The sequence below is a fragment of the Pseudomonas sp. SBT1-2 genome, assembly GCF_028640875.1.
GTDB classification, from domain to species: domain Bacteria; phylum Pseudomonadota; class Gammaproteobacteria; order Pseudomonadales; family Pseudomonadaceae; genus Aquipseudomonas; species Aquipseudomonas chlororaphis_I.
The window spans coordinates 1-54,131 of sequence record NZ_JAQZAA010000009.1; the positions used below are offsets into that span (position 1 = coordinate 1).

The window sequence follows — 54,131 nt, forward strand, 5'->3', positions numbered from 1 at the left end:
CTTATCGCAGCCTGCGGCAGCGGCTACAGTGCGATGCGTCGTAAACCGGGCAATCCCCGACATCCCCACTAGGAGCAAATCCTTGAGGGGACTACAATCGCCAGCCGCGCTCCTCCGATGGCTGATCCGCCCCGCATGTCGACCTGCTCCGTACACCCGCTGCCCTATCGCCCCAACCCCGCCGAGTATTTCGCGGCGATCCGTCATGCCCCTGGCGCCGTCCTGCTCGACAGCGGCCGGCCCAGTGCCGAGCGCGGCCGCTATGACCTGCTCAGCGCCTGGCCACGGGCCCAGCTGGCCGTCCTCAAGGACGAAAGCGGCGAAGATTTCCTGCAACGCCTGCGGCTCAACCTGGACCAGCTGGGCCAGGCGGCGATCCCCGCGCCTTACCAGCTGCCTTTCGCCGGCGGGCTGATCGGCTACCTGAGCTACGACTTCGGACGCCACCTGGAACGCCTGCCCAGCCAGGCCCTGGATGACCTGCAACTGCCCGATGCGCGCTTCGGCCTCTATGACTGGGCGCTGATCAGCGACCATCAGCAGTGCACCAGCCAACTGGTGTTCCACCCGGCCGTCGACGCCGCCGAACGCCAGCGCCTGATCGCCCTGTTCAGCCAGGTGCCGGCCAGCACCGACGGCAGCTTCAAGCTCAGCGGGCCGATGCGCCCCGACCTCAGCGCCGCGCAGTATCAACAGGCGTTCGAGCGTATCCAGGCGTACATCCAGGCCGGCGACTGCTATCAGGTCAACTTCGCCCAACGCTTTCGCGCGCCCTGCGTCGGCGATCCGTGGGCTGCCTACTGCGCGCTGCGCGCGGCCTGCCCCACGCCTTTTTCCGGGTTCCAGAGCCTGCCGGAAGGTGGCGCGGTGCTGAGCCTGTCGCCGGAGCGTTTCGTGCGGATCAGTGAGCGCCAGGTGGAAACCCGGCCGATCAAGGGCACCCGCCCACGCAGCCAGGATGCCGCCGAAGACGCGGCGAACGCCGCCGAGCTGCTGGCCAGCCCCAAGGACCGCGCGGAAAACCTGATGATCGTCGACCTGCTGCGCAACGACCTGGGCCGCACCTGCCGCATCGGCTCGGTGCGGGTGCCGGAGCTGTTCAGCCTGGAAAGCTACCCGAATGTGCATCACCTGGTGAGTAGCGTCACCGGCGAACTGGCGGACGACAAGGACGCACTGGACCTGATCGCCGGCAGCTTCCCTGGCGGCTCGATCACCGGCGCGCCGAAGATCCGCGCCATGCAGATCATCGACGAGCTGGAGCCGACCCGGCGCGGGCTGTATTGCGGTTCGTTGCTGTACCTGGATGTGCGTGGCGAGATGGACAGCTCGATCGCCATCCGCAGCCTGCTGGTCAAGGACGGGCAGGTCTGCTGCTGGGGCGGTGGCGGGATTGTCGCGGACTCGGACTGGCAGGCCGAGTATCAGGAGTCCATCACCAAGGTGAAGGTGCTGCTGGAGACCTTGCAGAGCCTTTAAAGGCATCATGGGCAAGTCGGATCGCCGCGCGCTCGCTCCTACGGGTCAATGTCGTTCACGGCAATGCGGCACGACGCGGCCTGTAGGAGCGAGGCTTGCCCGCGATAGCTGCGCCGCGAACCTACAGGCTCAACTCGCGGTTCGATGCCTTGAGGAACTCCTGCTTCAGCTCGGCAAAGCTGTGCACCGCCGGGAACTGCGGGAACTCGCGAATCACGTTGTCCGGGGCATGGAACAGAATCCCGGCATCGGCCTCGCCGAGCATACTGGTGTCGTTGTACGAATCCCCCGCCGCGATCACCCGGTAGTACAGGCTCTTGAAGGCCAGCACTGACTGGCGCTTGGGGTCTTTCTGGCGCAGCTGGTAACCGGTCACCCGGCCGCTGTCGTCGGTGACCAGGCGATGGCACAGCAGCGTGGGGAAGCCCAGCTGGCGCATCAGCGGCTGGGAAAACTCATAGAAGGTGTCGGACAGAATCACCACCTGGAAACGCTCGCGCAGCCAGTCGACGAACTCGATGGCGCCGTCCAGCGGCTTGAGGGTGGCGATCACTTCCTGAATGTCCGAGAGCTTCAGGCCGTGCTCGTCGAGAATCCGCAGGCGCTGTTTCATCAACACATCGTAATCGGGGATATCCCGAGTGGTCGCCTTGAGGGATTCAATCCCGGTTTTTTCGGCAAAGGCGATCCAGATTTCCGGGACCAGTACACCTTCCAGGTCGAGACAGGCAATTTCCACGAGACACTCCCATTTGTATTGGTTATTCGAGCGAGCAAAAGGACTGCCGAACTCTAGCGATTCGCCCCAGCCCACGCAACGCAAGGAGCGCGCCAGCCGGGGGCGGATTTTGTTACCATCGCCAGTATCTAGAGCGCTCAGCGCCACCGACCTGTAGGAAACCGCCCTGATGAGCCCATCGTTCAATGTCGCTGAACTCGCCGCGACCTATGCCCAAAAATCCGCCCAGGACATTCTCAAGCTGGCCTTTGCCGAGTTTGGCGATGACCTGTGGATCTCTTTCAGTGGTGCCGAGGATGTGGTGCTGGTGGACATGGCCTGGAAGCTGAACAAGAACGTCAAGGTCTTCAGCCTCGACACCGGTCGCCTGCACCCGGAAACCTATCGTTTCATCGAGCAGGTACGCGAGCACTACAAGATCGACATCGAGGTGGTTTCGCCGGACCACGCCAAGCTCGATCCTTTCGTCAAGGAGAAAGGCCTGTTCAGCTTCTACAAGGACGGCCACGGCGAGTGCTGCGGCATCCGCAAGATCGAACCGCTGCGCCGCAAGCTGTCCACCGTCAGCGCCTGGGCCACCGGCCAGCGTCGCGACCAGAGCCCGGGCACCCGCAGCCAGGTGGCGGTGCTGGAGATCGACAGCGCCTTCTCCACCCCGGAACGCACCCTGTACAAGTTCAACCCGCTGGCGCAGATGACCAGCGAAGAGATCTGGGGTTACATCCGCATGCTCGAACTGCCGTACAACAGCCTGCACGAGCGTGGCTTCATCAGCATCGGCTGCGAGCCTTGCACCCGCCCAGTGCTGCCGAACCAGCACGAGCGCGAAGGCCGCTGGTGGTGGGAAGAAGCCACGCAGAAGGAATGCGGCCTGCACGCCGGCAATATCATCAGCAAGGGCTAAAGCCCCCGATTCCTCTTTCCTCTGGTCTGTCGGAGTGAAGCTTGCTCGCGAAGCGGTGTGCCAGGTACGCCGTCTCGCGAGCAAGCTACGCTCCTACAGAAGCCCCTCCTCCCGATAAAAATCTTGTACACATAAGTGTCACTACAGGTGCCATTTTTGTGTGCACTTTATGCCTCGACGCCCCAGAAGGTTACACCCTTTTCCCTGGACCATCCTCCACCGCGCTCACACCCCATCCCCTCGAAAATAAATACCTGTTCGAACGGTCAATTTATAATTTCGTAGTTTCAGTTACTTAGAAATTATTAAGAACAAACCGAAATTATCAGTCGCTTGCTTAGATTGGGTTCTGGCACGGAAGTGGCTTAAGTCGCTTCGCATCCTGTATACAACTTAAATAAAAAATACATACACTTTATATCCGCAAGCCGGGTTCCCGAATCCGCCTGCAGATGCCCAGAACCCAGTGATTCCCGGACCCCAGCCGAAGGCTGCCGAGCCTTGCGCTCAAGCACAGTCAGCGCAGGTCCGCAATCAGGAGCCTGCCGGAATGCGTACAAGCCTTGCCAACAACATCGCACTGGATTTGCCCTCCTCCCACACCCACCTCGGCCCCGGCACCGCCGCCACGGTCGACCTCAGCCCACGCCTGCACAACCGCGACCTGGCGCCGACCAAGGTCGAAGGCCGGCGCTGGGGTGGATACAGCATCTTTGCCCTGTGGACCAACGACGTGCACAACATCGCCAATTACTCCTTCGCCATCGGCCTGTACGCCCTGGGCCTGGGCGGCTGGCAGATCCTCCTGTCCCTGGGGATCGGCGCGGCGCTGGTGTACTTCTTCATGAATCTGTCCGGCTATATGGGCCAGAAGACCGGCGTGCCCTTCCCGGTGATCAGCCGTATCAGCTTCGGCATCCATGGCGCGCAGATTCCGGCGCTGATCCGCGCGGTGATCGCCATCGCCTGGTTCGGCATCCAGACGTACCTGGCCTCGGTGGTGTTCCGGGTCTTGCTCACGGCCATCCACCCCGGCTTCGCCGACTACGACCACAACTCGATCCTCGGCCTGTCGAGCCTGGGCTGGGTGTGTTTCGTGGCGATCTGGCTGGTCCAGCTGGCAATCCTCGCCTATGGCATGGAAATGGTCCGGCGTTACGAAGCCTTCGCCGGCCCGGTGATCCTGGTGACCGTTGCCGCCCTCGCCGCCTGGATGTTCACCCAGGCCGACGCCAGCATCGCCTGGTCGATCCGCGAGCCCTTGAGCGGTGGCGAGATGTGGCGCCAGATCTTCGCTGGCGGCGCGCTGTGGCTGGCGATCTACGGCACGCTGATCCTCAACTTCTGCGACTTCGCCCGCTCCTCGCCCTGCCGTCGGACTATCAAGGTCGGCAACTTCTGGGGGCTGCCGGTGAACATCCTGGTGTTCGCGGCCATCACCGTCTTGCTCTGCGGCGCGCAGTTCCAGATCAACGGCAGGATCATCGAAAGCCCGACCGAAATCATCGCCTCGATCCCCAACACCTTCTTTCTGGTGCTCGGTTGCCTGGCGTTCCTGATCGTCACCGTGGCGGTGAACATCATGGCGAACTTCGTCGCCCCGGCCTTCGTGCTCAGCAACCTGGCGCCGAAATACCTGACCTTTCGCCGCGCCGGGCTGATCAGCGCGACCCTCGCGGTGCTGATCCTGCCGTGGAATCTCTACAACAGCCCGCTGGTGATCGTGTACTTCCTGTCCGGGCTCGGCGCCCTGCTGGGGCCGCTGTACGGGGTGATCATGGTCGACTACTGGTTGCTGCGCAAAGGCCGGATCAACGTGCCCGAGCTGTACAGCGAGAACCCGCAAGGCGCGTATTTCTACAGCCGCGGGGTCAACCTGCGGGCGGTGGCGGCGTTCATTCCGTCGGCGCTGATCGCCATTGTCCTGGCCCTGGTGCCGGGGTTTGCCAGCGTCTCGCCCTTCTCCTGGCTGATCGGCGCCGGCATTGCCGGCCTGCTGTACCTGATCATCGCCAAACGCCAGCCACACTATGCGGATGTCAGCGGCGAATCCATCGCAGTCGACAACGTCTGCCACTAACCTTGAACGGCCCGCGTGCGGCGGGCCCCGAATGCCTCATCGATAAGGACAGCCCATGCGAATTCTCGTGGTCAACGTCAACACCACCGACTCCATCACCCAGGCCATCGCCCGCCAGGCCCAGGCCGTGGCCGCGCCCGGCACTGAAATCATCGGCCTGACCCCACACTTCGGCGCCGACTCCATCGAAGGCAACTTCGAAAGCTACCTGGCCGCCATCGCCGTCATGGACCGCGTGCTGTCCTACGACCAGCCCTACGACGCGGTGATCCAGGCCGGTTATGGCGAGCATGGCCGCGAAGGCCTGCAGGAACTGCTCAATGTGCCGGTGGTGGACATCACCGACGCCGGCGCCAGCACCGCGATGTTCCTCGGCCATGCCTACTCGGTGGTGACCACCCTGGATCGCACCGTACCGCTGATCGAGGATCGCCTGAAACTCTCCGGCCTGTACGACCGTTGCGCCTCGGTACGAGCCAGCGGGCTGGCGGTGCTGGAGCTGGAACAGGACCCGGCGCGCGCCGTGGAAGCCATCGTGCGCCAGGCCGAGCTGGCGGTCAGCGAAGACAAGGCCGAGGTGATCTGCCTGGGCTGCGGCGGCATGGCCGGCCTGGACGAGCAGATCCGCCAGCGCACCGGCGTGCCGGTGGTGGACGGCGTGACCGCGGCGGTGACCATCGCCGAATCCCTGGTGCGCCTGGGGCTGTCCACCTCCAAGGTGCGCACCTACGCTACGCCGCGGCCGAAGGCCATCATCGGCTGGCCAGGGCGTTTCGGGCGCTGAATCGGCGCTTTCGTCGAGGACCTATCGCGAGCAAGCTCGCTCCTACAGGAAGCGGGTTTGCGCGCACCTTCAGACCGCGCTGAAGCGTTGCTCCAGGCCCAGCACGGCGAACTGTTCGATCACGAAGTCGACGAAGGCCCGGGTCTTGCCCGGCAAGAGTTTGTGCTCGGCGTAGTAGATAGAGATGTTGCCGTCGTCGACGTACCAGTCCGGCAATACCCGCTGCAGGGTACCGGCATTCAGATAACCGACGGCGAACGGCATGCTCACCAGCGCCACCCCCAGGCCCTGGGCGGCGCTGGCGCAGGCCGCTTCCGAATCGCTCATGGTCATCCGCGCCTTCAGGTTCAGCGGGCTTTGCTGCCGGGTGCGACTGGTCAGGGCCCAGGAACGTATCCGCCCGGTCTGTGGCGAGCGGATCAGGATGCCTTCGCAATGCTGCAAATCCTCGGGCTGCTCGACCGCCGCGCAGCGCGCCAGGTACTCCGGCGAGGCCACCAGGATGCGGTGAGCCGGGCTCAGCCGTCGCGCCACCACCCCTTGCGGCAGTTCGAAGCCGCCGCCGATCGCCGCGTCGAAGCCCTGGCCGATCAGGTCCACCTGGCGATTATCGAAATGCCAGTCCGGGCTGATCTCCGGAAAACGCCGCAGGAATTCGCCGAGCATGGGCACGATGTACAGCCGCCCGAACACCGTGCCCATGCTGACTTTCAGGGTCCCCGCCGGGCGCCCTTCGGCGCTGGCCAGGTTGGCCACGGCGTTCTGGATGGTGTACAGGCTGGCGCTGACCTCATCGAGAAACAGCTTGCCGGCCTCGGTCAGGGTCAGGCGGCGGGTGCTGCGCTGAAACAGCCTGACCCCGAGCCGGGCCTCGAGCTTGGCCACGCTTTTACCCACCGCGGCGGGGGTCAGGCTCAAGCGCCGCGCGGCTTCGGCAAAGCTGCCGACTTCGGCGCTGCGCACGAAGCATTCGATGCTGCTGAAGGTTTCCATGGCGCCTCACTCTAAACTTCTGGTTTATACAGACTAGAGCGATTCCTATCTACACAGCACCTAATCCGAGGTCGATACTCGACTCCAACCACAAGGCAGCCCGCCTTGGACTTTTGGAGAACGACATGACCACCCAATCCCTCAGCGGCAAAGTAGCCTTGGTTCAAGGCGGTTCCCGCGGCATCGGCGCCGCCATCGTGCAACGCCTGGCAGCCGAAGGCGCCGCTGTCGCCTTCACCTACGTCAGCTCCACTGCCAAGGCCCAGGCCTTGCAGGACAGCATCACCCAGGCCGGCGGCAAGGCCCTGGCGATCCTCGCCGACAGCGCCGATGCCGCGGCCATCCGCCAGGCGGTCGACAGCACGGTCGAAACCTTTGGCCGCCTGAACATCCTGGTCAACAACGCCGGCGTCCTGGCCGTCGGCCCGCTGGAAGACTTCAAGCTGGAAGACTTCGACCGGACCCTGGCCATCAACATTCGCAGCGTGTTCGTCGCCACCCAGGAAGCAGCCCGGCACATGGGCGAAGGCTCGCGCATCATCAACATCGGCAGCACCAATGCCGAACGCATGCCTTTTGCCGGCGGCGGCACCTACGCCATGAGCAAGTCGGCCCTGGTCGGCCTGACCAAAGGCCTGTCCCGCGACCTCGGCCCACGGGGCATCACCATCAACAACGTGCAGCCCGGCCCGGTCGATACCGACATGAACCCGGCCCACGGCGACTTCGCCGAAAGCCTGATCCCGCTGATGGCCATCGGGCGCTACGGCCACGCGGAGGAAATCGCCAGCTTCGTGGCTTACCTGGCCGGACCGGAAGCGGGTTACATCACCGGGGCCAGCCTGAGCATCGATGGTGGCTTCAGCGCCTGATTCCTGCGCCCATGAAAAACGCCGGGGCACCTTCATCAGGTGGCCCGGCGTTTTTTGTAGGGGCTGTCGCAGGCTGCGATAAGCCCGATAGGGCTTCAAGAACGGCGCCTCCTGCGGAGTCGATCGCAGCCTGCGGCAGCGGCTACAGGTTCAGCTCCATTGCAGCAGCGGCAAGCCACAGGCCGCCGGCTGGAACCCCTTCAACGAACGCAGAATGGCATCGGCATGGGCGTACTTGGCGTCCGCCATCGCCGGGTCGGGAATGGCGATCGCGGTCATCCCCGCCGCTTTCGCCGCGGTGACACCGAAGGGCGAATCCTCGAACACCAGGCAATCCTCGGGAGCAACGCCCAGGCGCCGCGCGGCGGTCAGGAAGATATCCGGCGCCGGCTTGGCCGCGCCCACTTCCGGGTCGTCGGCGGTGACTATGGTGTCGAACAGCGCGAACCAGTCGCCGTGCAAGGTGGTTTTCTGGGCGAAAGACTGGCGCGAAGAACTGGTGCCCACAGCGATCGGCACGTTATTGGCCTTGAGGTGCTGCACCAGCTCCTGCGCCCCCGGCATCGCCAGCGCGCGGGGGAAACGCTCGCGCATCAGCGGCTCGCGAATCACCAGGAACTCCTCCGGCGTGATCGGCAGGTCCAGTGCTTCGACCACATAGCGGGCCAGGTCCGCGGCGCCACGGCCGATGATGTTCTGCTTGACCGTCCAATCGAAGGTGCGACCGTAACGATCGGCGATCAGCTGGGTCACCTCGGTGTAGATGCCTTCGGTGTCCAGCAGCAAACCGTCCATATCGAAAATCACGGCCTTGATCGGGCCCACATCATTCAACTGTGCATTCATCGCATCTGATCCGTTAACAAAAAACATCCCGGGGAGCGGCTCAGGTACGGCCAGTTTTTTGCCCGATTAAAGGGTTCAGCAGCATAGCCGCGCCGAATGACAGGGAGCAACCTCAGGCCAGCGCGCAGGCAGACAAAAGCCCAGACAGGCCGGGCTCGATGGTCTCGGCGAATGAATAAAGCAAGCTAGCGCCCCGCGCGTCCGCTGCCGCCTCCGGGACCGCCGGTGCCGCCACCCGCGCTGCCGGTTCCACCGCCGGCACCGCCGCCGCCCATGATGGAACCATTGACGCCGGTGGAGCCCATGCCGCCGCCCTGGCCGGAAGAGCCGCGCGCATTGTCGGCTCGGGAACGGCTGTTCGTGACACCTACACCATTCCCGCCCAGGGCCCCAGGTCGCAGCATCAGATCGCTGCCGGAACCGCCCTCGAAAGAGCGCCCGGAAGGATGGGTTGGAGCCCGTCCGTCAGCGGATTCTGCCAGGCTGGAGAAGAAGAAAATCGACACCAGGGCGACCAGCACCAGGCTCAGCAGTTTTGCCCGGCTCACGACGAGCCTCCCGGGGCGGTGCGACGCTTGCCCCTGGCCGCCTTGCGCTGCGGCTTGGGTCGAGACAACTCCTGCTCGGCGTTGGCGTCCGGGAGGATCTGCTCGGGAGTCAGCGCATCCGTGGGGGACAGCAGCGGATATTCGGGCGTTTCATCCCGGTCGAGATGTTTCGGATCATGCTTCATATGTACCTCACACCGGTCATGCCGGCGTGCAGGAAGCAGACTTCACGGGCGTTCTTCCTCCGACTCGCCTGCCTCATCGTCATCGCTCAGTGGCACCAGGGCGTCATCCATCAGCGAGCCCGGGTCTTCATTGCCCGGATCGTTGACCAGGGGCACGCCCGAGGCATCGTCTTCTTTCTTGTCAGCCGTTTCCGGAGTCATGGCAAACCTCGTCGACACAGTGTGTCCATCATTGAATTCGAGGGGCTGGAGCGATATTCGTTCCCATAAAAAAGCCCGGCACAGGGCCGGGCTTTTTGCACACTGCAGCAGAATCAGTCGTGCTTGTGCTTGTGTTTATTCTTGTGCTTCCTGCCGCCGGAGTGATGGTCATCGTCACCCATGCTGCTGCCCAAGGCACCACCGGCCGCGCCACCCAGGCCTGCACCGATGGTCGAGCCCGTTTTGCCGCCCAGCTTGTTGCCGATCACCGAACCGCCGGCCGAACCCAGACCGCCACCGATGGCCGCCTCGGTACGGCTGCCTTTACGGGCACCGACCGCACTGCCGGCAGCGCCGCCAATACCCGCCCCCACCGCGGCACCGGTGCTGCCGCCAATCTGTTGTCCAACCACGTTGCCCAGCGCGCCACCCAAACCGCCGCCGACCGCAGCAGTGCCATCACCGGCGGCCATCGCACCTTGAGCAGCCAGAAGCCCCAAAACCAGAGCAGGCAGTGTTAAACGCATGATGTAAACCTCGAAAAAGATGCTGGAGAGTCATTCTATAGCGGTGTCTGACTAAAGCTGAGCGGCGACAGCGCAACGCTGTAATCCTTTTAGTCAAAGTGTTGGACCGTTTTTGCGCAAAGAGTTTTCACCCAGGCAAAAAAAAGCCCGCTGGGGAGACGGGCTAATAGGATTTGCTTTAACGGATGAGTTGAGCCTACGCACTCACTTGTGAAGAAATTGTGAAAACAACGCCTCTCACAAATAAAGGGGATCAGGGCATGTTTCCAGCCCCTCTCCCAGCTGAAGCAAACTCATGCACGAAGAACCAGTGCCACTGAAGAACGCCCCGGAGCATGGGGGCTGCCAATGGCACGGGGTTCTACGCAGGGTGTCAGGCAAATTGCCTTGTTCAGGAGTTCCAGCGACAGGCTTACTTGATGCTACGGATGCTGCCTTTGTTGCCTTTGACAGTGACCGATACCTTCTTGAAGACGAAGTAGTTTTCTTCACTGACTTCATAACGTGGCGCAACGATCAGGTCGGCACCGGACGCCTTGACGGCCTTGTAGGCTGCTGCCGATTTCACTGCACTGACCGGGTCCAGCATGCCCAGGCCGCCACCGGTATCACCACCGTAGGTCACGCCATCGGCGAACTGGTTGTCACCACCGAACTTGAGCACACCGAACAGAATGTTCACCGAGGATTGCCCCGAGATGGCCTCGCCTACCGCAACGTCTGCCTTGAGATCAGCCTTGACCTGGCTATCGATCGGGGCGGCGGGTTGGCTGATGTTGTAGCTGGTGCAACCGCTGACAGCGATGATGGTCGACAGGGCAATGAATTTGAAAGCCTTCTTCACTGGTTCTATTTCCTTATACCTGATCAAAAACAGTATCCGACAGAATGTCGGCCCCACACGAAATGTGAGGGAGCGGACCTTAGCGTCGTGGGAAAACCAGGAATATGGGACCTATCTCAAAGCGTTCTGGATAGTTCTGAAACAATCAATTTAGAGCCTTTCAGGCCGAAAAACCCCGCTGCAAGGCGGGGTTTCATGCTGCAAGTCAGCGCCTCGTCGTGGGCGCCACTTTTGGGAAAAACTTTGTCTGAGTCACCTTGGGTAACGCACTGGATCTGGTCTTGCCTGCCACCGACGCCTTGGCCGGAGGCTCACTGTCAAACGCTGCCTGACCGCAGCGCACCAGGTTGTTGATTGGGAATTCATCCCCGTTGTCCTCGATAAAAGGATCGCTCATCTCCCTGCTCCCTCCAACAACCGGACGATACCGGCAAACACCTGATTGCCTAGAAAATATCGACCGTCACGGCGTTTCAGACTAGACGGTCATTTAAGGACTTGCAGTTCACAGGAGAAAAGACCGACGAATGGCCCAAGCCGGGATTCTTCGTGCAAGGGTGTGGATCGTCGTTGAAAAAGGAGCCGATGGTGTGCATCAGCTCCTTTGCGACTGCGTTTCGCCTAGACCTTACGAGCGTAGTTGCTGGCCCCGAACCAGTCGACCACCACCACGGTTTCATCCCCCACCACCCAGGCGTCATGACCTTTAGGCAGGGAGGTGATATCGCCCGGTCCAGCGATGATTTCAGTGCCGTCATCCATCAGGATCGCCAGCTTGCCGGCCACGTGATACTGAAAGTGCGGCGCCTGGCAACTCGGTGTCTGCGCCAGCGGCCGGATATCGTTCGACCAGCGCCAGCCCGGCTTGAACGTGAAGCGCCCCACTTCGCATTGACCGATCTTCAGAATCTCTGCCTTGCCATTGGAAAACTCGCGGGTCTCGTCCGGTTCGGAGAAGGATTTGTGCTCGGTGACCTGTTCGTGCGTGGACATGATCGTGTCCTCGATTGAGTAGCTGCAAAGCCTGCCGGCGCCGGCAACATCGCCCCACGCTCGCAGACCGCCAGCATCGCCCCACTCGATGCGCATGACCATTCTAGACCTGAAAGCGTGGGGTGCCCGGGACAAACGCTAAACGTAAGGTTGCTCACCCCCCCCGAGGCAGACGCTGCAAGCCCGCCATGGCCGTCAGCCGCTGGGTCCAGGCTGCACGCCAATCGCCCGTGTGCGCAGCCTTCGCTTTGCGCGCCGCTCGACGTGCCGCATTGCGCTGATTCTTGCGGGCTTCCTTGAACACCTCGGTATTACGGCAACTGCGGCATTTGACCCGCGCCGGCTCGGTGCTGGACATGAGATTGGAACCCTTGTGGCCGCAGGCCAGATGCCCGGCGACCTTGAAGTGAATGACCATTGCGCGTCTCCTCGCAGCCAGTACGGGGCACAGAAAACCGCACGCTGATGCCCGCCTGATATCGGCGGAAAACCTCACCTTCAAGGTGACCGGGCCGCCAGGCTTCGCAGGGGTAACAAAGCCAAAGACCACTCAGGTATCCAGCGTGATCGATACCTCGCTGGAGCAGCCTTGGCTGTTGCGAACTCGTAATGATTTTGACCGTGGCGAGGAAACGGCGTTCAGCAAAGAAACCGCTCGCCAACGGCTGCGACAAACAGGACCCAGAAAGCACAAAACCCCTGACTTCTCGAGGAAATCAGGGGTTTTGCGTCGATCGAATATGGCGGTTGAGGAGGGATTCGAACCCTCGATACAGTTTCCTGTATACACACTTTCCAGGCGTGCTCCTTAAGCCACTCGGACACCCAACCGTGTCTCGTCAAACCGATTCAGTCTGTCGAGGCGCGCTAATGTAGTCGAAAGCTTTTCTGATGGCAAAGGTTTTTTTCAGAATTTTCATGCGCTTAAGACATTTCTCTGGATTCCGGCACTTCGACGACATCAGCGTCATGGCAAACCGGCCAATCTCTGGCCTGGCTGGCAGCTATATAGCAGAGCCGATACGCGCCCCAGGTGGCCGGCTACGCTTGTCAGGCCAGAAAGGGCTGACTCGCCAGTCAGTCACAGCGCTTTACCTGACCTGTGACCGTGGGTAACGTCTGCCCCACTTCAATACAAGGAATTGCGTCATGAGTGAGTTGATTTCTTACCACCTCGAAGACGGTATCGCGACCCTGACCTTGAGCAATGGCAAGGTCAATGCCATTTCCCCGGACGTGATTGCCGCCTTCAATGCCGCGCTGGACCAGGCCATCACCGATCGCGCGGTGGTGATCATCACCGGGCAGCCCGGCATTCTGTCGGGCGGCTACGACCTGAAGGTGATGACCGCCGGCCCCAAGGAAGCCGTGAGCCTGGTGACTTCGGGTTCGACCCTGGCCCGCCGCCTGCTGTCGCACCCCTTCCCCGTCATCGTCGCCTGCCCTGGGCACGCCGTGGCCAAGGGTGCGTTCCTGCTGCTGTCGGCGGACTACCGCATCGGCGTCGAAGGTCCGTTCAGCATCGGCCTGAACGAAGTACAGATCGGCATGACCATGCACCACGCCGGCATCGAGCTGGCCCGTGACCGTCTAAGCAAATCCGCGCTGCACCGCTCGGTGATCAATGGCGAGATGTTCGACCCGCAAGGCGCGGTGGATGCCGGCTTCCTCGACAAGGTGGTAAGCGCCGAGGAGCTGCAAGGCGCCGCCTTGGCCGCCGCGCGCCAACTGAAGAAGATCAACATGACCGCCCACAAGAACACCAAGCTGAAAGTGCGCAAGGCGCTGCTGGAAGCGCTGGACAACGCGATCATCCTCGATCAGGAACACCTGGGCTGAAGCTTGAGCCCATCGCATACCAGCCCGGCCCTGCGTCGGGCTTTTTTATGCCCGCAGCGCGAGAAAGACCGGCGCGATGCTCTAGCCCGCCACTGAGCAAAGAGTTGGAAACATGCGCTTAAACATCGGCCATCTTCCCCTTCTATACAGGTAATTGCCGAAAACAGTGCACATCCGTACACTGCGCCACCTTTTGTCCCCGGTGGGCCTGTAGATGCTGTATCTGTTTCGTATGTTATTGATGGGCCTGCATTTTATTGCAGCGGGGATTCTCGGCGTGGTGCTGGGGCTGTGCCGCCCGTTCAACCCGGATAACAGCCGCCTGTGCGCGCGCCTGTATGCCTTGCCTGCCATGTGCATTCTGCGCCTGCAGGTCAAGGCCGAAGTCGGGCCGCTGATGGACAAGCCCAAGAGCTGCGTGATCATCGCCAACCACCAGTCCAACTACGACCTCTTCGTGTTCGGCAACGTGGTGCCCCAGCGCACCGTGTGCATCGGCAAAAAGAGCCTGAAGTGGGTGCCGCTGTTCGGCCAGCTGTTCTGGCTGGCGGGCAACGTGCTGATCGACCGCGGCAACGCGCACAAGGCGCGTCGCTCGATGCTGACCACCACCCATACCCTGCAACACAAGGACACCTCGATCTGGGTGTTCCCGGAAGGCACCCGCAACCTCGGTGAAGACCTGCTGCCGTTCAAGAAAGGCGCCTTCCAGATGGCCATCGCCGCCGGCGTGCCGATCGTCCCGGTGTGCGCCAGCAGCTACATCCGCCACATGCGCCTCAACCGCTGGCACAGCGGCAGGATCCTGATCCGTTCGCTGCCGGCGATTCCCACCGCCGGGCTGAGCCTGGACGACATGCCAAGGCTGATCGAGCAATGCCGCGAACAGATGCGCGAGTGCATCGAATCGATGGACCGCCAGCTACAGACCGCCTGAAAACAGCCCGCCGCGTGCGGGCTTTTTTATTGCCGGCGAACTCCGCCCAGCAGGCTGACTCTGATCAGTCATGGGGCTAAGCTGCACGGAGTCTCACTCCTCATTTCGATAAGAAGAAGCGAACAGGAACCATGGGTAGAGTTGTTGCCGCCGCTGTCTACAGCGCAGGTAAAAAAGTCACTGATATCACCCTCGACGAAGGTGCAGCCTGGGCTGCCAAACCCGGGCACTTCGTCTGGATTGGCCTCGAAGAACCCAACGCCCAGGAACTGGCCAATCTGCAACGCCAGTTCAACCTGCACGAACTGGCCATCGAGGACGCCCTGGAAAAACACAGCCGGCCGAAACTCGAAACCTTCGGCGACGCGCTGTTTATCGTCACCTACTCGCCCGTGCGCGAAAACGGCAAGCTGGAATTCATCGAGACCCACATCTTTGCCGGCAACGGCTACATCATCACGGCCCGCAACGGCCATTCCAAATCCTATGCGTTCGTCCGCCAGCGCTGCGAGGCACGACCGTTGCTGCTCGAGCACGGCGAAGACTTCGTGCTCTACGCGCTGCTGGATTTCGTCACCGAGAATTACCAGCCGGTCAGCGAAGCGATCCATGCCGAGATCGACGCGCTGGAGCACAGCGTGTTGTGCAGCTCGCTCAACGAGCGAGATATCCAGCACCTTCACAGCCTGCGCCGCGATGTGCTGCGCCTGCGCCGCTATGTGGCGCCCATGGTGGAGATCAGCGAAGAGCTGCAGAAGCTCAGCTTCCCCTTTATCGACAAGAACATGCGCCCGTACTTTCGCGACGTGCAGATCCACGTCACCCGGCAGATGGAAGACCTGGCGACCCTGCGCGATATCGCCAGCCAGACCATCGAGATCGGCGTGCTGCTGGAGGCCTCGCGACAAAGCGTGGTGCAACGCAAATTCGCCGCCTGGGCGGCGATCCTGGCGTTCCCGACCGCGGTGGCCGGGATCTACGGCATGAACTTCGACAACATGCCGGAGCTGAAGCTGCACTATGGCTACTTCGGCGTCCTGGCGTTCCTGGTGCTGGGCTGTACCGGGTTGTGGGCGAGCTTCAAGCGCTCGGGGTGGCTCTGACAGCGGAGCCGGGCAGGACGCTCCTACAAGGGCCTTGAGGCCTTTGTAGAAGCGAGCCGGCTGGCGATGCGGCTATGGATTCAAACCGACCCGGCCTGCGGCTTGTGCGCGACAAAACGCATCATCCACTCGGCAACGGTGCTGCCGTGATGATCCCGGTCCAGGCTGGCGATGCCCTTTTGATAGACCTGCTCGCCCAGGTGCTGCTGGCGCAGGTCCAGCAAGGCCCGCGAATAGTCGTGGATGAACTCCGGGTGGCCCTGGAAGCACAGCACCTGGTCATTGATGTGATAGGCCGCGAACGGGCAGAAATCGCTGGAAGCGATGACCGTGGCGTTTTCCGGCAAGGCGGTCACCTGGTCCTGGTGGCTGATCAGCAGCGTCAGCTCCTCCACCACAGGGCTCATCCACGGCGCCTTGGCCGCCAGCTTGTAGTTGTGGGTACCCACGCCCCAGCCCTGGGTCGCGCGTTCGCTCTTGCCGCCCAGCAGCAACGCCAGCAGTTGATGGCCAAAACAGATGCCCAGCAGTTTATCGCCGCGCTTATAACGCTCCAGCAGGTAAGTCTTGAGGGTTTGAATCCAGGGGTCGGTACCGAAGGAGTCGGCCTTGCTCCCCGTGACCAGGTAGGCGTCGAAGCTTTGGTCGTCGCTCGGGTAGTGGCCCTGCATCACGTTGTAGACGGTAAATTCGGCAGCGATTGGCTGCTGTGAGAACAGGCGCTGAAACATCTGCCCGTAACCCTGATATTGATCGACCAATTCTGGACGCAGGATGTCGGTTTCCAGAATGCAGATGCGTAGCGACATAAAAAATACCTGACACGTGATGGGAATAATGAACACCCCAGAGCCTGCCTTGAAACGCCCGACCAAGGCAAGCCCCGCGATGCATCACTTTAATCCCTTCAGCCTCAGAACAACTGGCCCTTGGCGGCCTTCTCCAACAGTAGCGCCGGCGGCGCGAAACGCTCGCCATATTGCTCGGCCAGGTACTGGGCACGGGCGATAAAGTCCCTCAGGCCGTACTGGTTGATGAACTGCAAGGCCCCGCCGGTCCAGGCCGCGAAGCCGATACCGAAGATCGAGCCGATATTGGCATCGGCCGTCGAGCGCAATACACCCTCCTCCACACAACGCACGGTTTCGATGGCCTGCACGAACAACAGGCGATCGCGCACGTCCTGTGGCGAAATCTGCCCGTCGGCTTTCTCGAAGCGGGTTTTCAGCTGCGGCCACAGGTGCTTCTGCGCCCCGGCCGGATAGTCGTAGAAACCGCCGCCCGCCGCCTTGCCTGGACGCTTGTATTCATTGAGCAGCAGGTCGATCACGGCAAAGGCCGGATGCTCCGGCAGTGGCTTGCCTTCGGCCTGCAGGTCCTTGGCGGTCTGTTGGCGGATATGGCTCAGCAGGCTCAGGGAAACCTCGTCGCAGATCGCCAGCGGACCGATCGGCATCCCCGCCTTGCGCGCCTCGGTCTCGATCATCGGCGCGGCCACGCCCTCGCCGAGCATGGCGATGCCTTCGTTGGTGAAAGTGCCAAACACCCGCGAAGTGAAAAAGCCGCGGCTGTCGTTGACCACGATCGGGGTCTTCTTGATCTGCTGGACGAAGTCGAAACCGCGCGCCAGGGTTTCATCGCTGGTCTGCTCGCCCCTGATAATTTCCACCAGGGGCATTTTTTCCACCGGGCTGAAGAAATGCAGGCCGATGAACTTGCCTTGATCCGGTACCGCCTTGGCCAGGCCGCTGATCGGCAGGGTCGAGGTGTTGGACGCGATTACCGCCTGCGCCCCTACCACTTGCTGCGCCGCCGCCGAGACCCTGGCCTTGAGCTCGCGATCCTCAAACACGGCCTCGATGATCAGGTCGCAACCGGCCAGGTCGGCGTCCTGCTCGGTGGTGCGGATTCGCGCCAGCGTGGCGTCACGCTGCGCGGCGCTCAAATGGCCACGGGCGACCTTCTTCTCCAGCAGCGCCGCCGAATGGGCCTTGCCCTTCTCGGCCGCCGCCAGGTTGATGTCCTTGAGCACCACCTCGATACCGGCCACAGCGCTGACATAAGCGATCCCGGCGCCCATCATTCCGGCACCGAGCACCCCGACCTTTTTGGTCACATAGGGCGCAAAACCTTGGGGACGGGAGCCACCGGCATTGATCTCGTTGAGCTGGAACCAGAAGGTGCCGATCATGTTTTTCGCCACCTGGCCGGTGGTCAGCTCGGTGAAATAGCGGGCTTCGATCAACTGCGCGGTATCGAAATCGACCTGGGCACCCTCCACTGCCGCACAGAGAATCTTCTCCGGCGCCGGCAGGCAGCCCTGGGTCTTGCTGCGCAGGATCGACGGCGCGATGGCCAGCATCTGCGCGACTTTCGGGTGCGACGGCGTGCCCCCGGGGATCTGGTAGCCGGCCACGTCCCAGCGCTGCTTGGCCGCCGGGTTGGCGACAATCCACGCCCTGGCCTTGGCCAGAAGATCGTCGCGGTCGCTGGCCAGTTGATCGATCAGGCCGGCTTGCAGCGCCTGTTGCGGCCGCACCTTCTTGCCTTCCAGCAGATACGGCAGGGCTTTTTCCAGCCCCAGCAAACGCACCATGCGCACCACCCCGCCACCGCCCGGCAGCAGGCCAAGGGTCACTTCCGGCAGGCCGATCTGTAGCGATGGGTCGTCCAGCGCCACTCGGTGATGGCAGGCCAGGCAGATCTCCCAGCCGCCGCCCAGGGCCGCGCCGTTGATCGCCGCTACCACGGGTTTGCCCAGGGTCTCCAGGGCCCGCAGCTGGCCCTTGAGGGTCAGCACCATGTCATAGAAGGCCTGGGCTTCGGCCTTACCGACCTTGATCAGTTCATTGAGGTCGCCGCCGGCGAAGAAGGTCTTTTTCGCCGAAGTGACGATCACCCCGGCAATCGATTCCTGCTCGGCTTGCAGGCGGGCCACGCAGGCGGCCATGGCCTCGCGGTACACCGCGTTCATGGTGTTGGCGCTCTGGCCCGGCATGTCGATGGTCAGAACGACGATCTGGTCCTGGCCCTTGTCGTAACGGATGGCTTCGGTCATGAAAGTGTTTCCTTGAAGTCAGGGCTCAGAGGCGTTCGATGATGGTGGCGATACCCATGCCGCCACCGACGCAGAGGGTCGCCAGGCCGTAACGCTGGCGCCGCGCTTCCAGCTCGTCGAGCAGGGTGCCGAGGATCGCGCAGCCGGTGGCGCCCAGCGGATGGCCCATGGCGATGGAACCGCCATTGACGTTGACCTTGCCAGGGTCGATGGCCATGTCCTTGATGAACTTCAGCACCACCGAGGCGAACGCCTCGTTGACCTCGAACAGGTCGATGTCCTCGACCCGCAGCCCGGCCTTGGCCAGTGCCTTGCGCGTGGCCGGCGCCGGCCCGGTGAGCATGATGGTCGGATCGGTGCTGGTGACCGCCGTGGCGACGATCCGCGCCCGCGGCTTGAGGCCCAGCGCCTGGCCCTTGGCTTCGGAGCCGATCAGCATCAGCGCCGCACCGTCGACTATCCCTGAGCTGTTGCCCGGGGTGTGCACGTGGTGGATGCGCTCGACATGGCTGTAGACCCGCAAGGCGGTGGCGTCGAAGCCCATCTGGCCGATCATCTCGAAGCTGGGCTTGAGCTTGCCCAGGCCCTCGAGGGTGGAATCGGCGCGAATGAATTCATCGTGGTCCAGCAGGACGATGCCATTCTGGTCTTGCACCGGCACCAGGGACTTGCTGAAAGCTCCTGCCGCCCTGGCCCGCGCGGCCTTTTGCTGGGATTGCAGGGCAAAGCTGTCGACATCCTCGCGGCTGAAGCCTTCCAGGGTGGCGATCAGGTCCGCGCCTATGCCTTGCGGGGTGAAATGGCTGTGCATGTTGGTTTGCGGGTCAAGCACCCAGGCGCCGCCGTCGCTGCCCATGGGCACCCGTGACATCGACTCGACGCCGCCGACCACCACCAGGTCCTCGAAGCCGGAGCGCACTTTCATCGCCCCCAGGTTCACCGCCTCGAGGCCCGAGGCGCAAAAGCGGTTGATCTGCACCCCGGCCACGCTGACGTCCCAGTCGGCGACCAGCGCCGCGGTCTTGGCGATGTCGGCCCCCTGGTCGCCGATCGGCGTCACACAGCCGAGCACGATGTCGTCGACCTGGCTGGTGTCGAGTTCGCTACGCCGCTGCAGGGCATCGAGCAGCCCGGCCAGCAGGTTCACCGGCTTGACGCTGTGCAAGGCGCCGTCGGCCTTGCCTTTGCCACGGGGGGTGCGTAATGCATCGAATATCAAAGCCTGGGTCATGACGTCCTCGAACCGCTGTGCAGATGAATGATGACAGGGCTCCCACTCTTGGCCCCGAGGGCCCCGGATTCAATGACCGATGCGCTCACTGACCTTGACGGTCACGCTCAGACGAACGGTAGTGAGCTAATGGATTCCGCCCGCCGCATAACGGAACTGTCTAGACAAAGGGCGGGCAAGAAGATGGCAATAGGCCTCATGCGTTTTTTAAAGCATCCGCCTATTAGCTGATATGAAATGGATCTAAGCCAAGGGTTACAAGGCCCCTAAGGTAGGACTGTAGGCAGTGAATCGTTGCAGCCGGGTCTTGCCGGTGCACGCGTAAGAAAAGGGACACATCGCCTGACCATAGTGAAGCGGCAGGCATGCAGTTGATGTTCAGGAATAACAACAAAAGGCATTCAGCCATGTTCAAGCATTCGAAAGTCCGTCAAGCGGGGCTCATTCTGTTCGCAACCACCTTGCTTCTGATCTTGCCGAACCTCACCAAAGTGATCGGCTAGAGGCGTGGCCATCCCGTCACGCAATCGAATCTTTGTGCTCCGGTTCGCTACCGGGGCCGGCACTTGTGTGCCACTCTTTCTGACGCCGCGGCTACGCTGAATCAGGGCGTTGTCGCGCTTATCAGAAAACTGGAGACAGGCCCTACGCGGAGCTCTCCACCCCAGCGACGGAACAGCGATCAATTGAAATCTCTTATCCTCCTGTGCAGCGCCCTGCTGCTCACCACGCCCGTGCATGCCGCGCAGCTGACCCTGGAACTGGGGGCCGGCAGCCGCACCTGGCAGACCGATGAACTGCTCAAGCACCCTTTGGCCCGGACCGTCACCGTCAAGGATGACGTGTCATACAAACGCGACATGAGTTACCGCGCGGTGCCGATCTCGGCCCTGCTCACCGGCGTCAAGGCCGATGACCATCTGCAGGCCGTCGCCCTGGACGGTTTCGCCGCCGAACTGCCCGCCGCGCCCCTGCTCACCCAGGACGGCGCCCAGGCCTGGCTGGCCATCGAAGACCCGGCCAAGCCCTGGCCGCCCCTGGCTGAAGGCAAGCACAGCGCCGGGCCTTTCTACCTGGTGTGGACCAACCCGCAGGCTGGTCATATCAGCCCCGAGCAATGGCCGTTCGAAGTGGCGAGCATCAAGCGCCTGGCGCCGGTGGCGGAACGTTTCCCGGCCCTGCGCCCGGACCCCAAGCTGGCGGCCGACGACCCGGTGAACCAGGGCTTCGCCCTGTTCCAGAAGAACTGCCTGGCCTGCCATCGCCTCAACGGCGCCGGCGACTCGCAGTTCGGCCCGGACCTGAATATCCCCTACAGCCCCACCGAGTATTTCGGCGCGGACTTCCTCAAGCGCTATATCCGCGACCCACAGAGCCTGCGCCGCTGGCCACAGGCGAAGATGCCGGCCTTCGCAAGCAGCGTATTGCCGGATGCCGAGCTGGAGTTGCTGGTGGGGTATCTGAAGCATATGGCGGGGCGTAAGCAGGCGGCGCAATAGAGCTGCTCTTGCAGTGTTCTCCTGGGCGCTATCGCGGGCAAGCCTCGCTCCTACAGTCGAGTGAACTCCTCGGCGGCCGCTCTATTGCAACGTAATGCAATGGCTATCGACGACATAGCCAGACTTGATTTCACCGCCTGGGCAAAACTGCGCAGAATTCGCTGCAACAACGCAGATGACTTCAGCGCCGCCAAGGCGCGCAGTCGACGCCCCACCTTCATGGCGCCCATGGCAGCCGGCCCTGGAATGTCCCGACCGGTTTCCTCTCCTACCGGTCTTCCCTTTTGGCCACCCTCAGCGGGTGGCCTTTTTTTGCCCGCGCGTTTTGTAGGAGCGAGGCTTGCCCGCGATAAGGCCGATGCGGTTTTGCCGAAAGACCGCGTCCCCTTATCGCGGGCAAGCTGCGCTCCTACAGATCCCGGAGGCAGAAACGAAATCGGCCGACCCGAAGGTCAGCCGATACTGAGTCTTGACGCTATTCATATGCACTAAACGAGTCGCCCTCGAACCTCCTGCTTCACGCCCCAACCCTCGATGATCCCGCCCAGGGGCGCGACCACCGCTTCAAAGTCCTGCTCGAAATCGCCGATGCCGCCGTAGGTGGCGTACATCACCTTGCTCAGCTCCAGGTACCAGGCGCCGTCATCGCGCACGCTGACCTGGGCATTCAAGGATTCACCGCGGAACTGCCCTGCCGCCCTGCGTGCCCGCTCCTCGTCCGGGAAAATGGCGTAGAACTCGATGGGATGGAATCGTGAAAAGTCGAAACCGCCTTCTTTCATGCGGCGCAGCACGCTGCTGCTGATGTCTTCTTGATAGGCTGTGCTCATGAAACGTCCTCCTCAAACCGATGGATAGACTTTCCGTACTCCCTTGCCTGTCACCGCACGGTGCAGGCTTGCGGCGAGAAGATCGCCGCCAGGAAACAAGCATGTAGCTGACAAGACCAGACCTTAGCGATTCATTCGCTGATCTCGAATGCAGAGTAGCGCCAAGACGCAGGCGCTGCCAAGGTCTGGGTTCAAGCTCGGTAGGGCTTTGCGCATTAAAGATTAAATTGGAGCAATGCTGAGGATTTGAATGCTGTTCTGATCTTTCAGGCTCTTGAGCGTAGGGTCATCGGTACGCCCCTCCAGATCGTTGAGGTCAAGCTCGGCCGGAACCGGCAGGAGCTTTGCGCGAATCAATTGTGCCGCCTCCTCCATACTGGGCTGCTGCTCACAGTCGAATTGCTCCACTGACTGGACACCATGATCGTCAACGAAAGTGACTTGCCACTTTTGCATCAGTGCCTCCTTGATGAAGCCCATGGATGGACTCACAAGATGTCGACCCTGAAGAGCCAGTAATCGTTCAAACCAGGGGCCCGGCGGCGCCATTAAAAAAGGCCGCCCTGGGGCAGCCTTTTTTTTGCAACGATCGACGCTTACGGCTTCTCGGCGCGCGCCTTAAGTGCCTTGAGGGTGTTGAACGGCGCATCCACGACAAACTTGTTGGCCAGCCAGGATGGCACGCTGCCGCCCGGCTCGGTGTGCACCTGGTAGGTCACTTCGACCTGGTCCGCGCCCTTGGGCACGAATTTCCAGAAACCTTCGACCTGGGCGACACGCACGAAACCTTTCTCGTCGGGAACATAGGTCGGTACGCCTTCGAGCTTGCGGGTCAGGCTGCCGTCGGCTGCTTCGCTGGTGGTGACGTGCAGCACCGAATCACGCGGGGTAACCGGCCACGGGGTATTGAACTGGGTGTAGGTCCAGCTCTGCTCACCTTCGTGCTTGAGCAGTTTCTGCGACTTGCATTCGTGAATCCAGGCGCAGGCGCCCGTCACGTCGTCCTGCAGCGCGCGCAGCTTGGCCACGCTGGTTTTCATGGTGGTGACGCCCCGGTAGGCCTTGTATTTGGAACCGGCCACTTCACTCAAGGAGACCTTGATGCCGTCTTCATCCTTGGCCGTTTGCCAATCTTCGGCGTGGGCGGTGGCCGAGAGCAGAACGGTCAACCCACAGAGCACAGCAATTCGATGCAGCGAACCCATTGTCTTATTCCTTATTGTTGAAGTTCCGTTCATTGAAAACACTTCACGCCGCCGTCACTTGCTCCCACCAGCCCAACAAGCGGATAGCCTCTTCCCGGCTGCCGCCGCAGACTTCGACATCGGCCTGGAACGCACCACAGACGGCGGGCCGTTCGGGTTGGCCGAACAAACCGCACAGCAGTTCGACAGAAAGATGGATGCAACGTTCTCCGGCCGGTTTGCCATTGGGCATTCCAGGAATCGGGGTACTGATGGAAGGGGCAATGCAACAGGCGCCACAGCCTTCACGGCAGTTCATGACGACAAGCTCCTCGCGACGGGCAAAGTATTGAAATGACGCGGACTAGAGTAACCGCTAAAACAGCCGTTTGAAATTGGCCATCCGCTGGTTTTTGCTCTCGGGCTCGCGTGACTGACCAGTCTCCGACAAAGCGTCAGGGCCGCGGGTCACAGTCAGGATGAGGGTTTACTGCTTGAACTCGAAATCCAGCGCCGCGCCTTCCACATCACGCCGCTCGTCATTGCGCAGCTGCAACTGCATTTCGTTGCTCAGCAGGCGGCCGTTGAGCTGGAACGGACTGTCGTCCTTGGGTTTCTCGCCGAACATCGGCGGCAACAACGGAGTGCGTTTGGGTTGGTTGACCGAACCGATCGGCTGCAATTGCTTGACCATCTCCGGCGGCAGGCTCAGATCCACATTGGCTGATGGCAAACGCGTCTTCACGACTTCGCTGGCAGGCTTGGACTTGGAGGCAATCGGCGCGCGCCTTTTCTGGACCTTGGCCTTGGGTTTGGCCTTGCTGGTCGCTGCCGTCTTCTTTACCGGCGCGGCTTTCTTGGCTGCTGCGGTTTTCTGCGACTTATTCGCGGTGGCGCTTGCCGCGACCTTTTCCTGGGCCGGAGCCGCCAGAACGCTGGCCGTGCCGAAAGCACTCAAGACACTGACCAAGACCCAGGCAACAGGAAAAATCGCTTTCATAGGGAAACAACAGGATCGGCGGCAAAGAGCCATATGCTCGCCTGTTGACCGCGCGAAAACAAGCGCGGTAACCGATCCTTCAAAAACCGCCCGCGGCCTCCTGGCACAGTTGGCTGGCCAACATGCCCAGGGTCATCAAGGCTCGCTCGGCCTCGCGATTCCACGGGGTGCCGCAGTTGAGGCGAATGCAGTGGTTGAACTGCTCGGTATTACTGAAGATCAGCCCCGGCGCGATACTGATGCCCTGCTGCAATGCCCGGACATGCAATTCCTGGGTATTGACCCGCCCCGGCAGGCTGACCCAGAGAATGAAACCGCCGTTCGGACGGGTAATCTGCGTGCCCTCTGGAAAGTACTGCTGCACCGCCAGCTGAAACGCGCTGAGGTTCTTGCGGTACTCCTGACGGATAAAACGTAGATGCCGGTCGTAACCGCCGTTCTCCAGGTAGGCCGCGACCCCCATCTGGGTGACGCTGCAGGCCGAATGAGTGCTGAAGGTCTGCAAGCGCTGGATTTCCTGCTGGTACTTGCCGGCAATCATCCAGCCGATGCGCACACCGGGTGACAGGGTCTTGGAAAAGCTCGAGCAATAGATCACCCGATCCAGCCGGTCATAGGCTTTCAGCGCCTTGGTACGACCGACCTCGAACATCAGTTCGCCGTAGATATCGTCCTCGACCACCTGGATATCGAAATCCGAGGCCAGGCGCAGCAATTGCTTCTGTCGCTCTTCCGGCATGGTGCCGCCCAGTGGATTGCTCAGGCGCGTGGTCAGCACCAGGGCCTTGATCGACCATTGGTTGGCCGCCAGTTGCAGCGCCTCCAGGCTCATGCCGGTGGAAGGGTCGCTGGGAATCTCGATGACCTTGAGCCCGAGCAGGTCGGCCAGTTGCAGCAGGCCGTAGTAAGTCGGCGACTCCGCGGCGATCAGGTCGCCTGGGCGGGTCAGCACGCGCAACGACATCTGCAGGGCATCCACGCAGCCGTGGGTGATCACCACTTCGGACGGATCGACCACCACGCCGGCGTCGCGCATGCGAATCGCCACCTGGCGGCGCAACGGCTCGAAACCGGGGCTGAACATGTAGCTGAAGGCGCGCGGACTGTGGAAACGGGTGACCTTGGCCAGTTGCTGGTGCAGCGCCCGCACCGGCAGGTAATCGACGCTCGGCACCGCAGCCCCCAGCGGAAACACGCCTTCACGGCGCGATTCCACCAACACCTGATGAATGATGCTGCTGCGCGTCACCAGGCCTGGCCGTTCGACCCGGGCGATGTCCGGGGTCGGCGCGGTCAGCGCCGGGGTCTGGTGCACGTAATAACCCGACTGCGGACGGGCGCGGATCAGCCCCTGGTCCTCGAGATTGGCATAGGCCTGGAGCACCGTGGCATGGCTGACGTTGAGCTGGGAACTCATCTTGCGTACCGAAGGCACGCGTTCCCCGGGCTGGTACACACCACGACGGATATCTTCAGCCAGCTGCTGAGCGATACGTTGATAAAGCAAGAGATTGGTCATGACGCTGCACTCGATTTCACCGGCATTTTATTCTTGTGGATGACGATACCGGAACAGTTCATAAGTGTACTGGGACAGTTGCCACAATAGTCGACCGTACAGGGCAGTGTCAGCAAAAACTGTACTGTTTTGTGTGCCAATCGTCAGGCACAAAAAACCCGGCTCCACAGGGAAACCGGGTTGTTTTGACCATCCGCGTCTTAGCGCGCGGCGCCCAGCTGGCCTTTCTCGTCGGAGAAGACGATTTCCACCCGACGGTTCTGCGCTCGCCCACGTTCGGAGGCATTGGCCTCGACCGGGTACTCATCACCATAACCTTCGACCTGGACCCGTTTCTCCTCGACCCCCAGGTCCACCAGGATATCGGCCACGGCCTGCGCCCGGTCGCGGGACAGTTTCAGATTGCTCTGCTTGTCGCCGGTGTTGTCCGTGTAACCCTCGATTCGCACCACGCGCTTGGGGTTCAGCTGGAGAAACTGCACGACCTTGAGCACAGTGCGGTTGGCCGAGCTTTTCAGCTCCGCCTCGCCGGTGTCGAACAGCACATCACCCAGGGTCATCACCAGCCCGCGATCGGTCTGGGTGGTGGCCAGGTTGATGATCTGCTCTTCCAGCCACTTGCCCTGTTGCTGCACGCTCAGCAGCTTGGCCTCGCGCAGCGCCAGTTGCAGGCGCTGGCGTTCGAGTTCGAGCTTGGCCGCTTGCTCCTGGTTCAGCGCCTGGTTGGTGTGCTCGCGGGCAATTTCGCTGTAGCGCTGGCTGAGGTAGGCGTAGTGCACCACATCCGAACCGCTGCCCCAGTAGCTGGACAGGCGATCGGCCCGGGCCAGGGACTCACCGGCACGGATCACATCCTTGGGCGCGATGCGCAGCACGTTGGAGTCTTCCTTGACCTTCTGGAAGTCTTCGCTGGCCTGTTCCAGCGCTGCTTCGCTGCGTTGCCCGGCGCAGCCGTAGAGGCCGGTGCAGGCAATCAGCAGCACGCCGCCCAATACTCGAGTCAGACGAATCATTGGGCATCTCCCAACTGCTTGCGCAGGCGAGTGATGCGGGTCTGGACGAGGTTCAGCTGTTCCTGGCTTTTCAGGGTCAGGACGCGCGCCTCGGCCAGGCGCGCATCCAGTTCCGCCTGCTCGGCACGCATCCGCGCGTGCTTGAACGACTCTTCCTGCATGTTGCGTTGGGCGCGGGCGAACTTGTCCTCGGCCAGTTTCATTTCCGGCACATCCTCTGCCGTGGCCCCCACGGCCTTGGCCTGGGCCAGGGTTTGTTCGGTCAGGCGCATTTGTTCATTCGGCGCCGGATCGGCTGCGCAACCCGCCAGAGCCAGGACGGCCAGGGCAGCGAAAAGAGGTCGAATACTCACTAGAAATCCCTACTGTTTGGGGGTACTGACAGGTTGCTGCAACTGTGCCTTCCAACGCTCGAGATTGCGCTGCAGCACGGCTTCCGTCAGACCGGACGCGGGCAATTCTGTCATCTTTTTCGCCAACTGTCCGCGCAACCATGGGTCATTGCAGGCTGAGTTGTGTGAGACAGCCAGGAACAGGCCGGGTTTGTCGGCGGGCTGCTCAAAAGCCAGCAGATCGTTGGCCATGCCCAGCGACGGGGCCAGGGCCATGCCGGCGTAGCGTCCGGCCAGTACGTACTCCACCTCCCCCAGCAGCAGTTTCTGGAACGCCTGGGTCAGGTTCGGCATACGGGTCAGGCTCAATTGATCCTTGGCGAAGGCCTCGAAGGGCGGCGTCAGGCGCGCCCTTTCCGACACTGCGCCAGTATGCCCATGCAGGTCCGACGGCTGGCTGTAGCTCAGCGTCGAGCCCTTGCGGGTCCAGACCAGGAAGTCGTTCTCCAGCAACGGCGGATGAATGTAGTCCAGCGCTTCCAGCTCATTCACCGTCAGCGGGGCGTCGGCCAGCATGTCCATGCGTCCGCTGCGCACTTCATCCAGGGCGGCGGAGCGTTTGCCGGCATACAACAGTTCGACCTTGATTCCCAGCTCCTGCGCAACGTGCTGCAGCAGTTCGGCGCTGGCGCCAATCAGGTGGCTGGGGTCCTGCGGGTCGCGCCACAGATAAGGCGGGGCATCCGGACTGCCGGTCACCACCAGGCGCTCGCATTTGCCGGCGGCCATCAACGACAACGGCATCAATGTCAGGCCCAGCAGCACTGACAGACCACCCAGGCGGCGCAGATCCATGGCGAAATTCTCCCACTCACATCCCAGACAATAAAAAAGCCCGGCCAAAAGACCGGGCTCTTTATAAGTGAAGCCGCTGGATTAGACCAGCTTCTCCAGCTCAGGTACGGCTTCGAACAAGTCCGCTACCAGGCCGTAGTCGGCCACCTGGAAGATCGGCGCTTCTTCGTCCTTGTTGATCGCAACGATCACCTTGGAGTCTTTCATGCCGGCCAGGTGCTGGATCGCACCGGAGATACCGACGGCGATGTACAGCTGTGGCGCAACGATCTTGCCGGTCTGGCCGACCTGCATGTCGTTGGGTACGAAACCTGCGTCGACCGCGGCGCGCGAAGCACCCACGGCGGCGCCCAGCTTGTCGGCCAGGGCGTACAGGTGCTTGAAGTTGTCGCCGTTCTGCATGCCGCGGCCGCCGGAAATGACGATCTTGGCAGCGGTCAGTTCAGGACGGTCGGACTTGGCCAGCTCTTCGCCGACGAAGCTCGATTTGCCGGCATCGTGAGCGGCAGCAACCGCTTCGACAGCGGCCGAACCGCCTTCGGCGGCAACCGGGTCGAAACCGGTGGCACGCACGGTGATGACTTTCACAGCGGCGTTCGATTGCACGGTAGCGATAGCGTTACCGGCATAGATCGGGCGCTTGAAGGTGTCGGCGCTTTCTACCGAGATGATCTCGGAGATCTGGTCGACGTCCAGTTGCGCGGCAACCCGCGGCAGGATGTTTTTACCGTTGGAAGTGGCGGCGGCCAGGATGTGGCTGTAGCCCTTGCCCAGCTCTGCTACCAGAGGGGCAACGTTTTCCGGCAGCTGGTGCGCGTAGGCGGCGTTGTCAGCGGACAGGACTTTGCTCACGCCAGCGATTTTCGCAGCGGCTTCAGCCACGGCGCCAGCGCCCTGGCCGGCAACCAGAACGTGGATGTCGCCGCCAATTTTGGCAGCGGCGGCAACGGTGTTCAGGGTGGCCGGGGCCAGCACCTTGTTGTCGTGTTCAGCGATTACCAAGATAGTCATGATCAGATTACCTTCGCTTCGTTTTTCAGTTTCTCGACCAGTTCAGCGACCGACTTGACCTTGATACCCGCGCTGCGTGCAGCCGGCGCTTCGACTTTCAGGGTCTTGTTGGTAGAGGCGGTGGAAACGCCCAAAGCATCAGGAGTCAGCACTTCAAGCGGCTTCTTCTTGGCTTTCATGATGTTTGGCAGGGACGCGTAGCGCGGCTCGTTCAAACGCAGGTCGGTGGTGACGATCGCTGGCAGGTTCAGCGAAACGGTTTGCAGACCGCCGTCGATTTCACGGGTCACGGCAACCTTGTCGCCCGACACTTCGACCTTGGAGGCGAAGGTGCCTTGAGCGTAACCGCTCAGGGCAGCCAGCATCTGGCCGGTCTGGTTGTTGTCGCTGTCGATGGCTTGCTTGCCAAGGATCACCAGCTGAGGCTGTTCCTTGTCGACCACGGCCTTGAGCAGCTTGGCCACGGCCAGCGAGTTCAGTTCATCAGCGGATTCGACGAGGATGGCACGATCGGCCCCCAGTGCCAGGGCGGTACGCAGTTGCTCTTGAGCAGTAGCAGGACCGATGGAGACGACGATGATTTCAGTCGCTACGCCTTTTTCTTTCAGGCGTACGGCTTCTTCCACTGCGATTTCGCAGAAAGGGTTCATCGACATCTTGACGTTGGCGAGGTCGACGCCGGAATTGTCCGCCTTGACGCGAACCTTGACGTTGTAATCGACAACGCGTTTGACAGCTACAAGAACCTTCATGGATTCCTCGTTACTCTCCGGTGAAAAGAAAGTCGCCTAGGCGAACCTGGCGGTTGATGCTCATCGGGCACAAGGGCACCTCTAAAAACGCTGGCATTGCCCCTTGGGACAGCAGACAGATGACCCTGCTCACGGGATGATGACCGTTCGTCAGTAGCGACTGGCCGGTCATTCTTTAGCGCGGCGTGTAAACTGCGCGTTGCGTCACCTTGTACTGCTTTCGCCCTGTCTTTAGAGGTGCTCTTGAAACCAACAGTCAGCCTACGGCGAGCGCAAAACCGACCGTATCTTGACCGGAACGCCTATTCTGGTCAATACGCCAAAATGGTCTGTCATAAGCCGCGCTTCTTTGATTTACATGGGCTGCAGCAAATTCAAACAAACGTTTGTATTGGACGCTAAGAGTGGTGTAGATATAATGCGCCGCCTAGAGATAAAGGCGGGTCGTTCATTGTCCCCTCCCCTGTTTGGCGGAGAAAACCATCGATGCGACACCCAACCTCCAATTAGAAAAAAACCGTTGAGCCTTGAGTAGGAGATAGCCTAGTGGAACGCGAATACATGGAATTCGACGTGGTCATCGTCGGTGCCGGCCCCGCTGGCTTGTCCGCCGCCTGCCGACTGAAGCAGAAGGCCGCCGAAGCCGGTAAGGAAATCAGCGTCTGCGTGGTCGAGAAAGGCTCCGAAGTCGGTGCTCACATTCTTTCCGGCGCCGTGTTCGAACCGCGCGCCCTGAACGAGTTGTTCCCGGACTGGAAGGAACTCGGCGCGCCGCTGAACACCCCGGTCCAGCGCGATGACATCTATGTCCTGAAAAACGCCGACAGCGCGACCAAAGTTCCCGACTTCTTTGTGCCCAAGACCATGCACAACGAAGGCAACTACATCATCTCCCTGGGCAACCTGTGTCGCTGGCTGGCCCAGCAGGCCGAGAACCTGGGCGTGGAAATCTACCCGGGCTTCGCCGCCCAGGAAGCGCTGTTCGACGAGAACGGCGTGGTCCGCGGGATCATCACCGGCGACCTGGGTGTCGATCGCGAAGGCAATCCGAAGGAAGGCCTGTACACCCCCGGCATGGAACTGCGTGGCAAGTACACCCTGTTCGCCGAAGGCTGCCGTGGCCACATCGGCAAGCAGCTGATCAAGCGCTTCAACCTGGACAGCGACGCCGACGCCCAGCACTACGGCATCGGCCTCAAGGAAATCTGGGAAGTCGACCCGGCCAAGCATCAGCCAGGCCTGGTGGTCCACACCGCCGGCTGGCCGCTGGACATCATGGGCACCGAGAACACCGGCGGCTCCTTCCTTTATCACCTGGAAAACAATCAGGTGGTGGTCGGCCTGATCGTCGACCTGTCCTACAGCAACACCTACCTGTCGCCGTTCGACGAGTTCCAGCGCCTCAAGCATCACCCGGTGCTCAAGCAGTACCTGGAAGGCGGCAAGCGCGTCAGCTACGGCGCACGGGCCATCTGCAAAGGCGGCCTGAACTCGCTGCCGAAGATGGTGTTCAAGGGCGGCGCGCTGATCGGTTGCGACCTGGGCACCCTGAACTTCGCCAAGATCAAGGGCAGCCACACCGCCATGAAGTCCGGCATGCTCGCCGCTGACGCCGTGGCCGATGCGCTGTTCGCCGGTTCCGAAGGCGCCGACGAGCTGAACACCTATGTAGAAGCGTTCAAGTCCAGCTGGCTGTACGAAGAACTGTTCGCCAGCCGCAACTTCGGCCCGGCGATCCACAAGTACGGCGCCATCGTCGGCGGCGGTTTCAACTGGGTCGACCAGAACATCTTCGGCGGCAAGCTGCCGTTCACCCTGCACGACACCAAGCCGGACTACGCCTGCCTGAAGCTGGCGGCGGACTGCAAGAAGATCGACTACCCGAAACCGGACGGCAAGCTCAGCTTCGACAAACTCAGCTCGGTGTTCATCTCGGGTACCAACCATGAAGAAGAACAGCCTTGCCACCTGAAGCTGACCGACCCGAGCATCCCGATCGGCAAGAACCTGCCGCTGTACGATGAGCCTGCTCAACGCTACTGCCCGGCCGGGGTGTATGAAGTGATCACCAAGGAAGACGGCGAGAAGCGCTTCCAGATCAATGCCCAGAACTGTGTGCACTGCAAGACCTGCGACATCAAGGACCCGGCGCAGAACATCACCTGGGTCGCGCCGGAAGGCGCGGGCGGCCCGACTTACCCGAACATGTAAGGCGTACACTTGAAGAAAAAAGGCTCCCGAATGGGGGCCTTTTTTTATTGCCCGCGCCACTGCCCCGCTTCTGTAGGAGCACAGCTTGCGTGCGATAAGGCCTTGGCAATGTCTCTGTCAGACCGCGTCGCTATTCATCGCGGGCAAGCCTCGCTCCTACAGAAGAGTGTCGCGCCACGCCATCAGGCCGCTCGCTCATCCCCCGGATTGCGCTCGAAGTAGCGCTTGTATTCACGACTGAACTGCGAGGTGCTCTGGTACCCCACCCGATGCGCCACCTGGGCCACGCCCAGCCCTTCCCCCAGCAGCAACTGCTGCGCCTTGAGCAAGCGCAGGCGCTTGAGGTACTGCACCGGCGACAGCAGCGTGCTGCGCTTGAAGTGCTCATGGAAGGTCGAGGCGCTCATGTTCGCGCAACGGGCCAGGGTCTCGACGTTCAGTGGCTCGGTGTAATGCTCGTGCAAGTGATTGAGCGAGGCGGAAATCCGCGCGAACTGCCCGTGCTGCTCCACCAGCGCGCGCAGCACATCGGCCTGTGGCCCGCGCAAGACGGTGAACATCAACTCGCGCAAACGCGCCTGGCCCATGACCTTGCACTCCAGAGGATCGTGCAGGCAGCGCAGCAGGCGCTCCACGCAACCGCGCATGGTGTCGTCGAGCACCACCGAGGTCATGGACTCCGGGGTCTGCGCCTGGGCACTGCGCCCCGCGGCAACGCCCATCGCCAGCACCAGTTCGCCCAACAAGGCCCGGTCGAGGGCGATGGACACCCCGAGCAACGGCGCATCGGGCATGGCGAAGGTCTCGCACTCGAAAGGCACCGACAGCGCCTGGATCAGGTAATGCCCGGCGCCGTACTCCAGGGTCCGCGGGCCCAGGTACGCCAGTTTGCTGCCCTGGACGATGATCATCAGGCTCGGCTCATAGATCTGCGGGCCGCGGGCCACATCACAACTGGCCCGCAGCACCATGACCCCCGGCAGCTCGGTGGGGACGAAACCATCGCGGGTCGCAAGGGGCTGGATCAGGGATACCAGGGTGGCGTTGGCATCGAGATGACGGGTCAACAACATGGGGAAAACTTCACGGAAAAAGGGATGAAAACATCATCGCAGGTCTGAACGCCAATGCCGCGCGCAAATGGCCGATGGCGGAGGAATAGGCATGACATGCCGAGGAATCGCCATGTTCGCGCCCGGCAGCGGCGCCGAGAATGGCCCGCCTCACCTGTCAGTGCTTTTGCGAGGTTCATCATGTACACAGCCATCGGTTACGCCGCCCAGTCAGCCACCACGCCCCTCGCCCCCATGAGCTTTCAGCGACGCAGCCCGCGCCCCGACGACGTGGCCATCGAGATTCTCTACTGCGGCGTCTGCCACTCCGATATCCACCAGGCCCGCAATGAATGGGGCATCGCCGTGTACCCGCTGATGCCGGGCCACGAGATCGTCGGCAAGGTCACCGCGGTCGGTGCCCACGTGACCAGGCACAAGGTCGGCGACCTGGTCGGCGTCGGCTGCATGGTCGACTCCTGCCGGCATTGCGAGGCCTGCGCCGCCAACCTGGAGCAATACTGCCTGGAAGGCCCGACCATGACCTACGCGACCCCGGACCGGGTCGACGGCAGCAACACCATGGGCGGGTACTCCGACAGCATCGTGGTCAGCGAGCACTTTGTCGTGCGTATCCCCGAGAAACTCGACCTGGCCAGCGCCGCGCCGATCCTCTGCGCGGGCATCACCACCTACTCGCCGCTCAAGCATTACGGGGTGAAGGCCGGCGACAAGGTGGGCATTCTCGGCATGGGCGGCCTGGGCCACATGGGCATCAAGTTCGCCAAGGCCCTGGGCGCAGAAGTGACCCTGTTCACCCGTTCGGCGAGCAAGGCCGAGGAAGGTCGTCGCCAGGGCGCCGATCATGTGATTGTCTCCACCGATGCCGAGCAGATGAAAGCCGCGGCCGGCCGCTTCGACTTCCTGCTGGACACCATCCCGGTGCAACACGACCTCAACCCCTACCTGGATACCCTGCGTTTTGACGGTGTACACATCCTGGTCGGCCTGATCGAACCGGTGGACCCGCCCGTGCACGCGGCCAAGCTGGTGCTGGGCCGTCGCGTGCTGGCCGGCTCGCTGATCGGCGGCATTGCCGAAACCCAGGAAGTGCTGGATTTCTGCGCCGAGCACAACATCACCTGCGACATCGAAATGCTCGACATCCGCCAGATCAACGAGGCTTACGCGCGGATGATCGCCGGCGATGTGAAATACCGCTTCGTCATCGACATGGCGACCCTCAAGCAATAAACCGCGTGCTGTAGGAGCGAGGCTTGCCCGCGATGACGATGGACCTGGAAAAATCCCATCGCGGGCAAGCTCCGCGCCTACAGAAGCCTGAGTCAGCCGCCGAGCTCGGCGGAGATGCCAGCCGCGGCCTGCTTGATCACCGGGATCAGCTCGGCCATCTTCTCCAGCGGCATGTACGGCACGGTGCTGGCGATACTGATGCCGGCGACGATCTTGCCGCTGGCATCGCGGATCGGCGCCGCCACGCAACGGATCGACGGTTCGTTGTCCTCCAGGTCGAAGGCATAACCGCCCGTCACATATTCCTGCATGCGCTGCTGGAACTGCTCCCAGGTCGGCTCTTCATGCTGCGGCCAAAGGGCATTCCTGCCGCCCGCCGGCAGGCTCACTTCATATAAACGCTGCCACTCTTGCGGCGGGCTATCGAGCAGCAGCGCCTTGCCGATCCCGGTGCGCGCCAGCGGCATGCGATGGCCGACCCGCGAGCGCATTTCCGGGCCGTTGCGCCCCGGGTTCTTGTGCAGGTACAGCACATCGTCGTCTTCGCGGATCGCCAGGTGAATGGTGTCGCCGGTCAACGCCGACAGCTCGTCGAGGAATGGCCTGGCCAGGGTCACCAGCGGCAAGGCTTCGCGGGCCTGGAAACCCAGCTCGATCAGCTTCGGCCCCAGCAGGTAGCCGACCTGCGGCACCACCCTCAGGTAACGCTCGTCCACCAGGCAACTGGCCAGGCGATGGGTGGTGCTGCGGGTGGTGCCGATCAGCCGGGCGATCTCCTTGAGGTCGCGGGCACCGCTGGCCACGGCCTGCACCACCGCCAGACCACGGAGCAATGTTTGGGTACCCGTGGGGGCGGCGTCCTTGGCGGTCTTTGCTGCGTCGTCCTGCATATCCAGCCTTCCGAGGGTGAGAACGGGCGGCATTATGGTCGCCCGCCCCCCGCCACTACAACTCGATACGCTCGACCTTGCCCACCAGCAGCACGTAGGACAGGGCCCCCGCCAGCGCCAGCACGGCAATGTAGGTAATGGCCGGGGCGAAGGAGTCGCCGCTGGCCAGGAAACCGATGACGATCGGCGTGGCAATCGCCGACAGGTTGCCGATGAAGTTGAACACTCCGCCGGTCAACCCCAGCAACCGTGCCGGTGCCAGGGTCGAGACCAGCGACCAGGTGATCGAAGCCAGGCCGTTGCCGAAGAACGCCAGCGCTAGGAAGGCGATCACCAGCGGCGTCGACTCGACGAAGTTGGCGCCGATGATCGAGGTGGAAATCAGCAGCCCGCCAATGATCGGCAGCTTGCGGGCAAAACCCACCGAGGCGCCACGCCGGATCAGCCAGTCGGAGAAGAACCCGGAACACAGCACGCCGACAAAGGCCGCGAGGAACGGCAGCGACGCCAGCAGGCCGGACTTGATGAAGTCCATGCCTCGGTACTTCACCAGGTAAGTGGGGAACCAGGTGAGGAAAAACCACAGGGTCGAATTGAGGCAGAACTGCCCCAGATAAATGCCCCACAACTTGCGCTTGCTCAGGACGATCCCCAGGTCCGTCCAACTGAAACGCGCCTTGCGCTTGGCCGTCTCGCGCTGGATATCCACCAGGCCGCCACCCTGGCGGATCAGGTCGATTTCCGCCGGGTTGGCGCCCTTGAAGTCCCGTGGTTCGCGATACACCGCGTACCAGATCGCCGCCCACAGAATGCCCACCGCGCCGGTGACGACAAACACCATCTGCCAGCCAAAGGCATGCTGCAGCCAGGCCAGCACCGGGGTGAGAAAGGCCAGCCCGACAAATTGCCCGGAGGTGTAAAAGCCGATGGCCGTGGCGCGTTCGCGCTCGGGAAACCAGGTGGTCACCACCCGGCTGTTGATCGGATAGGCCGGCGCCTCCAGCGCGCCCACCGCCATGCGCAGGACGAACAGGGCGATAAAGCTGGCGGCGAAACCAAGCATCACTGTCGCCAGCGACCACAGCAGCAGCGCCGCGGTGTAGAGAATGCGCGGCGGCACCCGGTCCACCAGCCAGCCACCGGGGATCTGCATGGCGGCGTAGGTCCAGCCGAAGGCCGAGAAAATCAGCCCGACGTGGATCGGGTCGATACCCAGGTCGCTGGTCAGCGCCGGCGCGGCGATCGACAGGTTGCTGCGGTCCAGGTAGTTGATCACCACCGTGATGAACAACAGCAGCATGATGAAAAAACGCTTGCGGCTCGGCGCGACGAGCGACGCCTGCCCGGTGAAGGTTTCCGGTTGCATGGGGATGCCTCTTCTTATGGTTATTGAGGGCAATGTTTCTCTGTACCTGTAGGAGCGAGCTTGCTCGCGATGGCGTCGGTTGCTTCACGGCGATAAGAAGTCAGACCCTGTCGTCTGCATCGCGAGCACGCTCGCTCCTACAAGCAATGAATCAACTCACCATTCGGCAAAGCTGCCGTCGGCGTGGCGCCAGATCGGGTTGCGCCAGCGGTGGCCGATGGCCGCGCGCTCGATGACGTATTCCTCGTTGATCTCGATACCCAGGCCCGGGCCGTTGGGGATCGTCACCATGCCTTGCTGGTAGTCGAAGACGCGCGGGTCCTTGACGTAGTCCAGCAGGTCGTTGCTTTCGTTGTAATGGATGCCCAGGCTCTGCTCCTGGATGAAGGCGTTGTAGCAGGCCGCGTCCAGTTGCAGGCAGGCGGCCAGGGCAATCGGCCCCAGCGGGCAATGCAGGGCCAGGGCCACGTCGTAGGCTTCGGCCATGTTGGCGATCTTGCGGGTCTCGGTGATGCCGCCGGCATGGGAAGCATCCGGCTGGATAATGTCGACGTAGCCTTCGCTGAGCACCCGCTTGAAATCCCAGCGCGAGAACAGCCGCTCGCCCAGGGCGATCGGCGTGTTGGTCAGCGGCGCCAGCTCCTTGAGGGCCTCGTAGTTTTCGCTGAGCACCGGTTCTTCGATAAACATCAGCTTGTAGGGATCGAGTTCCTTCATCAGTACCTTGGCCATGGGCTTGTGCACCCGGCCATGGAAGTCGACGCCGATCCCGACGTTAGGCCCCACCGCATCACGCACCGCGGCCACGTTGGCCAGGGCCAGGTCGACTTTGTCGAAGGTATCGAGGAACTGCAGCTCCTCGGTGCCGTTCATCTTCACCGCGGTAAAACCACGCGCCACCGCCTCTTTGGCGGCGCGCGCGGTATCGGCCGGACGGTCGCCGCCGATCCACGAATAGACGCGGATCTTGTCTCGCACCTGGCCACCCAGCAGGTCGCTGACCGACACGCCCAGGGCCTTGCCCTTGATGTCCCACAGCGCCTGGTCGATACCGGCCAGGGCACTCATGTGGATCGCGCCGCCACGGTAGAAGCCGCCGCGGTAGAGCACGGTCCAGATGTCCTCGATATTGCGCGGGTCCTTGCCGATCAGGTAATCGGCCAGCTCGTCCACAGCGGCGGCCACCGTGTGTGCCCGCCCTTCGACCACAGGCTCACCCCAGCCGATGACGCCCTCGTCGGTCTCGACCTTGAGAAAGCACCAGCGTGGCGGAACGATAAAGGTGGTCAGTTTGGTGATTTTCATCTTCTTGTCTCTCTTGTCGGATGCAGCGCCGACGGCGCAGAAAAAGTCTTAAGCCAGGGCGTTCCAGGCGGCGACATAGGCCTTGGCGCGAGTCGCCACCTCAGCCGCGCTCATCCCCGGCTTGAACAACCCGGAACCGAGGCCGAAGCCCTTGACCCCGGCGTCGACGAACACCTGCATGTTGTCCGGGGTGATCCCGCCCACCGGCAGCAGCACGGTGCCGGCCGGCAATACCGCGAGCCAGGCCTTGACCACCGCCGGGCCCATCTGCTCGGCGGGGAACAGCTTGAGCACGTCGGCGCCTTCGGCCAGCGCGGCAAACGCCTCGGTCGGCGTGGCCACGCCGGGGGACAGATACAGGCCGGCGGCCCTGGCCGCGCGCAGCACCCTGGGGTCGCTGTGGGGCATGACGATCACCTGGCCGCCCGCGTCCTTGACCTGCTCGACCTGCTCCGGGGTCAGCACCGTGCCGGCGCCGATCAGGCAATCGGCGGGCAAGGCGTCGCGCAGGATGCGGATGCTGTCGAAGGGCTGTGGAGAATTGAGCGGCACCTCGATAACCCGAAACCCCGCCTGATACAGCACCTCGCCGATGGCCGCCGCTTCTTGCGGACGCAGCCCCCGGAGAATGGCGATCAGGCCGTTGTGTGCCAGTGCTTGCTTGAGCATGTCGGACCTCTTTTCAAGGATGAGCGCAAGGGACGCGCGCCAGCAGCCCGGCCGCTTCAGCCAGGTGCCATAAACCGCGTTCGGTGGCCTGTTCGGCCAGGATTACCCGGGGAAAACCGCAGGCGGACAGGGCCCGGCTGTAGCGGGCGCAAAGCTGGGCATTGCCGATCAGCACGATCGTTGGCAGTGGCTCGCCGTGACGGCGCCGCCGCTGCACGGCGGCCAGTGCGCAAAGTTCGTAGCCGATCAGCAGGCCCGACAGATAGTCCGGCTGGGCGCGGCCGCTGAGCTCACCGGTCAACCCCAGGCTGCGGGCGCTGAACAGAGTCGACAGCGGGCCGATCTCGCCCTCGACGGACAAGGCCACCTGCACGCCGCGATCGAAGGCCTCGGTGTCGAACGCCGCGCCACGCTCCTGGGTACGGCCGAGAATGCTGTGTTGACTGAGCACGGCGAACAGCTCGCCGGTCATGAAGGTGTCGAAATGGACGATGCAACCGTCGGCCACCTGCACCCATTTGGAATGACTGCCGGGCAGGCCGATCAGCACGTCGTCCCCTGCCCCGCCCGCCAGTTGCGGCAGCACACCCAGCACCTGGGTTTCTTCGCCCCGCATCACGTTCGGCAAGCGCGAACGCTGGATCACCCCCGGCACGATATGCACGTCCACCCCGCGCCGGCTGCGCAAGGTCACCAGGGCCTGTCCGAGCTGGGCGACATCCGCCGGGGTCTCGCAGTAACTGGCCTCGCGCCAGCCCTGGGCGCTGCCGACCATGCCGCAGGCAATCACCGGCAACCCCGGCTGCGCGTCGAGCCAGTCGCCGCAGGCGTCGTCGAAGGCCAGTTCGAAACCGTTGTCGCAGCGCTGGCCGGCAATCATCCGCGCCACTTTCGGCAACTGCATGATCCCCGAGGTCAACGCGCGCTGTTCCAGCACCTGGCCGCCTGCTGCGAGTTTGTAAGCACGAAGGGAGGTGGTTCCCCAATCGAGCGCGATCAATTGCGCCTGCATCGCTTCACCTGTGAGTTGTTTTTGGCAGTGAGTGCGTAAGAGCTGATGGCGGCGACTATAAACCCGACTCAAATAAAATCTCAATATATAAATATCACTCCCATATTGTGGGATTTATTGATTTACATGAGAACAGCCCGCTATTGCCTGGTTTTCATGGCAGCAGGCAGGCGTCGACCGCCTGTCCCCACAAGGGAACAGGAACCGGCAACGAGTGAGATCGGTTTTTGAGCCTGGGCAGTGAATGCGGGCCTAAGCCCGAAGAAAAACGCCGGCCGCCCCGAGTACACAGGGCGGTCTTGGCAGCGAGGGATCTGGAAAGGAATCGCGAGCAACCGGATAGCGAGCGGCTGCCCCTACAGCGTTGACGATGGACTCAGCCCTGGGCGAACGCGCGCAGTACATCGCCATCCATGCGGTACCTCACCCACTCTTCCTGAGGCTGGGCGCCCAGGGATTTGTAGAACTGGATCGCCGGTTCGTTCCACTCCAGCACGCTCCACTCGAAGCGCCCGCAACCGTTGTCGCAGGCGATCCGCGCCAGGTGCCGCAGCAGCTGTTTGCCAGCGCCGCCGCCACGTTGTGCCGGGGTGATGTAGAGGTCTTCCAGGTACAGGCAGTTGCTGCCCAGCCAGGTGGAATAGCTGAAGAAAAACACCGCGAAACCGATCGGCACACCATCGCGCAGGCAGATCAGGCCGTGGGCCGTGGCGCCCTCGCTGAACAGGCTGCGCTCGATGTCGGCGACGCTGGCGATGACCTCATGGCGAGCGCGTTCGTAATCGGCCAACTCCCTGATGAAGGCAAGGATTTGCGGTGCATCGCTGGGCACGGCTGGACGGATTTCGACGGACATCGGCGGGTCTCGGTTAGAAGGCAGGCGGCCATATTAGATCGACAGGGGAAAGACATGCACGGGTATTTCACAGGGATATGCCTGGAGGTCGTGGCGGGTGATTGTCCATGTCGGAATTGCCGATTCCCGCGACCAGCGCCGCAGACTGACCGACCGGCCAGCCAGCAAAGGACGCAGGTATGAGCGCCATGGGCCTTATCGCCGCCTTCGACAGCGGCTACAGTGGCGCGTTATTGACCCGCTGATGGCTCCCTCCTGATGACCGCCCACGCTTTTGCTCCCCTGCCCGATCTCGCCAATACCCTGCTGCCCCACGCCTTGGAGCCTGTCGACGACGGCGCCCACGACCTGTCGCACCTGCAGCGGGTGTGGGCCAATGTGCGGCGCATCGCCAAGGAAGACGGCGGCGATTTGCAGGTGCTGCTGGCCGCCACCCTGCTGCACGACTGCGTCGCCGTGGAAAAGAGCTCACCGCTGCGCGCCCAGGCCTCGCGCCTTTCGGCGGAAAAGGCCGCGGCCCTGCTGCACCGGCTGGGCTGGCCCAAAGCCAAGATCGCCGCGGTGGCCCACGCCATCGAAGCCCACAGTTTTTCCGCCGCCATCCAGGCCGACACCCTGGAGGCGAAGATCCTGCAGGACGCCGACCGTCTCGACGCCCTCGGTGCTCTCGGCGTGGCCCGCACCTTCTATGTCGGCGGCCGGTTGAACCGAGCCTTCTACGATCCCCACGACCCGCACGCCGAGCACCGCGGCTATGACGACCTGAACTTCACCCTCGACCACTTCCACACCAAGCTGCTGCACCTGGCCGAGGGCTTTCAGACCGTGACCGGCGCGCGCCTGGCGCAGGTGCGGCATACCCGCCTGAAGCGCTTCATGGACGAGTTCATTGACGAGATCGGCGGCTGACTTACTCCGCTATGCGCTACCCCTGAAGCCTGCAAGATCACAACTAACGCGACAGCCGCCCATGGTAGAACGGCGCCTCATGAATCCAACAAGAAACGAGGCCTGCGCATGTCCAGCGCTACCCCACCACCCATGGTTCCAGCCAGGCTGTTCGGGCTGTTCTGTGTCGCCAGCTACCTGCTGTCGCTGTCCTATGGCTCGACCTTCCTGCTCTCGCTGCTGATCGGCTCGCGCGGTGGCAATGAGCACGATGCCGGCAGCGTGATTTCGGTCGCCATGCTCAGCACCTTGGTCGCGGTGATCTTCTCCGGGCACCTGTCGGACCTGCTGGGCGCCGCGCGCTCGATTGCCCTGTTCGGTTGCCTGCTGGTAGTCGCCAGCCTGGGCTTTGCCCTGACGCCGGGCTTTGGCGATGCCCTGCTGTTTTTCGGCCTGACCCTGGGCCTGGGCTGGGGCGTGTTCTACACCCTGGGGCCGATCATCGTCGCGATGATGGTGGCGCCGGCGCAGCGGGCCAGGTTCTTCGCCCTGCTGTCGGGCAGCATGATGAGCGGCATCGGCTCGGGCCCGCTGCTGGGGCGGCTGGCCAGCGCCCTGGGCTACCCATTGACTGCGGCCTTTCTGCTGGCCGCGGCCGCCAGCTTGATCGGCGTGCTGATCTTCTGGCGCCTGGGCGCGCTGCTGAAGAGACACCCCAGCCATCTGGGGGCCGGCGCGGCGAAAATCAGTTGGGCCAGCAGCGCCCGGGTGCTCTCGTCCAAGGCCTTGTTCCCGATCCTCATGGTCGGTCTCGGCGGCTGCGTATTCGGCGGCCTGTCGAGTTTCCAGACCAGCTACGCGGCCTCCCGCTCGCTGGACTATTCGCTGTTCTTTCTCGGCTTCATGGTGGCCGCCATCGGCAGCCGCCTGCTGATCGCCGGCTTCGTGGTCAAGCGCGACGCCTATCGCGCGGCGTGCCTGCTCTCGGGGCTGATGCTGGGGTCGATCCTGATGTTCCAGCTGCTGGTCGATGACGCGACGAGTTATCTGTTGGCCGCCGTGGTCCTGGGGGTCGGCTACGGCCTGACCTACTCGGTGATCAACGGCCTGGCCGCCAACGAAGCGCCGCCCGGCGACACCTCGCAAGCCTTGCTGCTGTTCAGCCTGGCCTATTTCATCGGGGTGTTCGGCTTTCCGCTGCTGGCCGGCCGGATCATCGTCGAACAGGGCATGCCGGCCCTGATGCTCACGGTGCTGGACATCGCCCTGCTGAACTGGCTGATCAGCGTCGGGCGCCTGGTCTGGCGCGGGATGAAACCCGACGGGGTGGCGCAGAACGCCTGAACCGTTCGTCGTTCATCAGGCACCAATCAAAATCGCCGGCAGCCCAAGATCAGGTAGCGACTCTAAAAACGAATGGAGGCGACATCATGATCAAATCCAGGCTGACGCTCCTCGCCCTGGCCGGGCTGCTGTCCTCGGCGGCCTTCGCCGGCGCCAGCGGCCCCACCGATCCGGTGGAACGGCCAAAGTCCCCGGCCACCCAAGGCTCGCCGAGCATCAATATCAACCCGCCGCAGGTGGACGAAAGCACCCTGCCCCCCGCCACGGGTACCGATCCGCGCATCCAGGGCAACGACACCGGCCGCGCCGGCACCCTGGACACCGACCCGCCGGACAGCAAGCCGAAAACCACCACCGGCGGCACAGGCTCCGAAGGCCACGGCACCGATCAATGAACCAGGCACGCACCCTTCCCCACACAGAGGTCCGCATGAACGTCGACAAAGAGCTGGAAAAAGAAGTGCTCACCCGCTTGCTGCACGCCCACCCCAACGGCCTGGGCAAGGAGGTGCTGGATAATTATCGCGGCGAAAGAGTCGTGGCCAGTACCCTGGCAATGTTGCAGGAACGCGGCTTGATCAAGGAGGGCCATGTCACCCTCAACCCGGCGGGCGAACATGCCCTGAACCTGCCGATCAAGCTGACCGCTTCCGGAGTGGAAGCGGCCCGCAAGCTGGACGCCTGATCGAAGGCCCGGGCGTTCGTTTGCGCCCACCGGCACCCGCGTCGCGACGCGGGTGCCGCCAGCGCCGACTCAGCAGGTCGGATGGTTGAAGCGATTGATCATGTTGCCGTAGGTGCGGTTGTAGCGGTTGGCCGAGCGAACGATGCTCGAGCTCTGCATATGCGCCGGCAGGTTCTTCATCGCGCCTTCGGGCGCGCGCTTGTACACCCCGTCCTTGACGTCGCGGATGATCGAACGCGACTGGCCGATGAACTCATTGATTTCCAACATGCCGCCACCGCACGACTTGCCGCTCTGTGCCGCCTGGGCGCTGACCTTGCCATTCCAGCCCGCGGCCGCGTCGGCCACCAGTGCCAGGGACTTCTCGAAGGCTGCCAGGGCCTGCGGATCGTTCGGTTCGGCGAACAGCGTCTCGGCATCGGCGGTGTTGAGTTTGCCGTAGTAGATCAACCCGGCCCGGTAGTAGGCCGCGGTGTCTTTCGGCGCCTCGTCGAAGGCTTGCTTGGTCAGCGCCAGGTCACGCGCGCCAAGGCCGGCGTAGAAGCCCTGCTCCTTTTCGCTGACCGCGGTCAGGGCGGCCAGATAGGCCTGGCTCTGGCGACGGGCCAGCTCGCCGTTGTCGCTCAGGTAGCCCTTGGAAGTGGCGTAGTTCTGCAGCTCATGACTCAACGGCGAGAGGGTTTTCAGGGCCGCGGAAAAGGCCTGGGCCGCCTGATCCACTTCCGGGATTGGCGTATCGATGGCCAGGGCGCCATCCAGGGCCCGGCTCAGGCGATCGATGAGGATATCGTTGCCGATGCTGAAGGCGGTGATCGGCGCCTTGCCCGCCAGGGCCGGCACCTCGTACTGCTGGTAACGCTGGAGGAACGTCTGGAAGGACTCGCTGATGCTGTTCGCCGCACCGACGTACTGGTTGTATTTGTCGATTTCCTGCTGCCGGGCATCGACCTGTGCCGCGGACTGGCTGACCTTTTCAGTCTTGTCGCCACAACCGGCCAGCAGCACGCTGCCGCCCAACAGGGCCGCAGCCAAAAACATCCGGGTATTCATTGGTTCATTCCTTTAAAAACAGGCCACGACCACACCGCACGGCAGCGGCAGACCGGTGACGGGGTTGGATTTGCGCAACAGGGGATTGATAGCGGGCGTACTGTGTCGATCAGCCGCCCCTGATCTGGGGCGTAAGAATCATCCATGAGCATCTCGCGAAAAGGCCTGACAACTAGTCAGACTCATCCATTTCCGGGGCAGGCATTGTGCGAGACTTCCCCCGCCCTGGCAAACCTCGGGCCGTCCTGGCCTGCCGCTTTTGCGCGCAATGCCGCGCTTCTGTGATAGCGATCACACCCTTCTGGCACTGGCGTCGAGAGCCCATTCGTCGATTCCCGGGCACTTATCGGCCTTTTTCCCGCCCCAACTTCAGGTACCCATTGCCAAAGGAGAGCCCTCATGCCTCGTGGAAGCAAAGCCAAATACACCGCCGAACAGAAGCGCAAGGCCGCGCATATCGAAGCCGGCTACGAAGCCAAGGGCGTGCCCAAGGACGAGGCCGAAGCGCGCGCCTGGGCCACGGTGAACAAGCAGTCCGGTGGAGGGGAACGGGCTGGCGGCTCCGGGCAACGCACACCGGCCTCGGAAAAGGCCGCCGCGCGCCACTCCTCGGCCAGGCGTGCCGTCGCCAGCCGTGAGGGGTACGCCCGCAACAGCCAGGCCTCGCTGAGTACCCAGACCAAAGACAGCCTGCTGAAGGAAGCCCGGGTGAAGAACATCCGCGGCCGCTCGACCATGAGCAAGCAGGAGTTGATCGACGCATTGCGCAAGGCGGGATAAACCGCGATCGCGAGCAGTGCTCCCTGTAGGAGCGAGCTTGCTCGCGATCCCCTCACTCCGTCAGCAAGTGTCAGGCGTGGACGCCGTTCCCATTGACCAACGCATCCACCTCCGCCGCCCCCGGCGCGGTGGCCGGGCCCCAGCGGGTCACCGCCAGGGCCGCCGCGGCATTGGCACGACGCGCCGCCTGCAACGGCTCCAGCCCCTGCGCCAGGGCTGCGACGAAGACTCCGGCATGGGCATCGCCAGCGCCGTTGCTGTCCACCGCCTGGACCTTGAAGCCCGGTACATGGGCGCTGTGGCCATGCTGGCTGACCCAGCAGCCTTGCGGGCCGTCCCTGACCACCAGCAACACCTCCTGCGGCAGCCCCTCATGCAGGCGTCGCAGGGCTGCGGCGATGGTCGTGGTCCCGGTGAAGCGCAAGGCCTCGACACTGTTGCTGGTCCAGAGATCGATACGCGGCAGCAGCCGGCGCATCGCCACGGAGTCCGGCGAATCCACCAGCGGGCCCGGATCGAACACCAGCCGGATCGCCCGTGGCAAGGCCAGCAGCCAGTCCAGCAAGGCCTCGGCCTTGCCGGCATGCAGCAGGCTGTAGCCGCTGACATAGACAAAGTCGTCGGCCTGCACCGCGACACCGGCCAGGTCCTGGGCCGACAGTTGGCCTTCCGCCCCGATGTAGGAAATGAAGCTGCGTTCGGCCGTGGCTTCGGTCAGCGCCACGCACAGGCCGGTGTCCTCGGTGCGGCTGGCCTCGAGAGTGACCTGGATGCCCTCGGCACGCATCGCCTCCCGCGCCAGCTCCCCGAAGCGGCCGTTGCCGTGCCGCCCCAGGTACAGCACCGGCAAGCCGTTTCGCTGGGCGGCAGCCATCACGTTGAAGCCGCCACCGGCCTCGAAGCTGGCGGACTGTGCCAGCACGTCGCCGCCGGAGCTCGGCAGGCGGTCTACGGACATCACCAGATCGACGATGACCTGGCCGGTGTGCAGCATTCTAGGCATTGGCATTCTCGACAAAAGCGCCGCGGCGATCCCTGGCCCCACCCAGCACGGCATACACGCCGCCGGCTACCAGGAAGGTGACGATCCAGCCCAGGCCGTTATGGCCCAGCCAGGAATCGGCCAGCGGCCCGGCGAACCAGACGTTCTCGGCGCTGGTGCCGATGGTGGTGAAGCTGAAACCCAGCACTATGGCCAGTGCCCAGGCACCTAAGGCCCGCCATTCGACACCGCCACGATACCAGTAGGCGCTGCTCGGGCTGACGTCCAGCAGGTCCTTGGGGCTGTAGTAGTGACGGTGGATCAGGTCGACCACGAAGATCCCGACCCAGGCGGTGAGAGGCACTGCCAGCAAGGAAATGAAGGTAATGAACGGCCCGTAGAAACTCTCGGCGATCAGCATGAAGTAGATGGAGCCGGCGAAGATCGCCACGATGTCCACCACCACCGCGTACACCCGCTTGACCTTGAGCCCCAGGGTCAGGGTGGTCAGGCCGGCCGAGTACACCGACAGGTTGTTCGACAACAGCAGGCCGCCGAAAGCGGTGATCAGGTAGGGCACCGCCATCCAGGTCGGCAGCATGTCGCGGATCGCCACGATCGGGTCGGTGGCCGAGGCCAGGTCATCGTTGCCCACCGACAGCAGGCCACCCAGGGTAATCAGCAGCACCAGCGGAATGCCGGCGCCGAAGGCCGCCGATGCCACCAGGCGCGAGGCCTTGACGCTGCTGTGCTGGTAACGCGACATGTCGGCACCGGTATTGGCCCAGCCGATACCGGTGCCCGCGGCCATGGTGCCGATACCGATGATCATCGCGCTCAACGGCGCCGGGGTGGCGTTGAACACCGCGCTCCAGTCGATGGTGGCACAGAGGAAGCCGCCCACCAGCAGGTTCAGCGCGCCGAACACATAGGTGGCCCACTTCTGGATCACCAGCAGGGTCGCGTGGCCGAGGCCGGAGACGGCCAGGGTCAGCAGCACGAAAATGCCGATGAACAGCAGGGTCAGCAGCGGCGCGCTCTTGGCTTCCACCGGCGAGCCAAACAGGATCGAACACAGCGACAGCAGGACGAAGGCAGCGGTGGTGGTGTTGACGGTTTCCCAGCCCACCCGCGACATCAGCGACACCAGGGTCGGGCCGATATTGCCGCGCACGCCGAAGATCGCCCGCGATAGCGTCAGGCTCGGCGCCCGCCCGCGACGCCCGGCGATGGAGATGATCCCCACCACCGCGAACGAACCGGCGGCACCGAGGATAGCGACGATGATCGCCTGCCCGATCGACAGGCCACGAAAAGCCACCAGGGTCGCCCCCAGCGGCAAGCCGAGGATGCTGATATTGGCGGCGAACCAGACCCAGAACAGTTGCAGCGGATGGCCGTTGCACTCGCCTTCCGGCACCGGCTCGATGCCACGGGTTTCCAGCTGCCCGGCGCTTTGCCCGGGGTTCGATGCACTCATGAAAACACTCCTGTTGCCTTTGTTGTGATTGTCGGCAATTTCGGAAGTCGATCAGACGTCCCGGCATTCCTCGCCGTATTCCTGCTATCCATGGCAAATAGGCCTCAGCGACGGCTCGCGCACAGGGGGTGGGAGCCTTGATCATGCAGCCTCGCGCCCCTTAACGCAGGGCCAGCAGCCCCTGCACCAGCGGTTCGAGATCCAGGTCATTGACCTGCTTGATCTGCTCGATCAAGGCGGCCGGCCAGCACTCCATCCCCTGGCAGGCACCGAGCATCGCGCCGAGGATGGCGGCAATGGTATCGGTGTCGCCCCCCAGGCTGGCGGCCATGCACAGCGCTTCGAACGCCTGCAGTTCGCCGATGGCCACCTGATGCGCCAGGGCAAAGGAGACCACCACCGATTCCTGGGAAGCGACGGAAGTACCGATCAGGTCGTACAGCAGATCGGCCAGCAGCGCCTTGTCGCTTTCGACACTGAGGCTGCGCGCCCAACTGATGCGCGTGGCGATACGCCCGCCGGCCACCCAGTGGCCATGCCGCTCCGCTTCCTGGGCGATCTGCACGCCGACCTGCAAGGCATCGCCCAGCGGCACGCCATTGATCCCGGCGGATACCACCGCCGCCACCGCCGCCGCGCTGGAGATACCCAGGGTGGTGTTATGGGTGACCTGACAAGCCTCCACCACCGCGCGGACAAAGACCTGGGCATCGTCGACATTCGCCGCGATACCCACCGGGGTGATGCGCATCGCCGCGCCGTTGGTGGTGCCGTAGCGCCCGGCTTCTTCCGCGGTATGCCCGGCGAGGATCATTTCGATGGCGCGTTTGGTCGAAGGGCCCAGCAGATCCTGGGAGCCCTTGGCCTGCATCGCCGCTTCCCACTCGATCAGGCTGTGGGCCAACGCTGCCGGTTCGATCCGGCCCTTGCCCGCCACCAGCAGATCGCCGACCAGGATCGCCTGCTCGGTGTCGTCGGTGATCGAGCCCTTGGGCATGTTGGCGGCAATCGGTTGATCGGGACCGGCGTCTTCCAGGCTGTGGATGGCACCGAAACGCTGCTTGATCTGCTGCCGGCTCAAGGATTGGGTCGGCATGCCCAGGGCATCACCCAGGGCCAACCCGTAAAAGGCGCCCAGAGCGCGATCCAGCGGGATCATTTCTGCGCTCCGAATTCCAGGTGCAGGCGAAAGTGCAGCGGGTCGAGAAAACTTTCCACCTGTTCCATGAAACGCCCGCGGCGGTCATAGGTGGTCCGCAGGGCCTTGAGAAACACACTGCCGGCCGGACGCCCCAACAGTCGGGCCTCTTCTTCACCCAGTGGCTCGGCGCCGATCCATTGATCGCCGCGCTCGCCGATATAGCCGTAGGCGGCCAGGGTAATGGTCAGGGAATCATCGATCAGCCCTACTCGCGGCAGGCTTTCCAGGCCTCCGGTGGCGGGCATCAGGGAACGTTCAAGGGAAACCACGGTGCCGTCGGTAGAGCGCCGGCGCCGGTCCAGGGCGATGAATTGGTCGGTACCGAAACGGCTGAACAGGTCAGGACGTTGAACCGCCTCCAGGCGCAGCAGCTCGGTGTTGATCAGCGCCCCGCTGTCCGCCAGGGCCTGGGCCCAGCCGTTTTGCTGGTCCAGCACTACACCGTCAAAGGTGACGATGGAGCCGACCCCGCTCTGGGTGGCGATGTAGTTGCGGCGTTTGAGTTCGGCCAGGGCCTCACGCAGGGTGCCACGACTCACCGAGAATTCCTGGGCCAACTGATGCTCGCCCGGCAGCAGGAAACCGTCCTCCATGAGGCCGCTTTCGATGCGTCGGATCAGTTCATCGACCACGCGTTTTTTCTTGTCAAATCGAACATGTCTAATCATGTACAAATTGATACCCGAAACGGGATCTTCGTCGCAAGATATTTATTCGGGAAACAAGGTATTTCGCAGCTTAGGGCTCCAGGCCGATCGGGAAGAACACCCCGCCGCTCCAGACGCCCAGCCAGTTCTGACCGTCGATCGGACGGCTCACCGCCAGTTCCACCAGTTGGTAGAACACGTTGCGGTGCACCAGTGCTTCCAGGTTGCTGCGCACGTGAACGTAAGGCGCCGGCTCCAGGGTCTGCGGGTCGATCACCACCCGCAGCGGATGCTCGCTGCCGGCGCTGACCTGCTCGTCGATATTGGTGGTAAAGCGCAGGAGTTGCTCCTCACCCTCGCCTTCGACCTCCAGGGTGACAGCGACAAAAGGCGCGTCATCGACCTTGATGCCGACCTTTTCCACCGGGGTGATCAGGAAATAGTCGTCGCCGTCGCGGCGAATGATGGTGGAGAACAGCTTGACCATGGGTTTGCGGCCAATGGGGGTACCCAGGTAGTACCAGGTGCCATCGCGGGCGATACGCATATCGATATCGCCACAGAAGTCGGGATTCCACAGGTGGACCGGCGGCAAGCCCTTCTCCGCCTTGGGAATCTGCGCCAACAGATCGTTGGCTTTGCCCGGACCACTCATGCTGCTCTCCTCGTGCTTGGCTTAATCGCTCAAGCCTAACAGGCTGCGGGCGTATTGTTCGAGCGGCGGGCCAAGCAGGTCTTCCGGCTTGTTGTCGTGGAACGTCAGTAAACCGCCACGACTGCGAATCCGCGCGGTGTCGATCAGATACTGGGTACTGGTCTCGATCAGCATGATCTGAATCACGCCGTTGTCGATCCCCAGGCGATCCACGGCTTCCTGGTCGAACCACTCATCGGAGTTGCCGATACGGTCGTCGGCCTTGGCGAAACGGGTGTACAGCAGGTAATGCGCGCCCACTTCACGGGCTTCGGCCATGGCCTGGTCCAGGCCTTCCGGCGCCCGGGCGCGGCGGACCATGGGGAAGTATTCGATAAAACCCTTGAAGGCTTCCTCGGCCACCACGTTGGGGCGCGGGTAGGCGCTGCCCGGCGGAGCAAAGGCGCCCTGGGCGATGAAAATGAATGAGTCCGGCTGAACGCGGAACGAGTTGGAGCGCTGGGTATTACTGTGATCGAGGAAACCCGCATCACTCATGTGATAGCGAACACCCTCGCCCATATCGCTGACATTCATGCAGCCACCGAGCCCCAAAAAAGCCAGCAGCAAAACCAGGCTACGCATCCTTCCCTCCAGAAGCCGGTGACGGAAAACCGGCGAATGGCCACGAGATGCAGCTTCCGCGCCAGCTCGGTCGCCTGTAGCCGCGGCCGCAGCTGCGAATGGCTGCGCCGCAGCCACAAACCCGGTGAAGGCTATTGGCTGGAGAGAAATGGGTCGTCTGGATTGGCGAGGGCTACGCCCTCGATCGCAGCCTGCGGCAGCGGCTACAGAGGACGACGATTAGGGAGATAGGGTTTAGCCACCGATGATTTTCATCACCGTCGCACCACCGGAGAATGCCACATCCTGCTTGTCGCCCAGGGCCTTGACCAGCAGGCGCTGCAAGGCCGGCAAAGCTTGATGGCGCGGCTTGTCCAGCAGGTCGCCGACATAATGCCGGTTGCTCGACGACAGGCAACCGTGCAACCAGCCGGTGGATGACAGCCGCAGACGCGAGCAGGTCCGGCAGAACGGCACACTTTCGTTGGCGATCACGCCGAAATGGCCCAACCCCGGAATTTCATAACGCACGGCTGTGGCATCCACCGGGGCATCGGCCTGCAGGTATTCGTAGCGTTCACCGATCAGGCTCAGCAATTGTTGCAGACTGACGAACTGCTGCAGGAAGGCGTTGGAGTCGCTGGCCAGATGGCCCATGCGCATCAGCTCGATAAAGCGCAGCTCATAACCACGCTCCAGGCAGTAGTCGAGCAACGGCATTACCTGATCCAGGTTCTGCCCGCGCAGCGGCACCATGTTGACCTTGATTTTCATGCCCGCCGCGCGAGCCTGGTCCATGCCGTCGAGCACCGTCGCCAGATCGCCGCCACGGGCGATGCTGCGGAAAGCCGAGGCGTCCAGGGTGTCGAGGGAAACGTTGATGCGCCGGATACCGGCATCCACCAGTAGCGGCAGCTTGCGTGCGAGCAACTGGCCGTTGGTGGTCAGGCTGATGTCTTCCAGGCCCATTTGCCCCACCGCGCCCATGAAGGCTTCGAGTTTCGGGCTGACCAGGGGCTCGCCGCCGGTGATGCGCAGGCGTTCGATGCCTGCCGCCTCGATCAGGTAGGCCACGCCGCGCGCCATGGCTTCGGCCGACAACTCGTCCTGGGCAGCCACCAGCCGCTTGCCGTTGGGCACGCAGTAGGTACAGGCGTAGTTGCAGGCAGAAGTCAGGCTGATACGCAGATTGCGAAAACGCCTGCCTTGACGGTCAACGATCATGGATGACTCCGGCGAAGGAAGAGTGAACCGGCCAAAACCTGACTCAAAAATCAAGTTTTGGCAAGTCCCATGCCTGAGTATATTCCTGGGACACTGCGCCATATAGAGAAATCATGGCGCCATAAGGCGACTGAATGAATCAGCTGCCGGAGCTATCGGGGTCGCGCTTGCGCTTGTTGCCCATGCGCACGCCGATGTCCATCAGGAACTGGAAGAAGCCTTCCTGGTCTTCCAGCACGTTGCTCCAGAACGGCGAGTGGTACAGCGCTACCGCGCCGTGCACCAGCGCCCAGGCAGCGCAGTAGTGGAAGTAAGGCGGCACGTCTTCGAGCTTGCCTTCGCTGATGCGGCCCTTGATCAACAAGGTCAGGCGTTCGAAGTTGGAAGCACGGATCTTGTGCAACTCCTCGACCATTTCCGGCACCTGGTTGCCCTTGACCACCTTCTCTTCCAGGCGATCGAACAGCCGGTAACGCTGTGGGTCGCGCATGCGGAATTCGAAGTAGGCCCGGGACAGGGCTTCCTTATCCTTGTCGACATCGGCAGAGTGCAGCAGCTCGTTCAGGTCGCGCTCATAATCGAGCATCAGGCGCAGATAGATCTCCGCCTTGGACTTGAAGTGCTTGTAGATGGTCCCTTTGCCGATACCAACGGCATCAGCGATCATCTCGACGGTGACGCTGTCTTCACCTTGATCGAGGAACAGCTTGAGCGCGGTATCGAGAATTTCTTGCTCGCGGCGACGAAACTCACGGACCTTACGAGGTTCTTTCTGCATAAGAAAAGGTCTGTCGGGGTCAAAATCGAAGCCGCGTATTATGCCTAAATTGCGCCAAAATGCACGGATCATCCGACCATGACTATGTTTCTTGATGAATTTGTACAGGCCCCGGGCCTGCGTTATTTGAACCATGCAGCTGTCGCCCCCTGGCCGAATCGGGCCGCCGAAGCCGTGGCGCGCTTCGCCAAAGAGAACGTTTTGCTGGGTGCGCGGGATTATCCGGACTGGATGGCCCTTGAGCAACGCCTGCGCGAACGCCTGATGCGCCTGCTAAATGCACCGTCAACGGATGACATCGCGCTGGTCAAAAATACTTCGGAAGCACTGTCATTCGTCGCCTTTGGCCTGTCCTGGGAAAAAGGCGACCAGATCGTCATCAGCGACGAAGAATTCCCCTCCAACCGTATCGTCTGGGAAGCCCTGGCCAGCCAGGGCGTGGAAGTGCTTCAGGTGAGCCTCAAGGGCGACGACCCGGAAGGCGCGCTGCTGGCCGCCTGCGGGCCGCGCACCCGGCTGATGGCGATCAGCGCGGTGCAATTCGCCAGCGGCCTGCGCCTGGACCTGCAGCGCCTGGGCGCCGGTTGCAAACAACAGAACGTGCTGTTCTGCATTGACGCCATCCAGCAACTGGGCGCGCAACCCTTCGATGTCCAGGCCTATCAATGCGACTTCGCCATGGCCGACGGCCACAAATGGATGCTCGGGCCTGAAGGCCTCGGCGTGTTCTATTGCCGCAGCGAGCTGCGCGCGCAGCTCAAGCTCCATGAGTTCGGCTGGCACATGCTGGAACACATGGGCGATTACAGCCGCAGTGAATGGGAGCCGGCCAAGAGTGCCCGGCGCTTCGAATGCGGCAGCCCGAACATGCTCGGCGCCATGGCCCTGGAAGCCAGCCTGTCGTTATTGGAAGAAGTGGGCATGGAGCACGTGGCGACCTTGATCGCCGAACGGGTCCAGTGGCTTCAGGACGGCTTGAATGCTATCCCCGGCGTACGCCTGCACACCCCGCTCAACCCTGCCCGTCGCGGCGGAATTTTC

The 54,131-nt window shown here is 62.7% G+C and carries 58 protein-coding genes and 1 tRNA gene (1 of these 59 running past the window's edge); 17 read left to right on the plus strand and 42 right to left on the minus strand.

Translation table 11 applies throughout. From position 1 onward, the window contains the following. Positions 1-135 precede the first annotated feature (135 nt). The gene (pabB, locus tag PVZ78_RS00230; protein WP_016704989.1) at positions 136-1,479 is read left to right on the plus strand and encodes an aminodeoxychorismate synthase component I; all 1,344 of its coding nucleotides are present in this window, start codon (positions 136-138) and stop codon (positions 1,477-1,479) included. 121 nt (positions 1,480-1,600) lie between these two features. On the opposite strand, the gene thrH is transcribed toward pabB, so the two are convergent. Beyond that, entirely contained in the window at positions 1,601-2,218 is a 618-nt protein-coding gene (thrH, locus tag PVZ78_RS00235; RefSeq protein ID WP_009047891.1) for a bifunctional phosphoserine phosphatase/homoserine phosphotransferase ThrH, read from the minus strand. Between the two features lie 169 nt (positions 2,219-2,387). On the opposite strand from thrH, the gene PVZ78_RS00240 reads away from it, so the two are divergent. From PVZ78_RS00240 to PVZ78_RS00250, 3 genes are all read left to right on the plus strand, one after another. Beyond that, positions 2,388-3,122, plus strand: a complete 735-nt coding sequence (locus PVZ78_RS00240) for a phosphoadenylyl-sulfate reductase (protein ID WP_016704990.1) — start codon at positions 2,388-2,390, stop codon at positions 3,120-3,122. 550 nt (positions 3,123-3,672) lie between these two features. After that, positions 3,673-5,202 (plus strand): NCS1 family nucleobase:cation symporter-1, encoded by a 1,530-nt coding sequence (locus PVZ78_RS00245; RefSeq protein ID WP_016704991.1) that lies wholly within the window; start codon positions 3,673-3,675, stop codon positions 5,200-5,202. Between the two features lie 55 nt (positions 5,203-5,257). Next, the gene (locus PVZ78_RS00250) at positions 5,258-5,986 is read left to right on the plus strand and encodes an aspartate/glutamate racemase family protein (RefSeq protein ID WP_028681992.1); all 729 of its coding nucleotides are present in this window, start codon (positions 5,258-5,260) and stop codon (positions 5,984-5,986) included. Positions 5,987-6,055: 69 nt separating this feature from the next. Here PVZ78_RS00250 and PVZ78_RS00255 read toward each other — a convergent pair whose 3' ends face one another. Beyond that, entirely contained in the window at positions 6,056-6,979 is a 924-nt protein-coding gene (locus PVZ78_RS00255; protein ID WP_028681991.1) for a LysR family transcriptional regulator, read from the minus strand. Positions 6,980-7,104: 125 nt separating this feature from the next. Between PVZ78_RS00255 and PVZ78_RS00260 the strand changes: the two genes are divergently transcribed. Continuing rightward, positions 7,105-7,851, plus strand: a complete 747-nt coding sequence (locus PVZ78_RS00260; RefSeq protein ID WP_101282035.1) for a 3-oxoacyl-ACP reductase family protein — start codon at positions 7,105-7,107, stop codon at positions 7,849-7,851. A gap of 150 nt (positions 7,852-8,001) precedes the next feature. Here the strand turns inward: PVZ78_RS00260 and PVZ78_RS00265 are convergent, their stop codons facing one another. From PVZ78_RS00265 to PVZ78_RS00310, 10 genes are all read right to left on the minus strand, one after another. Further along, positions 8,002-8,697 (minus strand): HAD-IA family hydrolase, encoded by a 696-nt coding sequence (locus tag PVZ78_RS00265; protein WP_009047886.1) that lies wholly within the window; start codon positions 8,695-8,697, stop codon positions 8,002-8,004. Between the two features lie 185 nt (positions 8,698-8,882). After that, the gene (locus PVZ78_RS00270; protein ID WP_028681990.1) at positions 8,883-9,245 is read right to left on the minus strand and encodes a hypothetical protein; all 363 of its coding nucleotides are present in this window, start codon (positions 9,243-9,245) and stop codon (positions 8,883-8,885) included. Next, a complete protein-coding gene (locus PVZ78_RS00275; RefSeq protein ID WP_273828069.1) occupies positions 9,242-9,430 on the minus strand; it encodes a hypothetical protein in 189 nt (62 codons plus the stop codon). The genes PVZ78_RS00270 and PVZ78_RS00275 overlap by 4 nt, the downstream gene beginning before the upstream one ends. Before the next feature lie 42 nt (positions 9,431-9,472). Next, on the minus strand, positions 9,473-9,631 hold the full coding sequence (locus PVZ78_RS00280) for a hypothetical protein (RefSeq protein ID WP_009047883.1): 159 nt from the start codon (positions 9,629-9,631) through the stop codon (positions 9,473-9,475). Between the two features lie 113 nt (positions 9,632-9,744). Then, positions 9,745-10,158 (minus strand): hypothetical protein, encoded by a 414-nt coding sequence (locus PVZ78_RS00285; protein ID WP_009047882.1) that lies wholly within the window; start codon positions 10,156-10,158, stop codon positions 9,745-9,747. Positions 10,159-10,570: 412 nt separating this feature from the next. Next, on the minus strand, positions 10,571-11,002 hold the full coding sequence (locus tag PVZ78_RS00290) for a hypothetical protein (protein WP_096373464.1): 432 nt from the start codon (positions 11,000-11,002) through the stop codon (positions 10,571-10,573). Positions 11,003-11,207: 205 nt separating this feature from the next. Continuing rightward, a complete protein-coding gene (locus PVZ78_RS00295; protein ID WP_053278095.1) occupies positions 11,208-11,399 on the minus strand; it encodes a hypothetical protein in 192 nt (63 codons plus the stop codon). Positions 11,400-11,623: 224 nt separating this feature from the next. Further along, complete coding sequence (locus PVZ78_RS00300) at positions 11,624-11,995, minus strand: cupin domain-containing protein (protein WP_009047879.1); 372 nt, start codon at positions 11,993-11,995, stop codon at positions 11,624-11,626. 154 nt (positions 11,996-12,149) lie between these two features. Then, entirely contained in the window at positions 12,150-12,413 is a 264-nt protein-coding gene (locus tag PVZ78_RS00305) for a hypothetical protein (protein WP_273828070.1), read from the minus strand. Positions 12,414-12,736: 323 nt separating this feature from the next. Next, a tRNA-Ser gene (locus PVZ78_RS00310) sits at positions 12,737-12,826 on the minus strand. Positions 12,827-13,144: 318 nt separating this feature from the next. On the opposite strand from PVZ78_RS00310, the gene PVZ78_RS00315 reads away from it, so the two are divergent. The 3 genes from PVZ78_RS00315 to PVZ78_RS00325 all read left to right on the plus strand — a co-directional run bounded on the left by PVZ78_RS00315 (position 13,145) and on the right by PVZ78_RS00325 (position 15,874). After that, a complete protein-coding gene (locus tag PVZ78_RS00315) occupies positions 13,145-13,834 on the plus strand; it encodes a crotonase/enoyl-CoA hydratase family protein (RefSeq protein ID WP_009047877.1) in 690 nt (229 codons plus the stop codon). A 214-nt stretch (positions 13,835-14,048) separates the two neighbouring features. Beyond that, positions 14,049-14,771 carry a 1-acylglycerol-3-phosphate O-acyltransferase gene (locus PVZ78_RS00320; RefSeq protein ID WP_273828071.1) on the plus strand — a complete coding sequence of 241 codons (723 nt, stop codon included), beginning with the start codon at positions 14,049-14,051 and terminating at the stop codon, positions 14,769-14,771. 131 nt (positions 14,772-14,902) lie between these two features. After that, positions 14,903-15,874 (plus strand): magnesium and cobalt transport protein CorA, encoded by a 972-nt coding sequence (locus PVZ78_RS00325; RefSeq protein WP_009047875.1) that lies wholly within the window; start codon positions 14,903-14,905, stop codon positions 15,872-15,874. Positions 15,875-15,954: 80 nt separating this feature from the next. On the opposite strand, the gene PVZ78_RS00330 is transcribed toward PVZ78_RS00325, so the two are convergent. The 3 genes from PVZ78_RS00330 to PVZ78_RS00340 form a co-directional block, all read right to left on the minus strand. Continuing rightward, positions 15,955-16,683, minus strand: coding sequence for an amidotransferase (locus tag PVZ78_RS00330; RefSeq protein WP_016704995.1), 729 nt, complete (start codon positions 16,681-16,683; stop codon positions 15,955-15,957). Between the two features lie 104 nt (positions 16,684-16,787). Further along, on the minus strand, positions 16,788-18,932 hold the full coding sequence (locus PVZ78_RS00335) for a 3-hydroxyacyl-CoA dehydrogenase NAD-binding domain-containing protein (protein WP_009047873.1): 2,145 nt from the start codon (positions 18,930-18,932) through the stop codon (positions 16,788-16,790). Between the two features lie 25 nt (positions 18,933-18,957). Then, positions 18,958-20,163 (minus strand): acetyl-CoA C-acetyltransferase, encoded by a 1,206-nt coding sequence (locus tag PVZ78_RS00340; RefSeq protein ID WP_009047872.1) that lies wholly within the window; start codon positions 20,161-20,163, stop codon positions 18,958-18,960. Between the two features lie 686 nt (positions 20,164-20,849). Here PVZ78_RS00340 and PVZ78_RS00345 point away from each other — a divergent pair. Continuing rightward, on the plus strand, positions 20,850-21,662 hold the full coding sequence (locus tag PVZ78_RS00345; RefSeq protein ID WP_016704998.1) for a c-type cytochrome: 813 nt from the start codon (positions 20,850-20,852) through the stop codon (positions 21,660-21,662). 488 nt (positions 21,663-22,150) lie between these two features. On the opposite strand, the gene PVZ78_RS00350 is transcribed toward PVZ78_RS00345, so the two are convergent. The 11 genes from PVZ78_RS00350 to PVZ78_RS00400 all read right to left on the minus strand — a co-directional run bounded on the left by PVZ78_RS00350 (position 22,151) and on the right by PVZ78_RS00400 (position 30,158). Further along, on the minus strand, positions 22,151-22,492 hold the full coding sequence (locus tag PVZ78_RS00350; protein ID WP_009042886.1) for a ribonuclease E inhibitor RraB: 342 nt from the start codon (positions 22,490-22,492) through the stop codon (positions 22,151-22,153). A 222-nt stretch (positions 22,493-22,714) separates the two neighbouring features. After that, on the minus strand, positions 22,715-22,972 hold the full coding sequence (locus PVZ78_RS00355; RefSeq protein WP_028681983.1) for a hypothetical protein: 258 nt from the start codon (positions 22,970-22,972) through the stop codon (positions 22,715-22,717). A gap of 116 nt (positions 22,973-23,088) precedes the next feature. Further along, positions 23,089-23,697: an START domain-containing protein gene (locus PVZ78_RS00360; RefSeq protein WP_009047868.1), complete on the minus strand. Its 609-nt coding sequence runs from the start codon at positions 23,695-23,697 to the stop codon at positions 23,089-23,091. Between the two features lie 43 nt (positions 23,698-23,740). Beyond that, complete coding sequence (locus tag PVZ78_RS00365) at positions 23,741-23,995, minus strand: YkgJ family cysteine cluster protein (RefSeq protein WP_007928142.1); 255 nt, start codon at positions 23,993-23,995, stop codon at positions 23,741-23,743. Positions 23,996-24,163: 168 nt separating this feature from the next. Continuing rightward, on the minus strand, positions 24,164-24,676 hold the full coding sequence (locus tag PVZ78_RS00370) for a translation initiation factor 2 (RefSeq protein WP_273828072.1): 513 nt from the start codon (positions 24,674-24,676) through the stop codon (positions 24,164-24,166). A 79-nt stretch (positions 24,677-24,755) separates the two neighbouring features. Then, a complete protein-coding gene (locus PVZ78_RS00375) occupies positions 24,756-26,195 on the minus strand; it encodes an aminotransferase-like domain-containing protein (RefSeq protein ID WP_009047866.1) in 1,440 nt (479 codons plus the stop codon). A gap of 200 nt (positions 26,196-26,395) precedes the next feature. After that, positions 26,396-27,208, minus strand: a complete 813-nt coding sequence (locus tag PVZ78_RS00380; RefSeq protein ID WP_009047865.1) for an OmpA family protein — start codon at positions 27,206-27,208, stop codon at positions 26,396-26,398. Next, positions 27,205-27,561 carry a DUF4398 domain-containing protein gene (locus PVZ78_RS00385; RefSeq protein ID WP_009042881.1) on the minus strand — a complete coding sequence of 119 codons (357 nt, stop codon included), beginning with the start codon at positions 27,559-27,561 and terminating at the stop codon, positions 27,205-27,207. Before PVZ78_RS00385 ends, PVZ78_RS00380 begins: the two co-directional genes overlap by 4 nt. Before the next feature lie 9 nt (positions 27,562-27,570). Next, a complete protein-coding gene (locus PVZ78_RS00390) occupies positions 27,571-28,395 on the minus strand; it encodes a substrate-binding periplasmic protein (RefSeq protein WP_273828073.1) in 825 nt (274 codons plus the stop codon). Positions 28,396-28,476: 81 nt separating this feature from the next. Further along, a complete protein-coding gene (locus PVZ78_RS00395; RefSeq protein WP_009042879.1) occupies positions 28,477-29,406 on the minus strand; it encodes an electron transfer flavoprotein subunit alpha/FixB family protein in 930 nt (309 codons plus the stop codon). A gap of 2 nt (positions 29,407-29,408) precedes the next feature. Further along, on the minus strand, positions 29,409-30,158 hold the full coding sequence (locus PVZ78_RS00400) for an electron transfer flavoprotein subunit beta/FixA family protein (RefSeq protein WP_028681979.1): 750 nt from the start codon (positions 30,156-30,158) through the stop codon (positions 29,409-29,411). Positions 30,159-30,704: 546 nt separating this feature from the next. On the opposite strand from PVZ78_RS00400, the gene PVZ78_RS00405 reads away from it, so the two are divergent. Next, positions 30,705-32,369, plus strand: a complete 1,665-nt coding sequence (locus tag PVZ78_RS00405) for an electron transfer flavoprotein-ubiquinone oxidoreductase (RefSeq protein WP_096373456.1) — start codon at positions 30,705-30,707, stop codon at positions 32,367-32,369. 182 nt (positions 32,370-32,551) lie between these two features. Here PVZ78_RS00405 and PVZ78_RS00410 read toward each other — a convergent pair whose 3' ends face one another. Beyond that, positions 32,552-33,442, minus strand: a complete 891-nt coding sequence (locus tag PVZ78_RS00410; RefSeq protein ID WP_023968450.1) for an AraC family transcriptional regulator — start codon at positions 33,440-33,442, stop codon at positions 32,552-32,554. A gap of 180 nt (positions 33,443-33,622) precedes the next feature. Between PVZ78_RS00410 and PVZ78_RS00415 the strand changes: the two genes are divergently transcribed. After that, entirely contained in the window at positions 33,623-34,675 is a 1,053-nt protein-coding gene (locus PVZ78_RS00415) for an NAD(P)-dependent alcohol dehydrogenase (RefSeq protein ID WP_016702135.1), read from the plus strand. Positions 34,676-34,767: 92 nt separating this feature from the next. Here PVZ78_RS00415 and PVZ78_RS00420 read toward each other — a convergent pair whose 3' ends face one another. The 6 genes from PVZ78_RS00420 to PVZ78_RS00445 all read right to left on the minus strand — a co-directional run bounded on the left by PVZ78_RS00420 (position 34,768) and on the right by PVZ78_RS00445 (position 40,773). Continuing rightward, positions 34,768-35,565 carry an IclR family transcriptional regulator gene (locus PVZ78_RS00420; protein WP_028683128.1) on the minus strand — a complete coding sequence of 266 codons (798 nt, stop codon included), beginning with the start codon at positions 35,563-35,565 and terminating at the stop codon, positions 34,768-34,770. 55 nt (positions 35,566-35,620) lie between these two features. Further along, positions 35,621-36,931, minus strand: coding sequence for an MFS transporter (locus tag PVZ78_RS00425; RefSeq protein ID WP_038631148.1), 1,311 nt, complete (start codon positions 36,929-36,931; stop codon positions 35,621-35,623). Positions 36,932-37,087: 156 nt separating this feature from the next. Beyond that, entirely contained in the window at positions 37,088-38,236 is a 1,149-nt protein-coding gene (gene dgoD, locus PVZ78_RS00430; RefSeq protein ID WP_016702133.1) for a galactonate dehydratase, read from the minus strand. A 48-nt stretch (positions 38,237-38,284) separates the two neighbouring features. After that, positions 38,285-38,905, minus strand: coding sequence for a 2-dehydro-3-deoxy-6-phosphogalactonate aldolase (locus tag PVZ78_RS00435; protein ID WP_273828074.1), 621 nt, complete (start codon positions 38,903-38,905; stop codon positions 38,285-38,287). A 13-nt stretch (positions 38,906-38,918) separates the two neighbouring features. Beyond that, a complete protein-coding gene (locus tag PVZ78_RS00440) occupies positions 38,919-39,917 on the minus strand; it encodes a 2-dehydro-3-deoxygalactonokinase (RefSeq protein ID WP_273828075.1) in 999 nt (332 codons plus the stop codon). A 376-nt stretch (positions 39,918-40,293) separates the two neighbouring features. Beyond that, on the minus strand, positions 40,294-40,773 hold the full coding sequence (locus PVZ78_RS00445; RefSeq protein ID WP_007928100.1) for a GNAT family N-acetyltransferase: 480 nt from the start codon (positions 40,771-40,773) through the stop codon (positions 40,294-40,296). 258 nt (positions 40,774-41,031) lie between these two features. On the opposite strand from PVZ78_RS00445, the gene PVZ78_RS00450 reads away from it, so the two are divergent. From PVZ78_RS00450 to PVZ78_RS00465, 4 genes are all read left to right on the plus strand, one after another. Beyond that, complete coding sequence (locus PVZ78_RS00450; RefSeq protein ID WP_016702131.1) at positions 41,032-41,682, plus strand: HD domain-containing protein; 651 nt, start codon at positions 41,032-41,034, stop codon at positions 41,680-41,682. Between the two features lie 108 nt (positions 41,683-41,790). Continuing rightward, positions 41,791-43,005, plus strand: coding sequence for an MFS transporter (locus tag PVZ78_RS00455; RefSeq protein WP_273828076.1), 1,215 nt, complete (start codon positions 41,791-41,793; stop codon positions 43,003-43,005). 86 nt (positions 43,006-43,091) lie between these two features. Continuing rightward, a complete protein-coding gene (locus PVZ78_RS00460; RefSeq protein ID WP_038631138.1) occupies positions 43,092-43,400 on the plus strand; it encodes a hypothetical protein in 309 nt (102 codons plus the stop codon). Between the two features lie 35 nt (positions 43,401-43,435). Beyond that, positions 43,436-43,690, plus strand: coding sequence for a hypothetical protein (locus PVZ78_RS00465; RefSeq protein ID WP_009042865.1), 255 nt, complete (start codon positions 43,436-43,438; stop codon positions 43,688-43,690). Positions 43,691-43,759: 69 nt separating this feature from the next. On the opposite strand, the gene PVZ78_RS00470 is transcribed toward PVZ78_RS00465, so the two are convergent. Further along, positions 43,760-44,740, minus strand: coding sequence for a DUF3829 domain-containing protein (locus PVZ78_RS00470; protein WP_081362273.1), 981 nt, complete (start codon positions 44,738-44,740; stop codon positions 43,760-43,762). A gap of 399 nt (positions 44,741-45,139) precedes the next feature. Here PVZ78_RS00470 and PVZ78_RS00475 point away from each other — a divergent pair, with 399 nt between their 5' ends. Continuing rightward, a complete protein-coding gene (locus tag PVZ78_RS00475) occupies positions 45,140-45,520 on the plus strand; it encodes a hypothetical protein (protein WP_009047848.1) in 381 nt (126 codons plus the stop codon). Positions 45,521-45,590: 70 nt separating this feature from the next. Here the strand turns inward: PVZ78_RS00475 and PVZ78_RS00480 are convergent, their stop codons facing one another. The 8 genes from PVZ78_RS00480 to PVZ78_RS00515 form a co-directional block, all read right to left on the minus strand. Beyond that, on the minus strand, positions 45,591-46,523 hold the full coding sequence (locus PVZ78_RS00480; protein WP_257374586.1) for a PfkB family carbohydrate kinase: 933 nt from the start codon (positions 46,521-46,523) through the stop codon (positions 45,591-45,593). Continuing rightward, entirely contained in the window at positions 46,516-47,982 is a 1,467-nt protein-coding gene (locus PVZ78_RS00485) for a purine-cytosine permease family protein (RefSeq protein WP_038631133.1), read from the minus strand. Before PVZ78_RS00485 ends, PVZ78_RS00480 begins: the two co-directional genes overlap by 8 nt. Positions 47,983-48,142: 160 nt before the next feature. After that, positions 48,143-49,141: an ADP-ribosylglycohydrolase family protein gene (locus PVZ78_RS00490; RefSeq protein ID WP_009047845.1), complete on the minus strand. Its 999-nt coding sequence runs from the start codon at positions 49,139-49,141 to the stop codon at positions 48,143-48,145. Then, positions 49,138-49,851: a GntR family transcriptional regulator gene (locus PVZ78_RS00495; protein WP_016702163.1), complete on the minus strand. Its 714-nt coding sequence runs from the start codon at positions 49,849-49,851 to the stop codon at positions 49,138-49,140. The genes PVZ78_RS00490 and PVZ78_RS00495 overlap by 4 nt, the downstream gene beginning before the upstream one ends. A 70-nt stretch (positions 49,852-49,921) precedes the next feature. After that, the gene (locus PVZ78_RS00500; RefSeq protein ID WP_110176041.1) at positions 49,922-50,485 is read right to left on the minus strand and encodes a DUF1285 domain-containing protein; all 564 of its coding nucleotides are present in this window, start codon (positions 50,483-50,485) and stop codon (positions 49,922-49,924) included. Between the two features lie 21 nt (positions 50,486-50,506). Beyond that, entirely contained in the window at positions 50,507-51,109 is a 603-nt protein-coding gene (locus tag PVZ78_RS00505; protein ID WP_009042857.1) for a DUF4823 domain-containing protein, read from the minus strand. A 234-nt stretch (positions 51,110-51,343) separates the two neighbouring features. Next, positions 51,344-52,312, minus strand: coding sequence for a GTP 3',8-cyclase MoaA (locus tag PVZ78_RS00510; protein ID WP_009047842.1), 969 nt, complete (start codon positions 52,310-52,312; stop codon positions 51,344-51,346). Between the two features lie 139 nt (positions 52,313-52,451). After that, positions 52,452-53,090 carry a TetR/AcrR family transcriptional regulator gene (locus PVZ78_RS00515; protein WP_007928069.1) on the minus strand — a complete coding sequence of 213 codons (639 nt, stop codon included), beginning with the start codon at positions 53,088-53,090 and terminating at the stop codon, positions 52,452-52,454. Positions 53,091-53,168: 78 nt separating this feature from the next. Here PVZ78_RS00515 and PVZ78_RS00520 point away from each other — a divergent pair, with 78 nt between their 5' ends. Next, on the plus strand, positions 53,169-54,131 hold the 5' portion of the coding sequence (locus PVZ78_RS00520) for an aminotransferase class V-fold PLP-dependent enzyme (RefSeq protein WP_103331015.1). The gene runs 171 nt beyond the window's last position; the window shows 963 of its 1,134 coding nt (coding positions 1-963); it begins with the start codon at positions 53,169-53,171; its stop codon lies beyond the right edge, outside the window.

What these genes read in the sequence shown, in the direction of transcription:
- PVZ78_RS00515 (WP_007928069.1), bottom strand. Translation starts at nt 53,090, where the DNA reads ATGCAGAAAGAACCTCGTAAGGTCCGTGAGTTTCGTCGCCGCGAGCAA.
- PVZ78_RS00475 (WP_009047848.1), top strand. Translation starts at nt 45,140, where the DNA reads ATGCCTCGTGGAAGCAAAGCCAAATACACCGCCGAACAGAAGCGCAAG.
- PVZ78_RS00450 (WP_016702131.1), top strand. Translation starts at nt 41,032, where the DNA reads ATGACCGCCCACGCTTTTGCTCCCCTGCCCGATCTCGCCAATACCCTG.
- PVZ78_RS00410 (WP_023968450.1), bottom strand. Translation starts at nt 33,442, where the DNA reads ATGTTGTTGACCCGTCATCTCGATGCCAACGCCACCCTGGTATCCCTG.
- PVZ78_RS00275 (WP_273828069.1), bottom strand. Translation starts at nt 9,430, where the DNA reads ATGAAGCATGATCCGAAACATCTCGACCGGGATGAAACGCCCGAATAT.
- PVZ78_RS00480 (WP_257374586.1), bottom strand. Translation starts at nt 46,523, where the DNA reads ATGCCTAGAATGCTGCACACCGGCCAGGTCATCGTCGATCTGGTGATG.
- PVZ78_RS00455 (WP_273828076.1), top strand. Translation starts at nt 41,791, where the DNA reads ATGTCCAGCGCTACCCCACCACCCATGGTTCCAGCCAGGCTGTTCGGG.
- PVZ78_RS00305 (WP_273828070.1), bottom strand. Translation starts at nt 12,413, where the DNA reads ATGGTCATTCACTTCAAGGTCGCCGGGCATCTGGCCTGCGGCCACAAG.
- PVZ78_RS00350 (WP_009042886.1), bottom strand. Translation starts at nt 22,492, where the DNA reads ATGAGCACAGCCTATCAAGAAGACATCAGCAGCAGCGTGCTGCGCCGC.
- PVZ78_RS00355 (WP_028681983.1), bottom strand. Translation starts at nt 22,972, where the DNA reads ATGGGCTTCATCAAGGAGGCACTGATGCAAAAGTGGCAAGTCACTTTC.
- PVZ78_RS00245 (WP_016704991.1), top strand. Translation starts at nt 3,673, where the DNA reads ATGCGTACAAGCCTTGCCAACAACATCGCACTGGATTTGCCCTCCTCC.
- PVZ78_RS00395 (WP_009042879.1), bottom strand. Translation starts at nt 29,406, where the DNA reads ATGACTATCTTGGTAATCGCTGAACACGACAACAAGGTGCTGGCCCCG.
- PVZ78_RS00460 (WP_038631138.1), top strand. Translation starts at nt 43,092, where the DNA reads ATGATCAAATCCAGGCTGACGCTCCTCGCCCTGGCCGGGCTGCTGTCC.
- dgoD (WP_016702133.1), bottom strand. Translation starts at nt 38,236, where the DNA reads ATGAAAATCACCAAACTGACCACCTTTATCGTTCCGCCACGCTGGTGC.
- PVZ78_RS00365 (WP_007928142.1), bottom strand. Translation starts at nt 23,995, where the DNA reads ATGAACTGCCGTGAAGGCTGTGGCGCCTGTTGCATTGCCCCTTCCATC.
- PVZ78_RS00265 (WP_009047886.1), bottom strand. Translation starts at nt 8,697, where the DNA reads ATGAATGCACAGTTGAATGATGTGGGCCCGATCAAGGCCGTGATTTTC.
- PVZ78_RS00300 (WP_009047879.1), bottom strand. Translation starts at nt 11,995, where the DNA reads ATGTCCACGCACGAACAGGTCACCGAGCACAAATCCTTCTCCGAACCG.
- PVZ78_RS00485 (WP_038631133.1), bottom strand. Translation starts at nt 47,982, where the DNA reads ATGAGTGCATCGAACCCCGGGCAAAGCGCCGGGCAGCTGGAAACCCGT.
- PVZ78_RS00445 (WP_007928100.1), bottom strand. Translation starts at nt 40,773, where the DNA reads ATGTCCGTCGAAATCCGTCCAGCCGTGCCCAGCGATGCACCGCAAATC.
- PVZ78_RS00375 (WP_009047866.1), bottom strand. Translation starts at nt 26,195, where the DNA reads ATGACCAATCTCTTGCTTTATCAACGTATCGCTCAGCAGCTGGCTGAA.
- PVZ78_RS00325 (WP_009047875.1), top strand. Translation starts at nt 14,903, where the DNA reads ATGGGTAGAGTTGTTGCCGCCGCTGTCTACAGCGCAGGTAAAAAAGTC.
- PVZ78_RS00400 (WP_028681979.1), bottom strand. Translation starts at nt 30,158, where the DNA reads ATGAAGGTTCTTGTAGCTGTCAAACGCGTTGTCGATTACAACGTCAAG.
- PVZ78_RS00510 (WP_009047842.1), bottom strand. Translation starts at nt 52,312, where the DNA reads ATGATCGTTGACCGTCAAGGCAGGCGTTTTCGCAATCTGCGTATCAGC.
- pabB (WP_016704989.1), top strand. Translation starts at nt 136, where the DNA reads ATGTCGACCTGCTCCGTACACCCGCTGCCCTATCGCCCCAACCCCGCC.
- PVZ78_RS00390 (WP_273828073.1), bottom strand. Translation starts at nt 28,395, where the DNA reads ATGGATCTGCGCCGCCTGGGTGGTCTGTCAGTGCTGCTGGGCCTGACA.
- PVZ78_RS00370 (WP_273828072.1), bottom strand. Translation starts at nt 24,676, where the DNA reads ATGAAAGCGATTTTTCCTGTTGCCTGGGTCTTGGTCAGTGTCTTGAGT.
- PVZ78_RS00240 (WP_016704990.1), top strand. Translation starts at nt 2,388, where the DNA reads ATGAGCCCATCGTTCAATGTCGCTGAACTCGCCGCGACCTATGCCCAA.
- PVZ78_RS00420 (WP_028683128.1), bottom strand. Translation starts at nt 35,565, where the DNA reads ATGCAGGACGACGCAGCAAAGACCGCCAAGGACGCCGCCCCCACGGGT.
- PVZ78_RS00505 (WP_009042857.1), bottom strand. Translation starts at nt 51,109, where the DNA reads ATGCGTAGCCTGGTTTTGCTGCTGGCTTTTTTGGGGCTCGGTGGCTGC.
- PVZ78_RS00440 (WP_273828075.1), bottom strand. Translation starts at nt 39,917, where the DNA reads ATGCAGGCGCAATTGATCGCGCTCGATTGGGGAACCACCTCCCTTCGT.
- PVZ78_RS00490 (WP_009047845.1), bottom strand. Translation starts at nt 49,141, where the DNA reads ATGATCCCGCTGGATCGCGCTCTGGGCGCCTTTTACGGGTTGGCCCTG.
- PVZ78_RS00470 (WP_081362273.1), bottom strand. Translation starts at nt 44,740, where the DNA reads ATGAATACCCGGATGTTTTTGGCTGCGGCCCTGTTGGGCGGCAGCGTG.
- PVZ78_RS00315 (WP_009047877.1), top strand. Translation starts at nt 13,145, where the DNA reads ATGAGTGAGTTGATTTCTTACCACCTCGAAGACGGTATCGCGACCCTG.
- PVZ78_RS00285 (WP_009047882.1), bottom strand. Translation starts at nt 10,158, where the DNA reads ATGCGTTTAACACTGCCTGCTCTGGTTTTGGGGCTTCTGGCTGCTCAA.
- PVZ78_RS00425 (WP_038631148.1), bottom strand. Translation starts at nt 36,931, where the DNA reads ATGCAACCGGAAACCTTCACCGGGCAGGCGTCGCTCGTCGCGCCGAGC.
- PVZ78_RS00435 (WP_273828074.1), bottom strand. Translation starts at nt 38,905, where the DNA reads ATGCTCAAGCAAGCACTGGCACACAACGGCCTGATCGCCATTCTCCGG.
- PVZ78_RS00335 (WP_009047873.1), bottom strand. Translation starts at nt 18,932, where the DNA reads ATGACCGAAGCCATCCGTTACGACAAGGGCCAGGACCAGATCGTCGTT.
- PVZ78_RS00260 (WP_101282035.1), top strand. Translation starts at nt 7,105, where the DNA reads ATGACCACCCAATCCCTCAGCGGCAAAGTAGCCTTGGTTCAAGGCGGT.
- PVZ78_RS00255 (WP_028681991.1), bottom strand. Translation starts at nt 6,979, where the DNA reads ATGGAAACCTTCAGCAGCATCGAATGCTTCGTGCGCAGCGCCGAAGTC.
- PVZ78_RS00320 (WP_273828071.1), top strand. Translation starts at nt 14,049, where the DNA reads ATGCTGTATCTGTTTCGTATGTTATTGATGGGCCTGCATTTTATTGCA.
- PVZ78_RS00295 (WP_053278095.1), bottom strand. Translation starts at nt 11,399, where the DNA reads ATGAGCGATCCTTTTATCGAGGACAACGGGGATGAATTCCCAATCAAC.
- PVZ78_RS00465 (WP_009042865.1), top strand. Translation starts at nt 43,436, where the DNA reads ATGAACGTCGACAAAGAGCTGGAAAAAGAAGTGCTCACCCGCTTGCTG.
- PVZ78_RS00495 (WP_016702163.1), bottom strand. Translation starts at nt 49,851, where the DNA reads ATGATTAGACATGTTCGATTTGACAAGAAAAAACGCGTGGTCGATGAA.
- PVZ78_RS00340 (WP_009047872.1), bottom strand. Translation starts at nt 20,163, where the DNA reads ATGACCCAGGCTTTGATATTCGATGCATTACGCACCCCCCGTGGCAAA.
- PVZ78_RS00415 (WP_016702135.1), top strand. Translation starts at nt 33,623, where the DNA reads ATGTACACAGCCATCGGTTACGCCGCCCAGTCAGCCACCACGCCCCTC.
- PVZ78_RS00250 (WP_028681992.1), top strand. Translation starts at nt 5,258, where the DNA reads ATGCGAATTCTCGTGGTCAACGTCAACACCACCGACTCCATCACCCAG.
- PVZ78_RS00280 (WP_009047883.1), bottom strand. Translation starts at nt 9,631, where the DNA reads ATGACTCCGGAAACGGCTGACAAGAAAGAAGACGATGCCTCGGGCGTG.
- PVZ78_RS00360 (WP_009047868.1), bottom strand. Translation starts at nt 23,697, where the DNA reads ATGGGTTCGCTGCATCGAATTGCTGTGCTCTGTGGGTTGACCGTTCTG.
- PVZ78_RS00380 (WP_009047865.1), bottom strand. Translation starts at nt 27,208, where the DNA reads ATGATTCGTCTGACTCGAGTATTGGGCGGCGTGCTGCTGATTGCCTGC.
- PVZ78_RS00500 (WP_110176041.1), bottom strand. Translation starts at nt 50,485, where the DNA reads ATGAGTGGTCCGGGCAAAGCCAACGATCTGTTGGCGCAGATTCCCAAG.
- PVZ78_RS00330 (WP_016704995.1), bottom strand. Translation starts at nt 16,683, where the DNA reads ATGTCGCTACGCATCTGCATTCTGGAAACCGACATCCTGCGTCCAGAA.